Source organism: Virgibacillus sp. W0430, assembly GCF_051846935.1.
Classification (GTDB): Bacteria; Bacillota; Bacilli; order Bacillales; family Amphibacillaceae; genus JBPYCR01.
The window spans coordinates 1-57,671 of the sequence record NZ_JBPYCS010000013.1 but is presented as its reverse complement, the minus strand read 5'-3'; the positions used below and the strand labels follow the sequence as shown (position 1 = coordinate 57,671).

Sequence of the window (57,671 nt, the reverse complement as noted above, 5' to 3'; positions counted from 1 at the left end):
AAGTTAATTTTTACTTCCTCACATTCAACTGCTTTTAGTGCATCGAGCATATATTTCGAGCTAAAGGATATTTTTAAATCTTCTCCATCTATTTCACGTACTTTTATTTCTTCAGAAACTTTTCCAATTTCCGGCGAATTGCTCGTTATTTCGATGACTGCGTTTTCCTTTGTTTCCAATTGCACAACATTATTTTCTTCTTTTGCAAGAAGTGAAGCTCGATCAATAGTATTTAACAATTCTTTCGTATGTACATGGATAAGTGTTTTACTTTCGTTCGGGATCAAACGGGATGTTTCTGGATAGTTGCCATCTAATAAACGGGATAGAAAATAAACATTTTTCGTATGAAACAATATTTGATTATTCATCATACTTATTTCTACTGGTTCATCGGTATCGTGTAAAATTTTGTTTAATTCATTTACGCTTTTTCCAGGCACGACAATACTGGAAAACTCCGTTGCTGCTTCTTGAACAGGTGCTGTTCTTGAAGCGAGACGATGACTGTCTGTCGCAGTAAAGCTTAACGTATTGTCTGCGAGCTTCATATTAATTCCAGTAAGAATTGGACGTGTTTCCATGGAGGATACAGCAAAAGCTGTTTGTTTAATTAAGTTTTTAAGTAAAGCAGATGGCATTTGAAAACTCTCATCTGTTTGGAATTTTGGTAGCTGTGGGTAATCCTCGCTATTCTGTCCATTTAACGTAAATACTGCTTTACCTGAACGAATTGTTACAATTAGTTGATCATTTACTTCTAATTCGACCTGTGGATCAGGTAATTTACGGATGATCTCAGGAAAATAAGGGACTTGTAATACGATACTCCCCTCTTCAATATTTTCTACAATTGTTTCTCCGTCTATCTCTGTCGGAATAAACGATTGAATTGAAATATCCGAATCACTTCCTGTTAAAGTAATTCCTTGTTTTTTCGCTTCTATTTTCATCCCTGACAAAATAGGAATAACCGATCGTGTTGAGATTGCTTTTACAACATCTTGAATGCTTTTTAGTAAATCGGATCGTTGAATACTAAATTTCATTATGTATTCCTCCTTAATATGAAAATCGTTATATATATTATTTTATTATAATATAGTAATAATAGTAGTAAGGGCTGTGAATATGTGGATAACCGCCTGGAACAAGCATTGCGAACTAGTTTTCCACATGTAGATAACTTGTTCATAACGGGCTGTGGTTTTCAACAGTATTCACAGGTCCTAAATTAAAAGCTTTTTAGTTTTTCTTTAATTTCTTCTAGTTCAACTGCTAATGATTCATCGCTATCGAGCATTTTACTTATTTTCGTATGGGCATGGATTACAGTCGTATGATCACGGCCACCGAACTCTTCTCCGATTTTTGGCAATGATAAATCAGTAAGCTCTCTGGAAAGATACATTGCTATTTGTCTTGGAAACGCAATTGATTTCGTTCTTTTCTTAGCCAAAAAATCCTCTAGCTTAACTCCGTATTTTTCCCCGACGACTTCTTGGATCGCTACAACTGTTATTTTTTTCGGTTTATTATTCGGAATAATATCCTTTAACGCATCTACCGCTAGAGACGTGTCAATATCTTGATTAATTAAAGAAGAATAAGCAACAACACGAATTAACGCACCTTCTAGCTCTCGAATGTTCGTATCAATTTGATTGGCGATATAGAGCATTACTTCATTTGGTATATCAACCAATCCTTCAGCTTTCGCCTTTTTTGTTAAAATAGCAATTCTAGTTTCCAAATCAGGTGGTGTGATGTCGGTAATTAATCCCCATTCAAAACGTGATCGTAACCGATCCTCTAATGTTGGTATTTCCTTAGGTGGGCGATCACTGGAAATAATAATTTGTTTATTTTCTTCATGCAACGTATTGAACGTATGAAAAAATTCTTCCTGTGTTTGCTCCTTGCCAGCTAAAAATTGGATATCATCAACGAGCAATACATCAACATTACGGTATTTGTTGCGAAATGTACCGGCTTTATTATCCATAATTGAATTAATAAATTCATTTGTAAATTTTTCCGACGATAAATAGACAACATTCGCCTGCGGATTATGTTCTTGTACATAATGGCCGATTGCATGCATTAAATGTGTTTTACCTAAACCTACACCACCATAAATAAATAATGGGTTGTACGATTTCGCTGGAGCTTCTGCAACAGCAAGTGAAGCTGCGTGGGCAAAACGGTTTCCTGTACCAATAACAAACGTATCAAACGTATATTTTGGATTTAGCATACTTCGCTGTGTCTGTTCTTTTTGTTTCGCCTTTTTATCTTTATCCTTTCGTTTTGTTTCGTCTATTGCACTTAATTCAGCTGATTCTGGAATAATGAACTTTGCTTTAAGATGGGCACCTGTTATTTCATGCAATATATCTGCAATTAAATCTGTATAATGCCCTTCAAGCCAATCTTTGGCAAATTCATTAGGAACACGAATAACAATCGTATCTCCGTTTAAGTCGGATGCCTTCGTATTTTTTAGCCATGTTTCAAAACTAGGCTTGCTTATTTTAGTTTCTATCTTTTTTAGTGCAGCCATCCATAATTCTTCGACATTTTCCAAGATGATTCCACCTTTTTATCATAATGAATAAATGAAGGGTATAAAAAGCCTCTCTCAATCTTTCAAATCAGTATGCAGGCAAGAAAGATGGAAAGGCTATTTCACGTTCATTTGTAATGGTATTTATATATGTAATCAGGAGTAAGTACTTTACATGTTACCTGATCGAATAATAAATAAAAGGGTAATAGTTTTTAATTTTTATCTGTGTATAAAAATAACAGGAACCCAGCTCGGGTTTAACATGTTATTTACATTATCCACAATACTGGGGATAACAACGTAAACAAGGAGTGAATAATTACTAACAAATTATCCACAGGTTGGGGATAATTTGAAGAGGGTTACGAGTTTTCAACAGATTAAAACATAATAATCGTACCAAATAAACAGTATGATTGCAATGTTTTTTTACACTTATCCACATATTCCGTTCATTGTTGACATTTTTTGTCCACACGGTATGATTTTGTGCAAAACTTGTCGATAAGAAGTGTGAATATTTTTTTGTGTTTAGCATAAAATAAATAGGTTGTTGATAAGTGTATGAAAAGTGGGGACGGTACCTTAGAGATAGAAACGCTATGTTAAATTCATAAATCATAGTCGTCTTTTTAATAGTAAAATGAGTCATAACGAACGAATCGCATAAAAAAAGCTTTTAATTATTCGCTTGGTTCTTGAACAAAAATAGTTGTCTTCTGGAGAGGATGTATATAAGCCCGCATAATAATATAGGTAAGTTCGGCTTCATTAGAGAAGGCTAATTTTTGAGATTAGTACTAGAGGAGCAGTACGATCAATGCTTTTTTTACATTCGACTTGTTCGAGTCGTTCGCTAAAAATAGAGAATGATAAAATAAACAGGTAAACATTACTCTATAAAAGAGCGTTTTATTACGTATCGGGGCTGTTTAAGTAGCAAGCTTTTAAAATGAGAGTTGACAGTTGCTATGTATTTTACGTATAATTAGCAAGAATGTTTTTCAGCAATTTATATTTTATTTTATAGATAAAGTATAATATGATATAGAAAAGGCTTAAATTAAAAGGTAACGTGCGTAGCTTAGGGAGATTTCTTTCCTTCTGCATACTTGATTACTTGGGAGTACATCCAAGTGGACAAATACATGATTAGCTGCTTTTTCTAAGTTTTAATCCTCGGGAGGTGCAGATTAATGAAAAGAACATTTCAACCGAATAATCGTAAAAGAAAAAAAGTACATGGTTTTCGCTCTCGCATGAGTACGAAAAACGGACGTAAAGTTTTAGCACGTCGTCGTCGCAAGGGTAGAAAAGTATTATCAGCATAGGCCACTGAATTGTTTTATCAGTGGTCTTTTTCCACTTTTTATTTTCTTGTTCCATGCGCTTATAAACGTAGAATAAAGGGTAAAATAAAGAGTATAGCTAATGAGCGTAGAACAGGCACGTTAATTGGAAATTGTTGGTGATAGTTATGAAGAAAGCGTATCGGATCAAACGTAACGAAGAATTTCAGTATGTTATGCAGGAAGGCAATTCGTTTGCTAATCGGCAGCTCGTTATATATTTTGTGGAAAACAATGCGCAGCATCATTTTCGTATTGGGCTATCTGTAGGTAAAAAGCTTGGAAATGCAGTAACTCGTAATCAAATTAAACGATATTTGCGACAAGCTTTTTTAGAGTTAGAAGATAAAATAAAACCGACTGTGAATATCGTAATCATTGCTCGACAGCCTACAGTACATATGGATTTCCATCAAATAAAAAAGAGTCTTGCCCATTTATTATATAAAACACGTCTATTTAATGATTAACCATTTTACATATATGTTAAAGATACGATGGTAAAATGTTGCCAATGTTAGGAGGAAATGGTTTGCGTAAAAAGGTCTTTTTTATTTTGACCTTAATTGGTTTACTTGTCTTGCTCTCCGGATGTATGGACATAAATGAACCGATTAATAGTGAAAGTACAGGGATTTGGAATGAATGGTTTGTCTATCCGTTGTCTCAAGTAATTATGTATTTTGCGGAATTATTTAATGATGATTATGGCTTGTCTATTGTTGTTGTAACAATAATGGCGCGTTTATTGCTATTGCCATTGAATATTAAGCAATTAAAAAGTTCAAAAGCAATGCAGGACATTCAACCAGAATTAAAAGAAATTCAAAAGAAATATAGCTCAAAAGATGCGAATACACAGCAAAAATTACAGCAGGAGACGATGGCTCTATTTCAGAAGCATGGCGTTAATCCGCTTGCAGGCTGTCTACCTATTTTTGTACAAATGCCGATCTTAATAGCAATGTACCATGCGATAATGCGTACAGATGAGATTACAGGCCATACCTTCTTATGGTTTGCTCTAGATTCACCGGACTATATTTTACCAGTTATTGCTGGAGCGGCAACATTTTTCCAACAAAAGCTTATGATGGCTGGCAGTCCAGCTGCTCAAAATCCTCAAATGGTGGCAATGCTTTATATTATGCCGATAATGATTACTGTTTTTGCATTTTTCTTCCCTGCAGCTTTAGCTTTATATTGGGTTGTAGGTAATATATTTATGGTTGGACAAACGTTATTAATTCGAAAACCGATGATGAAGGATGCTCATACAGGAGGAGACAAAAAGTGAGAGAAATAACTGCTAGTGGACAGACGTTAGAAGAAGCGGTCCAATCAGCATTAGAGCAGTTAAACACAACGAGGGACCAAGTAGAAATTGAAGTAATTGATGAAGGTAAGAAGGGATTTTTAGGCTTGTTTGGATCTCGAGCGGTCGTTAAAGTGAAGCTTGCCAAAAATAATATTGCGGAAACAGAAGCATTTATTGCAAATGTAACGAATAATATGGGCGCCAAAGTAGAAATAAAAACGACTGTTGCTAATACTCATGTTACGTTTGAATTAAGTGGTGAAAAAATTGCACTATTAATTGGTAAACGAGGTCAAACGTTAAATGCGCTACAATATTTGGTTCATTTAGTATTAAATAAAAACACGAAGCAATTCTATACAGTGACGTTAGATGCAGAAGGCTATCGTCAACGCAGAAAAGAGACGTTAGAGACACTTGCATTAAAAATGGCAGATAAAGCAGCTCGATTAAATAAAAAAGTTGCGTTGGAACCGATGCCTGCATTTGAAAGAAAGATCATTCATAACGCATTGCAAGGAAATGCGACAGTCTCTACGTATTCAGATGGCAGAGAGCCGCATCGTCACATTGTTATAAAACCATCTTAAAAGTAAGTAATACAACCTTGGGAAACCAAGGTTTTTTTTATTGCTATTTAACGAACTCACGGTGTGCTCTAAAAGGTGAGTCTATACGTGAAGGAGGCCTTATGACCGCTTTTGGAAAGTGGAGTATATTTCCGGATCAGAGCCAATTATTCACATGTGGATAATTGGCTCTGATTATACGAATTATTTTTAAATGAATTGTATTGTGGATAACTTTATTTTTTTAAATTTTTATGGTAATCTAGTTTGTTAGTGGATAGAAAAATTATGAGTGAATATAATATATTTTTTTATAAATAAAATAGAGGAGGTGAAGGGAATGGATATGGATACGATTGCTGCAATATCGACACCTATAGGAGAAGGAGCAATTGGTATTGTTCGCCTAAGTGGGGAGGAAGCCGTATCGATTGCCGCACGTCTTTTTAAAGGGAAAAATTTAGCAAAAGTGCCCTCTCATACAATCCATTATGGGAAAATTATTGATCCTTCTACAAATCATGCTGCAGAAGAAGTAATGGTATCCGTCATGAAAGCACCAAAGACCTTTACGAGAGAAGATGTTGTTGAAATTAATTGCCATGGTGGGCTTGTTGCTGTCAATCGTGTATTGGAAATCGTTTTGCAACAAGGCGCTCGGTTGGCAGAGCCCGGCGAATTCACGAAGCGGGCTTTTTTAAACGGTCGAATCGATTTGTCCCAAGCAGAGGCAGTTATGGATATCATTCGTGCAAAAACAAATAAAGCGATGCAAGTAGCGCTGCATCAAATGGATGGACGTCTCTCTCGTTTAATTCAAAGCTTGCGACAAACATTACTAGAAACGGTAGCTCATGTTGAAGTGAATATTGATTACCCAGAATATGATGATGTTGAAGAGATGTCACATGAATTAATGGAAGTGAAAACGAAGGAAGTTTTTGCAGAAATTGAACGTATTTTGCAAGTGGCAGAGCAAGGGAAAATTTTGCGAGAAGGAATTAAAACAGCTATAATCGGTCGCCCGAATGTCGGTAAGTCTTCGTTAATGAACGCATTTGTACAAGAAAACAAAGCAATCGTAACAGACGTTCCTGGAACTACTCGTGATATTATCGAAGAATATGTAAATATTCGTGGCGTTCCATTACGTTTAGTTGATACTGCAGGAATTCGAGAAACAGAAGATATTGTGGAAAGAATAGGAGTAGAACGTTCTCGTGAAGTTTTACAGGATTCGGATTTGATTCTTTTCATGCTGAATTACAACGAAACATTAACAGAAGATGATTTTGCTATATTTAAAGCGATTCGCGGATTAACGTTTATCGTTATCGTTAATAAAACGGATTTAGACAAGCGATTAGACCTTAATAAAGTAAGCGAGCTAGCTGGAAACAATCCAATTATTACTGCTTCCGTTCTTCATGAGGAAGGGATTGATAAGCTAGAAACAGCGATATCTACTATATTTTTTGCTGGAGCCATTGATGCAGGGGATTTAACGTATGTATCGAACGTACGACATATTCAATTATTAAAGCAGGCAAAACAAGCACTTGCAGATGCAATGCAAGGCTTAGAGCTAGGTATGCCACTGGACATCGTTCAGATTGATGTAACTCGTACGTGGGAATTTTTAGGAGAAATAATAGGCGATACGGCAAGTGACGCTTTAATTGATCAATTGTTTTCGCAATTTTGTTTAGGAAAATAATGCAATTGTTTTACACAGGGTAGAACGTATACAATCAAATTTTTAATGCGGGCAAGTGAAGAGCTGCACACTTCCTCATTGCTTACGTTTGCAGCAAATTAATAAGCAAGCACGATAATTTGGATACTAATAAAGGAAAGGGATGAAAACATGACGTACAACGCTGGCAAATATGATGTAATTGTAATTGGTGCTGGACACGCTGGCTGTGAAGCAGGAATTGCTGCTGCCCGTATGGGTGCAAACACCTTAATGCTCACATTGAATTTAGATATGATCGCTTTTATGCCTTGCAATCCATCACTTGGGGGGCCGGCTAAAGGAATCGTCATCCGAGAAATTGACGCGCTCGGTGGCGTTATGGGGAAGGTTATTGATAAAACATATATCCAAATGCGTATGCTAAATACAGGCAAAGGACCTGCTGTTCGTGCATTGCGTGCGCAAGCGGATAAACCGCTCTATATTCAAGAAATGAAAAAAGAAATTGAAGCACAAGAAAACCTAACATTGAAACAAGCAATGGTAAATGAATTGATTGTTGAGGACGGTGTTTGTAAAGGAGTAATAACAGAAACAAATGCAGCGTTTTATGCGGATTCTGTTATTATAACGACAGGAACGTTTATGCGTGGAAAAGTCTTAATTGGTGATTTAGAGTATGAGAGTGGCCCGAACAACCAACGCGTTTCTGTCAAGCTATCGGAAAATCTAGAAAAACTTGGCTTTGATTTGACACGGTTTAAAACAGGTACACCTCCACGGATTCATAATCAATCGATTGATTATTCAAAAACAGAAATCCAACCAGGTGATGAAAAAGCCCAAGGATTTTCTTATGAAACAACTCAGTTTATAACAGATCAAATTCCATGCTGGTTAACGTATACAAATGAATTTACACACGAAGTTATTAATGAAAACTTAGGATTATCAGCGATGTATTCAGGAATGAAGCGAGGAACAGGTCCACGCTATTGCCCATCAATTGAAGATAAAATTGTCCGGTTTAATGATAAGCCACGTCATCAAATATTTTTAGAGCCGGAAGGGCGCAATACAGAAGAAGTATATGTCCAAGGTTTATCGACATCATTACCGGAGTTTATCCAAGAAAAATTAATAAAATCAATTGACGGATTAGAAAATGCTCAAATTATGCGTCCAGGCTACGCAATTGAGTATGATGCTGTTATTCCAACACAGCTGTGGCCGACATTGGAGTCGAAGCACCTTCCAGGTTTATTTACAGCTGGACAAATAAACGGAACATCTGGTTATGAAGAAGCGGCCGGACAAGGAATTATGGCAGGTATAAATGCCGCAGCAAAAACATTAGGAAAAGAACCGTTTGTACTGGATCGATCACAAGCATATATTGGTGTGTTAATTGATGACTTAGTGACAAAAGGGACACGAGAGCCGTATCGTCTCTTAACATCACGTGCAGAATACCGCTTATTACTTCGTCATGACAATGCGGATATTCGTTTAACGGAATTAGGATATGAGCTAGGATTAATTTCAGAAGCACGTTACAAAAAATTTGTCGAAAAAAAGCAATCGATCGAAGCAGAAAAAAAACGTCTTGCTGCAACGGTAATTAAACCGACTGAGGACATACAACGTCTTTTGAAAGAAGCGGATAAACAACCTTTAAAAGAAGCTGTTAAAGCGTACGATTTGTTAAAGCGTCCAGAAATTAACTATGAGTTACTTGAGCAATTGCTTGAAACAACCGTTGATTTGCCAGCTGAAACTAAAGAACAAGTAGAAATACAAGTTAAATATGAAGGGTATATTAAAAAGGCAAACGATCAAGTGAAACGGATGCAAAAAATGGAAGACAAACGAATTCCAGAAAAAATTGACTACGATGCAATTCATGGATTGGCATCTGAAGCAAAAGAAAAATTAAAAAGCGTACAACCATTGTCCATCGGCCAAGCTTCTAGAATTTCTGGGGTAACCCCTGCCGATGTATCAATTCTTGCTGTTTATATTGAACAAGGGAATGTAGCTAAGCAAGCGAATTAAATTAGTTTTGATAGGAGATAAGTCGATGAATGTAGAGCAGTTTGTAAAAGCGTTAGAATTAAAAGGAATAAATCTAAATGAGCAACAAAGGAACCAATTCGAAACCTATTATAAAGTTTTGGTCGAATGGAATGAAAAAATGAACTTAACCTCGATCGTTGCGAAGGAAGAAGTTTATTTAAAACACTTTTACGACTCTATATCATCGGCTTTTTATTTTGATTTTTCAAAGAAACTCCATATTTGTGATGTTGGTGCAGGAGCAGGATTTCCGAGCATACCGCTCAAAATTTGTTTTCCAAACTTACACGTATCGATAGTGGATTCATTAAAAAAACGAATTGGATTTTTACACCACTTACAAAACGAGTTAAATATAGATCACGTTTCTTTTTACCATGACCGTGCAGAGACATTTGGACAAAACGTTCAATTTAGAGAAAAATTTGATATTGTCATGGCTCGGGCTGTTGCCCGCATGACTGTATTAAGTGAGTTATGCTTACCTTTAGTAAAACCAAACGGTGTATTTATTGCTATGAAAAGCGCACAAACAGAAGCAGAATACTTAGAAGCAGCGAAGGCCATTCGTTTACTAGGTGGAGAAAAAGAGAAAATAGAAACGTTTCATTTGCCAGTAGAAAACAGTGAACGAACGATTGTATTTGTAAAAAAATGTAAAAAAACACCGAAGAAGTATCCACGTAAACCAGGTTTGCCGAATAGAAGTCCAATTATTTAAGAATGTGTACGTATATTTACTTTTTAATCATTTTTTATGGTAATATAAATATAAATGCGTCAATATTAGCTATTATTCTTGCTGTACATATCGTTTGCTAATGTAGTAGATCGTGTTTCGATATCTATTATTAGTTTAAACATATTAGTGTAAACAATGATGCTTACAGACAGGCGCTACTTGTATTGGGATATTGTTGTCTGACGACAGATAAAGTGCAAAATCAATTGTTTCACGTGAAACAATTGATTTTCGGTTTCCCCATATTGGAACGGTAAATCGTTTTTATTTAAAGACGTTACGTTATAGGTAAAATGGAGTTTATAGGTGGTGTATCTTATATGTTAAATTCTATCAACCGAATATTTGGCACAGGATCTGGTGATAAATCGGACGATACAGTGACTAACGAGGAGAGTTTCACGCCTGATGAAGTAGTGCAGCTTGTGGTGAAGAACATTGTTCCGAACCGTTTTCAGCCACGGTCTCTTTTTAATGAAGAGAAAATAAAAGAGCTGGCACAGACGATTCATACACATGGAATGATTCAGCCGATTGTTGTGCGGAAAATGGATGGAGATACGTATGAGTTAATTGCAGGAGAAAGAAGATTAAGAGCTGTACAATCTTTGGAATGGGACGAGGTACCTGCGATTATACGAAATATGACCGATACGGAAACAGCATCGGTAGCATTAATTGAAAATTTGCAGAGAGAAGAATTGACCGTCATTGAGGAAGCAACTGCGTATGACCAGTTGTTACAGCTCCATTCTCTAACCCAAGAAGCATTAGCGCAACGGTTAGGGAAAAGTCAATCGACAATCGCGAATAAACTTCGACTTTTAAAGCTCCCTCAAGAAGTGCAAGACGCATTATTAAATAAAAAAATAACAGAGCGTCACGCTCGAGCTTTAATTAAAATAAAAGATGCTCCTAAGCAAATTGCTATTTTAAATGAAATACTAGCTGATGACTTAAATGTGAGTCAAACAGAGAAAAGGATAGAAACACTTTTTACGGATAAAGATGAAAAGAAGAAGAAAAGACCGCGTCTAAAAGGTGTGAACAAAGACATACGTATAGCGATGAATACGATTCGTCAATCGTTGCATATGGTTTCCGACACAGGTGTAAATGTCGAGTCCAATGAGCAAGAGCATGATGATTATTACGAGATAACAATTAAAATACAAAAAAAGCAATAAACGTACTTTCTCGATTTCTTTTAGGAAGACGTGCGAGATGAGAGAACGATAATATTGCTATTATTTATAGCAAATGTAACATACAAGATTAAATGAGATTGTCTCAATAAGCTTAATACGTGAGCGATAAACGATATTGCGATTGAGTTAAAAAATGAAGCCCATCTTTACGTACTAAAGATGGGTAATTTTAATCAGTTTATAGTCGTAAAGGATGCTGTGAATCTTTGAAAGTTGGTAAAAATCGATAGGAGCAGTAATAAATCGTCCTAGTTTTGGTAGTGAACGTATTTATACGAAAGCAAACTAAACAATAGTTGACGAGATTACGTTTTTTCAACAAAATCTATTAAACACGTTTTTTACGTAAAAAAATGCTAAAATAGATATATTAGATAATCCACGATAAATTGTATTTTAAATAAATGCTACAGAATCATATTTTGGGTAGGTGAAACAATGGGAAAGATCATAGCTGTGGCAAACCAAAAAGGTGGAGTAGGAAAAACTACTTCAACGGTCAATTTAGGTGCTTCACTCGCACAACTCGGTAATCGGGTATTGATTGTTGATATTGATCCACAAGGGAATGCTACAAGTGGTGTAGGAATTAATAAAGCAGATATGGATAAGTGTATTTATAACGTATTAGTAGAAGATTTACCCGCACAGGAAGTATGTGTGCCGACTATTATTTCGAATTTGGATATAATACCAGCTACAATTCAATTAGCAGGTGCAGAGATAGAATTAGTACCAACAATTTCACGGGAAATTCGATTAAAAAAGTCTTTAACAGACTTAAAATCAACGTACGATTATATTTTAATCGATTGTCCACCGTCTCTAGGCTTACTTACGATTAATGCATTAACATCTGCCGATAGCGTGCTTATACCTGTGCAATGCGAATATTATGCACTAGAAGGGCTTAGTCAGCTGCTAAATACAATCCGACTCGTCCAAAAACACTTAAACAAACAGCTAATGATAGAAGGCGTCTTACTAACAATGCTTGACGCTCGGACAAATTTAGGGATCCAAGTAATTGATGAAGTAAAGAAATACTTTCAAGATAAAGTATATCAATCAATTATTCCGCGAAACATTCGACTTGGTGAAGCTCCGAGTCATGGCAAACCGATAACTGCATATGATCCAAAATCAAGAGGTGCAGAAGTTTATCTTGAATTAGCAAAGGAAGTGATGAATAGTGGCGAGAAGGTTAGGTAAAGGTATTAATGCTCTTTTTCCTGACATAGAAGAAACGAATGATGAACGGATTCAAGAAGTACCAATAGCAGAATGTAGACCAAACCCATATCAGCCGAGAAAAACCTTTCACGCAGATGCAATTGAAGAACTGAAAGAGTCCATTTTGGAATATGGTATTATACAGCCATTAATTGTCCGAAAAAGTATTAAAGGATACGAAATAGTAGTAGGGGAAAGACGGTTCCGAGCTGCAAAGGAAGCTGGACTGGACAAGGTTCCTGTCGTAGTAAAAGAATTAACGGACAGCAAAATGATGGAATTGGCTTTATTAGAAAATCTTCAACGAGAGGATTTATCACCGATTGAAGAAGCACAAGCGTACTCTAATTTAATGAATGAATTAAAAGTAACCCAAGAAGAGTTGTCGAAACGCCTTGGGAAAAGCCGATCACACATTGCGAATATGACCCGACTACTAACATTGCCGGAACAAGTTATTGCTCATATTAATAACGGAGAGCTTTCAATGGGGCATGGACGGACGTTATTAGCCCTAAAGGATAAGAGTTTAATGAGCCCGGTCGTTAAGAAAATCATTAAAGAAAAGCTTAACGTACGTCAAGTTGAGAAATTAATTGATGACTTAAACGATAAGCAAAGACGGAAGCCAAAACCAGTCAAAAAGGATGTTTTTCTAACTGAAAGAGAAACAGCTCTAAGAGAAAGGTTAGGAACAGGCGTTAACATCCATCGTGGCAAGAAAAAAGGGAAAATAGAAATCGAATTTTATACAGATGAAGATCTTGATCGCATCATTCAAGTATTGGAACGTCCATGAACTGTGCTAAAACTGACTATTGAAGATGTCTAATCTAAATAGTCAGTTTTTTCAATTGGAAGTCTATCTGTTCGTGAACGGGGGTATGAGTAAAATGTTTGTGGGGAAACAGATGCACGAATTTAACTAGATAATATGTGATCAATTTTACTTCGAACGTTATACACATGAATAACACCGTTGAATTTCTAGAGGAGGCTGAGGCCGTGCCCACGGAAAGCTAGTGTATATCTACTGCGGTCGGTGGTAGGAATCAATACTAATATTAACGAATACAAAGAGAGATTTTTTAACTTCTTAAAATAACACCCACAAATACGTAGCTCAATCTGAACGGGGTTTTGATCAATATATTTTTATACAAACACTTATAATTATACGGTGTAATTAACAATGTACTGTACTCCGCTTGCTCAGAGAAAAGAAACATATGAGGAGGGGTCTTTTGATTTATTTTGATCAAGCAGCATCTTCTTTTCCTAAGCCAGATGAAGTTGTTCAAGCAATGATGGAAAGTGTAACAGTATATGGTGCAAACCCAGGCAGGGGAGGGCATAAGCTTTCAATGCAGGCCGATCGTGTCATAACTGAGACGAGGTCATTAGCAGCGCGATTATTTGACTGTTCAAACCCAAAACAATGCTTGTTTTATCAAAATGCAACGGTTGCTCTAAATCAGGCGATAAAAGGATTGCGTTGGGAAAGAGGAGATCGTATAATTGCAAGCTCTATTGAACATAATGCATTAAGAAGACCTTTACAATTTGTAACCGATGCGTATGGAGTAGAAGTAATTTATATCGACTGGACTGGAAATAAATCTGATTTTTTATACAAAGTTGAAAACAATATAAATGATAAAACAAAACTGGTAGCTATGTCGCATAGTTCAAATGTGACGGGTGCCATCCTGCCATTAAAAGAAATGCTTGAAATTACCAATTCAAACGATGTGCTTTCTTTAGTTGATGCGTCACAAACGGCAGGGCATATGAACATATCCATGCAAGCGTTAGGAATTGACTTGCTCGTATTTCCCGCACATAAAGGACTTTTAGGACCTCAAGGAGTAGGCATGCTGCTCGTTGAAGGAGAAGTAGATTTACTCCCGCTACATCATGGGGGGACAGGAATATACTCTGAATCACAATACCAACCACAAATGTGGCCACAAAAATTGGAAAGCGGGACACTAAACACGCCAGGTATTGCAGGGCTGCATGCCGCTCTCCGACTGTATGAACAACGAAAAAAACAAAATGTTTCACGTGAAACAATATTAATAAAGCGACTCGTAAGCGGTTTGGAAAACCTATTAGGTGTAACATGCTACGGACCTAAGCTTTCCGAGGAGCGGATGCCGATCGCTGCTTTTAACGTGTTACAAATACCTTCACAAGAAATTGCTATGATACTGGATTCGAATTATAATATTGCTGTACGTGGTGGCTTACATTGCAATCCAATGGAACATACATCGTTAAATACGATGAAACAAGGCGTCGTACGTGCCAGTGTAGGTATCTATAATACAGAAGCAGAAGTCGATTTGTTTTTGCAGGCAGTCGAGGAAATTACAGCAGCTTACAAAAAATTATGACATAACAATGGAGTAGACGCATATGGTTTTACTAGGTACATTAATTAACGGAGCATGTATAATTGTCGGAAGTGTGCTCGGTTTGTTTTTCACAAAAATCCCTCATAAATACAAAGAAACGGTTATGCATGGAATTGGCTTAGCGGTCATTTTAATCGGGTTACAGATGGCATTTACTACCGAATCGATATTAATTGTGTTAATAAGCTTATTAACAGGTGCTGTTATCGGGGAGTTATTGCAAGTAGAGGAGTTTCTGAATCGTCTCGGCATGTGGATAGGTAGCAAGTTCACAACAAAAGGGAGTGAACAAAGCTTAGCACAAGGCTTCGTCACAGCCTCATTAATTTTTGTGATAGGAGCGATGGCTGTAATAGGTGCACTTGATAGTGGTGTTCGTGGCGATCATCAAGTGTTAATTACGAAAGCAATAATAGATGGGTTTACGGCACTTGTCTTAACTACAACGCTAGGTTTCGGGGTAATTTTATCTGCAATACCGGTAGTGCTATATCAAGGGAGTATTGCTTTATTAGGTACGCAAATAGAAAAATGGATACCGGAAGCAGTGCTAAACGGTTTTATTGTTGAGTTAACAGCTGTTGGAGGGCTTTTAATCGTAGCAATCGGCTTGAATGTTTTAAAGCTCATGCAAATACGCATCGGAAATTTGCTACCTGCAATTGGTACAGTTGCAATTGTCTATTTTATTTTCCAACAATTTTAAAGTAGATTTAATACTTACCCCATTTGGAGCTTTCAGCGAAGGGACATAGCTCTAAAAAATCATATGTAATAACAATTATATTATATAGAAAAAGGAGATTTCGGGACGTATCGTCCTGACATTCTCCTTTTTTATTTATAGGATAGAAGGGTCTTATCTAGTAAAATTGCAAACGATTAGATTTAGAGTATAACCACGCTCGGAAAAATATACATCGCTTTCAGCCAGAAGCTTGTGATTCCCTACAGAGGTTAACGCTCTTTCGGGAATCACATCGATGCCAACTCACAAGGATTCTGAATAAAGCCTAAATGTTTCTTTGCTAGCGGAAGCCGTTGATTGCAGTGGAAAGTGGACGCATTCCGCCGGCATGGCTACATCTGCTTAATTTTTAGTAACAACCCACTTTCTGTGTGCTAGGTACAAATAAGCTTTGTACAGGCGCTTAGAATCGATGCACGCAGTGGATTGGCAGCAACTAAACAGAAGCTTGATTGCATTTTGTCACAACAACTGCTGGTGGTGTTTGATCATAGGTGAGCTGGCGATCAATTGTATGTAAGGTTATTGCGATTTGTTCAGCCATTTCATAGACGAGCGACAGTCTTGTGTTTTGCAGGACGGCATACTCCATAAAACCGCTAATATTTACAACGCCTGTTAAATGTATGTTACCGATAGGCGGAAGGGGCTTATTTAGTGCAGCGCCAGGCTTAACGGGTCCAGTTCCGGCAATTAATTGACCGATCGAGCTGCTTTTTCCTAAGCATGCATCAATTGCTATTATAAAAGGGTTTTGATGCGTATTGAAGATGGTATTCATTTGTTCTTGTAAGTTAACAGCATGTACCGGAGATGCTAACGTACCATATACAGTCATGTGCTTAGGGTTTAATTTTGACAAAAAACTTCCTGCTAAAGGACCGAGCGCATCTCCAGTGGAACGATCTGTACCAATGAATAAAGCAATATACTCACAAGGAGATGTCGGAAGCCATGAAATAAGTTTGCTACTCAAATAATTGCTTACATCTGGTTCAGAATAGCGCATGCGGAAATGATCATTGGGTCGTTTGCGTTTATTTAAATTCATAGCTTATCCTCCATAAACATATTGTTATAGTATACGTTCAAAAAAACAAAACTATACATAAAACGGTACATATGGGAGGAAAAGGAATGTGGAAAGCAGGTATGAAGTGGTTATTTCTTATTTTAGGGACAATGATAGGAGCCGGGTATGCATCGGGTAGAGAACTGTGGCAATTTTTTGGCGACGAAAGTGGACTTGCTATATTGTTATTTGTAATTATGTTTATTATATCGTGTACGGTTATTATGACCTTAAGTTATGAAAAGCGGGCAACAGATTATTTATATGTATTAGAAGCAATAGTAGGAAAGCGCCTCGTTCGAATCTATGATTATATGATCTTGTTGTATTTATTTACTACAACGGTAGTAATGATTGCTGGCAGTGGTGCGACAGTACAAGCATTTCAACTGAATTATTGGTGGGGAGTAATTTTGATATCTGTTGTTTTGTTGCTATTATTTATAAAAGATATAAACGCTGTTTTATCTATTAATCAGTTTATTATTCCACTGCTATTGGTAGGATTGTTATTCGTGCTTCTCCAGTTTACGATCGATCAGCAGCTTCCTCTCCTATCGCCTTGGAGCAAGCAAAGCAATTGGGCTGCAGCATTTCCATTTACTGCGTTAAATGTACTTCCTTTAGTAGCTGTTCTTGGTGCAATCGGGACGAAGGTGCAAACAAAAGGAGAAATATGGATTGCATCGATAGGTAGTGGAGTCGTTTTTGGTATTATTTCTTACATATATAATAATAGTTTAATTCAAATTGCAGATGAAATATTGTTATATGAAATACCACTGTTTGCTATTTTGAAGAATTACTCAGCAAATATGCTGTTTTTTATGAGTATACTTTTATGGATTGCTATATTTACTACAGCGGCAGCAGGTATTCTCGGAATCGTCACACGAATAAAACGATCTGTTCAGCTGCCGATTTGGCTGCTTGTTCTGCTATCGCTTGCTTGTATGCTACCACTTACTATTTTTGGTTTTTCCACTTTAATCGCCTATATATATCCCGCTTATGGTATATTGAATTTATATATATTAACTCGATTAGTATTCTTTCCGTTGTTTAACAATAGAAAATATTCAAACAATTAATTCGTGTCGCTTTCCTTTCCACAAAAAATGAATTGTTGTAAACTTTAAATAGTGCTAGATCGTATGGAGGTTTTTCATTTTGGTTAAAGTGAGCGAGAAATTACAAGACTTATGGATTTATATAACCGGTCCTAATTTATGGATTGCTATAGGACAAAGTGTTTTAAAAATTATTGTTATTATTATTTTAGCTAGTATCGTAGTTCGCGTTGGGAAAAATATAATTGATCGAGTTTTTAGCAAGAAACAAGGGCCAATACGAATATCAGAACGACGAGAAGAAACGATACAAAAATTAATGAAAAATGTACTGTCATACGTCGTATATTTTATTGCTTTTATTATGGTGCTGGAAGCATTATCCCTTCCAATCACATCCCTGCTTGCAGGTGCCGGAGTTGCAGGCCTTGCAATCGGGTTTGGTGCGCAAAACTTAGTACGTGATATTATATCCGGCTTTTTTATTGTGTTTGAGGATCAATTTTCTGTTGGCGACTACGTAATTGTTGCAGGCGCAGAAGGAACTGTTGAGGAAATCGGTTTACGAACGACAAAAATTCAAAGCTGGACAGGTGAACAAAACGTTATCCCAAATGGAAACATTACACAAGTAATCAATTATTCAATTCATAACGGCTTAGCAATTGTTGATATCAATGTTCCATATGAAAACGACATTGCTGCAGCTGAAGCGATTATTGAAGATGTTGTCAAACGGTTACCTGATAAGTATGAAGAAATAGTAAACACACCCGTAATACACGGTATACAAGCATTAGAAACATCGCACTATGTCATTCGAGTCATTGCCGATACACTACCAGTATATCAATGGTTTGGCGCAAGAGTAATCCGAAAAGAAGTAAAAGAGCGCTTATATAAAGAAGGAATTGATATACCAGCACCGCGACTTGTTATGTACTCTCGGAACGAACAGCCAACCGCACTCGAAATAGATAATAATAGAAAGGAAAGGGAGACGGGCAATGGTAGATAAGCAATTTGAACTGAACGACGTTGTTCAAATGAAAAAGCAGCATCCGTGTGGTGAAAACCGCTGGAAAATCATCCGTATGGGAATGGATATCCGTATAAAATGCTTAGGTTGTGAACGAAGTATTCTTATACCGAGAAAAGACTTTACGAAGAAGATGAAGAAAATAATAGAAAAAGCAGCGGAATAATACGTCATTGAATGAATGATGACGCATACGAAAATGATAATGAACGAAAAATGAACAAATTGGAATGTCCGGACTGATAAAATGAAAATATGATCACGCTATTTTTAAAAAATAAGCATACATTTATGCTTATTTTCACTTTATCAAAACTTGTCATTTAAAAATGTTCTATCTATAATTAGTAACAGATTCATATGAATGAATGACCTTAAGGAGTGGAAGTGGCATGTCATTGACAGCAGGAATTGTCGGGCTTCCGAATGTTGGTAAATCAACATTATTTAATGCAATTACCCAAGCAGGAGCAGAATCGGCAAATTACCCGTTTTGTACGATCGATCCAAACGTTGGAATTGTAGAAGTGCCGGACAAGCGTTTGCATATATTAACAGAGTTTGTTAAACCGAAGAAAACGATACCGACTGCTTTTGAATTTACAGATATAGCTGGAATCGTAAAAGGTGCGAGTAAAGGCGAAGGACTAGGGAATCAATTTTTATCCCATATACGACAAGTTGATGCAATTTGCCACGTCGTTCGCTGCTTTCAAGATGAAAACATAACACACGTATCGGGAAAAATAGACCCAATTGATGATATAGAAATTATTAATTTGGAATTAATTTTAGCAGATTTAGAAACGGTAAATAGGCGTTTTGAACGCGTGCAAAAGCTTGCGAGACAAAAAGATAAAGAAGCAGTTCAAGAGTTTAATGTCCTTGAGAAGATTAAAGAAGGCTTGGAAAACGAAAAGCCAGCTCGTGCTTTAGACTTCACCGAAGAACAGATGAAAATCGTTAGCCAGTTGCATTTATTAACGACAAAGCCTGTTTTATATGCAGCAAATGTAAGTGAAGATGAAATTACGAGACCAGATGAAAATGAGTACGTGCAAAAAGTGAAAGAGTTTGCTGCAGAAGAGAACGCTGAAGTGATCGTAGTGTGCGCAAAAATTGAAGCTGAAATTGCAGAGCTGGATCAAGACGAAAAGGCAATGTTTCTTGATGAGCTAGGCATTGCAGAATCTGGTTTGGATCAACTAATAAAAGCTTCGTATGATCTCCTTGGGTTAGCAACTTACTTTACTGCAGGGGAACAAGAAGTGCGTGCTTGGACATTTCGAAAAGGAATGAAAGCTCCACAGGCTGCCGGGATTATTCATACAGATTTTGAACGTGGTTTTATTCGTGCCGAGACGGTCTCTTACGATGATTTAGTAGAAGCAGGATCGATGGGACAAGCACGAGAAAAAGGAAAGGTTCGCTTAGAAGGAAAAGAATATCTCGTCCAAGACGGCGATGTAATTCATTTTCGCTTTAACGTTTAAGCGTTGTGCAAACTTAACGATATAATTCTTAGATTTTCGGATAAGCACCACTGTACCCAAACGAATTACGGATAATCGCATATACTGATTTCTCGAATAGGTTGTATATTATTGAAAAATTTGATATAATATTTCATCGTGAGTAATTAATTATTGATTATTCCTTGCTCCTTTAAATAAAGGAGCCGCATAGACCAAAAGGAGGTGTAACGGATGAGAGAATATGAAATCATGTATATCATCCGCCCAGACATTGAAGAAGAAGCACAAACGGCTTTGATTGAGCGTTTTAACAACATTCTTACTGATAATGGAGCGGAAATTGATAAAGTCGATGAAAAAGGCAAGAAACGTCTTGCTTATGAAATTAATGACTATCGTGATGGCTATTATGTTGTAATCAACTTCAAAGGTGCTGAACAAGCGGTTAACGAATTTGATCGTCAAGCGAAGTTTTCAGATGACATAATTCGCCACATGGCAATTCGAGTAGATGATCAATAAAAAGGAGTGATTCTGATGTTGAATCGAGTCGTTATTGTTGGAAGATTAACAAAGGATCCCGATCTACGTTATACACCGAACGGAGTAGCAGTCGCTAACTTTACAGTTGCTGCCAACCGTCCATTTAAAAACCAGCAAGGTGAAAATGAAGCTGATTTCATTAATTGTGTCGCATGGCGCAGACAAGCGGAAAACCTTGCGAATTATATGGGCAAAGGGAATCTAATTGGTGTAGATGGTCGTATTCAAACTCGGCGCTTTGAAGGGCAAGACGGGAAAACCGTTTTTGTGACAGAGGTTTTGGCTGAAGGTATTCAATTTTTAGAGCCAAAAGGATCCTCTCAAAACAAAGGACAAACTGGACCAGGCTTCCAACAGCAGGGGCAACATCAGAGTCAGCCACAGGTAAACAATGCGGATCCATTTAGTAATGCCGGTGAGCCAATCGACATATCGGACGATGACTTGCCATTTTAGATCGATGGATCGTACTAAAATAAATTTCAGTTAGGTAATAAAAGTAAGGAGGGGAAAGTATGAGTGCTCGTCGTGGACGCCCAAGACGTCGTAAAGTTTGTTATTTTACAGCAAACGGTATAACAAACATTGATTATAAAGATGTTGAATTGTTGAAACGTTTTATTTCAGAACGAGGTAAAATATTGCCTCGTCGTGTTACAGGCACATCTGCAAAATACCAGCGCAAGCTGACAATTGCTATTAAACGTGCTCGCGCAATGGCTTTACTTCCATTCGTTTCCGAATAAAAAGTAAAAAAGGTCCCTTTTCATTTCTTAAGAGAAATAATGAAAAGGGGCTTTTGTTTTAGCTCTATACGGAATATTGGACTCATATTTGATGTAGTGCGCGTTCAAACTTACGCAAAAAATCAAATCTAAAAACTTCTGCACGTGCATAAACATCGGTAGAGCGTATTAAACATTAGAGGTTATCGGTTTCGTTTCAGAAAAATAGTAGTGCATGAATCGTATATGTATACGTCCAATTCTGTGTAAAAACCGTACTTCATTTATGAAGAACGAGTGCGCCTTCTCTCAGGGTAAATAAAAATAATTTTAAAAAGTAATACGATAACATAGAGCAAGCCGAACCATAAGATGCGATCATCAATTGGGAAAATCAAGGATAGCACCGCATAAATAAGAAATGGATTTGTCGTAGATAACGCTACCGCCTTCCAAATAACTGAAAAATGCAACTTACGATTAAAGAAGGTTGCGAGCTTTGTTCCAATAAATGCAATAATTGATAATAGAGCGAAGACAATAACAGTTAACGGCAAATAATAAAAAATGAAAAAGTAAATAAGAAAGAAAAAAACGCTCATGCTATCGCTAAACCCGTTCGGATTAGCTAATTGATCAAAAAAGGATGGTATGGAAACGATAAATAAAAGCATAAACATGTAAATAACAACAATATCCATACCGATTCGATTTAGTTTAAATACAGCATTTTTTCTTGGGAGTTGCACACTATATAAAAACGTATTCCAAAAAATCATTTTAGTCATCCTTCCTCATTAGATACTATACCACGATACATAGGTTATTCCCCGGGAAATATTCATTTGTACGTTTTTTGACAACAATTTCAGTCAAATTCTGTTATCATATTAGAATGAGGGTTAAATAAAATTACTCATTTATTTTCCGTAACGATTTAGAGGTGTGTGTGATGAACCAATCCAAAAAATTAACAGACGCAGCATTATTAATAGCAGTCTATATTCTATTACTTACAATTACCGTATTTGTACCATTTTTTTCTTTTTTTGTACTATTTTTATTACCAATTCCATTTGTTATTTACGCTTATAGGTATAGCTGGAAACCGACGCTTATTATGCTTATTGCGGCAACTATATTATCGATGTTCTTTGCTACGGTTATATCATTACCTTTAACCGTACTTGCAGGTTCTGGTGGGATTGTCATCGGTTATTCATTGTATCGCCGTCTTACACCATATGAGGCATGGGCACGGGGAACAGTCGGCTTTATAGCTGGATTGTTAATTGTATTTGTAGCAACGCAATTATTGCTTGGCATTAATATTACCGATGAAATTGATGTACTTGTTGAAGAGTCAATGAAAACGAGCAGCGCAATTCTAGAACAGGCTGGCTTGGAACAATCCGAGGAACAAATCGCACTCGTTGAAGCACAAATGAGTATGATGAAAAACTTGCTGCCTGTTGGTTTTGCTGTAAGTGCAATTATACTAGCCTTTGTAGCACAATGGATGAGCTATAAAGTTATAAATCGATTGGAAAATAAGCGATTAAGATTTCCGCCTTTCCGTGAGTTTGAATTGCCTGTTGCTTTAATATGGATCTACTTTAGTGCATTAATTATTTCCTTATTTGAACTCGATCCATCGAGCGCTCTGTTTCTAGCCATCCAAAATGTTCTTTATTTAGTCGTATTGTTTTTAACTTTACAAGGACTTTCATTTATTTTCTTTTACATGCATCATAAAAAGATTTCTAAAGCGGTTCCTATTATGATCGTTATTGCAGCTTTATTGCTACCACCTTTACTGTATTTCGTACGAATCATCGGTATAATTGATATAGGCTTTGGGTTAAGAAAACGGTTAAAGAATTGAATGCACGCATAGCAAGGCTATGTTATTTAAAATTACGACTGAATGATTGATTGCTTTAAAGCAAATGCTTTGTGAGGAAAATAAGGCGTTGCTAGAAATATAGGAGTTGAATCTGTATGTCCAATCGAACAAAAAAACAGATGCTGGGCGGTCACATAACCATTCTTTACGTATTGTCTGCCATATTACTAATAATGTTATGGTATTTTCAATGGTTGCTTGGAATAGGTATGACGATCATACTACTAACATCCTTTCTTTATAGCCTGAAGAAGGAGCAAAAGTTACATGAAGAAACAGAGGCATATATTGCCACATTATCGTATCGAGTGAAAAAGGTTGGGGAAGAAGCGCTCCTTGAAATGCCCTTTGGAATAATATTATACGATGAGGATTATAAGATTGAGTGGACGAATCCATACATGAATCAATTTAGTGAAGCACCTTCATTAGTCGGAAAACCGCTAAGTATATTGTCTGACCAGCTCATCCCGGCAGTAAAAGAAAGAAAAAATAATGTATGGATTACAGTCGATTCGTATAATTTGCAGACGGTTATTAAAGAATCCGATCGACTGCTTTATTTGTTTGATCGTACCGAACAGATGCGAATCGAAAAGTTATATCATAACGAACAAACGGTAATTGCGATTATATACTTGGATAATTATGAAGAAATAACACAAAACATGGACGACACAACAAAAAGCCAGCTAAATTCTCGCGTAACTTCTGTACTGAACAACTGGGCGGGAGCATACGGTTTATATTTAAAGCGAACGTCACAGGATCGTTTTTTAGCAATCGTAACGCAGGAAATTTTAGCTAAGCTCGAACAGTCTAAGTTTGAAATACTAGATGAAGTGCGAGAACTTGTCGTTGAATCTGGACAAAAGAACCCAGTCACCTTAAGTATCGGGATAGGTGTTGGAAACATGCCGCTCCCTGAGCTAGGAAAGCTGGCCCAATCGAGTCTTGATCTCGCTTTAGGACGTGGCGGTGACCAAATTGCTATTCGGGATGAGACCGGGAAAGTTCGATTTTATGGCGGGAAAACAAATCCAATGGAAAAAAGAACGAGAGTAAGAGCCCGCGTAATTTCTCATGCGTTAAAGGAATTAATTAAAGAAAGTGATAACGTAATAATTATGGGGCATAAAGCACCAGATATGGATTCGCTTGGATCCTGTATTGGTATATTAAATATTGCGAAATCAAACGAGGTAGAAGGTTTTATTGTTTTTGATGAAGATGATGTGACAGAAGGTGTCGAGCGAATCGTTGATGCACTTCGTGAAAAGGAATCGTTATGGGAGTCGTTTATCGCTCCAGATGAGGCAGAAGCAATTGTTTCCAGCAGAAGCTTAATTGTTATTGTTGATACTCACCGTCCAACAATGGTAGCCGATAGTCGCTTACTTAATAAAACGGACTATAAAGTAGTTATCGACCACCACCGTCGTGGAGAAGATTTTATCGAGAACCCGACGCTCGTTTATATGGAGCCATATGCATCGTCGACAAGTGAGCTTGTAACAGAGCTTCTAGAGTATCAGCCAAAACGAGCAAAGCTTGAAATATTAGAGGCGACTGCACTTCTTGCTGGAATAATTGTTGATACGAAAAGCTTTGCATTACGTACAGGTTCACGGACGTTTGATGCTGCGTCGTACTTGCGCTCCAAAGGTGCAGATAATATTTTAATCCAACAATTTTTAAAAGAAGATATACAGACTTATGTAAAGAGAAGTAAGCTAATTGAACGAGTTGAAGTGTATCAAGGCTCTATTGCAATTACAAAGGCAAATCCGGACGAGGTATATAGCCAAGTACTAATAGCACAAACAGCGGATACGTTGCTTACAATGAACAATATTGCGGCTTCTTTTGTCATTTGCAAGCTGGAAGATGGTAAGGTGGCAATTAGTGCTCGTTCATTAGGAGAAGTGAATGTTCAGGTTATTATGGAACGGATGGCAGGTGGGGGTCATTTAACAAATGCCGCTACACAAATCGAGGATACGACAATTGAAGATGTTGAACTATTTTTAAAAGAAATAATTGATGAGTATTATGGAAGGAGAGAAACAGAATGAAAGTAATATTTTTGCAAGATGTAAAAGGAAAAGGGAATAAAGACGAAGTGAAGGACGTGCCGGTAGGCTATGCACAAAACTTTTTATTTAAAAAGAAATTAGCCGTTGAAGCAACACCTGGGAACTTAAAAGCACTCGAATTAAGAAAGAAAAAAGCAAACGAACGTGCCCAGGAAGAAAAGGAAGCAGCCGTTTCATTGAAAAATGCCCTTAAAGAAATAACGGTTGAATTAAAAGCAAAGTCAGGAGAAGGTGGCCGCTTATTCGGTTCAATCACGAGCAAGCAAATTGCCGATGCATTACATAAAGAGCATGGGTATAAAATTGACCGACGTAAGCTTGAGCTTGAGCAGCCGATTCGTTCATTAGGCCATACGCATGTACCGGTCAAGCTGCATCCAGACGTACAAGGTACAATAAACGTCCACGTTAAAGAAGCATAAAAATACACACAAGCGATTGTGTGTATCGTATAAATAAGCAGCTGAAGCTTAGCTGATAAACAATCGTTCATACGTACGCTGTCATCGATATACGACAGCGTACATTAATCGGTCTTTAAAAGTAAACTACTTAAATAAGAATTAAAACGTAGAAGCGGTATATATATCGTACCAGCGTTTCTCCAAAAGGGAGGAATACAATTATGAGCGACATGTGGAACGAACGCATCCCTCCACATAATATAGAAGCAGAGCAAGCAGTTATCGGAGCAATTTTCTTAGAGCCAGAAGCATTTTCAACCGCCTCCGAGCTTCTTGTTCCAGCAGACTTTTATCGAGCAAGCCATCAACGAATATTTGAAGTAATGATGCGTTTAGCAGATAAAGGGGAGCCGATAGATCTCGTAACAGTAACAACAGCATTAGCAAATGCGAAGCAGCTCGAGGAAGCTGGCGGCGTTTCCTATCTATCGGATGTTGCAAGCAGTGTACCAACAGCGGCCAACATTGGCTACTACAGTAAAATCGTTGAAGAAAAAGCATTGCTACGTCGACTTATTCGTACAGCGACGGATATTGTCTCAACGAGCTTTGAAAAAGAAGATGAAGTAGCGGAAGTATTAGATGAAGCTGAAAAAAACATATTAGAAGTATCAGGCAGGAAGAATACCGGTGCATTTCGCGCGATAAAAGACGTACTGATCGAAGTATACGATAATATAGAACAATTGCATTTAAATGATGCCGATGTAACAGGTGTGCCGACTGGATTTCGCGACTTGGATCGCATAACCTCTGGATTTCAGCCAAATGACTTTATTATAATTGCTGCGAGACCTTCCGTAGGTAAAACGGCATTTGCATTAAATATTGCTCAAAATGTTGCTGTAAATACTCCAGAAAATGTAGCGATATTTAGCTTGGAAATGGGCGCCGAGCAGCTCGTATCTCGAATGCTCTGTGCGGAAGGAAATATAGATGCCCAGCGTCTACGAACAGGTAAGCTAGAGACAGATGATTGGGGTAAGCTCACAATGGCAATGGGCTCCTTGTCCAATGCCGGCATTTATATTGATGATTCTCCAGGAATTCGTGTGTCTGATATTCGTTCAAAGTGCAGAAGATTAAAGCAAGAGCATGGACTTGGCATGATTATAATTGACTATTTACAGCTCATTCAGGGCAGTGACCGATCAAAAGAAAACCGCCAACAGGAAGTATCGGATATTTCCAGGTCATTGAAAGCATTGGCACGGGAATTGACGGTTCCAGTCATTGCTTTATCCCAGCTTTCACGTGGTGTGGAGTCTCGTCAAGATAAGCGACCAATGATGTCTGACTTGCGTGAATCTGGAAGTATTGAGCAGGATGCCGATATTGTCGGATTCTTATATCGTGATGACTATTACGATACCGAATCAGAAAAACAAAATATTATTGAAATCATTATTTCCAAGCAACGGAATGGACCGACGGGCACAGTCGAACTAGCATTTGTTAAGGAATATAATAAATTTGTTGACTTAGATCATCGTTATCAAGAAAGTGATATTCCACCTCCTGTTCATGCATAAAAATAGTGAGGAAGCACTCATACTATACCGAATGGGTGCTTTTTCTTTTGCTGGTTAGAAAGGGTATATAACGAACGATTAAATTGAAAATGCACTTAATGTTCGTCATTTGATTGACTTATACGAGTAATATTGGTAAGCTAGCTATGGACTTTAACGGAATGATCGTCCAAACAAATGAGAAAACGAATAAAATATATAATTAAAAAAACTCAAAAAATATTCGCGGAGGTGCACGATGTCCTCAGTAGTAGTAGTTGGAACGCAATGGGGCGATGAAGGGAAAGGGAAAATTACCGATTTTCTTTCACAAAATGCCGAAGTAGTTGCCCGTTATCAAGGCGGTAATAATGCTGGTCATACAATTGTTTTTGATGATGTGACGTATAAGCTGCATTTAATTCCATCCGGCATCTTCTTTGAAGATAAAACATGTGTATTAGGAAACGGAATGGTCATTGATCCAAAAGCATTTATGGAAGAAGTTAAATATTTGCACGACCATAACATATCAACGGAAAACTTACGTGTTAGCAACCGCGCACATGTAATTTTACCGTATCACTTAAAGCTTGATATTCTTCAAGAAGAAGAAAAAGGGATTCATAAAATCGGAACAACGAAAAAGGGAATCGGACCTGCTTATATGGATAAAGCAGCTCGAAGCGGAATTCGAATTGCTGATTTACTTGATAAAGCTGCTTTTACAGAAAAATTAAAACAAAATTTACAAGAAAAAAATCGATTGTTTGAAAAAGTATATGAAGTAGATCCGATCAAGGTAGAAGATATATTAGAAGAGTATTACGAATATGGGCAGCAAATGGCCAAATATGTTTGTGATACATCCGTTGTTTTAAATGATGCGCTTGACGCAGGACGTCGTGTGTTATTTGAGGGTGCTCAAGGAGTAATGCTCGACATTGACCAAGGGACATACCCATTTGTTACCTCATCGAATCCTGTAGCAGGAGGGGTAACGATCGGATCTGGTGTGGGACCTTCTAAGATATCCAACGTTGTTGGTGTTTCCAAAGCGTACACGACGCGAGTAGGCGATGGCCCATTTTTAACAGAGTTGAATGATGAAATTGGCGATCAAATTCGTGAAGTAGGTAGAGAATATGGGACAACGACTGGTCGTCCGCGCCGTGTTGGCTGGTTTGATAGTGTCGTCGTCCGTCATGCTCGCCGAGTTAGCGGTATTACCGATTTATCACTCAATTCCATCGATGTATTAACAGGGATACCAACGTTAAAAATTTGTACAGCTTATCGGTATAAAGGGGAAATCATTAATGAATTCCCTGCTAGCTTGTCTATGCTTGCACAATGTGAAGCGGTATATGAAGAAATGCCAGGCTGGACAGAAGACATTACGAATGTAAAAAGCTTACATGAACTTCCAGAAAATGCACGACATTATTTAGAGCGTGTTTCTCAATTGACAGAAATACCGCTATCGATTTTTTCAGTTGGGCCAGATCGTTCCCAAACGAATGTTGTTAGAAGTGTTTATCGATAATGAAACCGTGCAAAAAATAATTAACAACAAATGTAGAAGTAACATTTGCTCGTATAACCTGAAAATGGTTCTAATCATCAAGTCGTGATGATCGGAACCATTTTTTCTTTTTATAAAGTGCAGCCAGTTTGTTAAACAAAATCTTAGCAATGAAGGAATCTGTCAACAATGTAGAATAAAAACGATAGAGAGGCCCCTCAATATTTGACGCCAACATGTCGACTACAAGAACAGACATTTTAGCAAATATACGATAGAATAGACAAAAGGCATCGCAAAAATGGAATGCTGGAATTAGAACGTGTACTGTTTTTTAAAAATAGTGTGTGCAGTAATTAATAGAAAAGGAAGTGGGATCAGTGAGTCTAAAGGTTCTAGTTGTCGACGATGAAAAGCCCATTGCAGATATTTTAAAGTTCAACCTAGAAAAAGAGGGATATGAAGTAGTATGTGCGTATGATGGAGATACAGCGATTTCGTTAGCTTCTGAAGAAAATCCAGATCTCGTATTACTTGATATTATGTTACCTGGAAAAGATGGCAATGAAGTGTGTAAAGAAATAAGAAAAACGTATACAATGCCAATTATCATGCTAACGGCAAAGGACTCGGAAATTGATAAAGTGTTAGGGCTTGAGCTTGGCGCGGATGATTATGTAACAAAGCCGTTCAGTAATCGCGAACTAATCGCTAGAGTAAAGGCGAATTTGCGAAGACATCAACAGCCAGTAGATGATACCGTACAGCCGAAAAAGGATATTGAAATCGGTAATTTAGCCATTCATCCAGATGCATACAGTGTTTCTCGAAATGGAGAGCACATTGATCTGACGCACCGAGAGTTTGAATTGTTTTATTATTTAGCAAGACATATCGGACAAGTGATGACACGAGAGCACTTACTCGAAACGGTATGGGGTTATGACTATTTTGGGGATGTTCGAACCGTTGACGTAACCGTAAGAAGGCTACGGGAAAAAATTGAGGAGAACCCGAGCAATCCGAATTGGATAGTTACCCGACGTGGAGTAGGGTATTATTTACGCAATCCTGAGCAGGAGTAGTTGTGATGAAAAAGGTTGGTTTTTTCCGTTCCATTCAAATGAAATTTATTATTATTTATATTTTGCTCTTATTAATTGCCGTTCAAGTAATCGGTTCGTATGTAGCTAGGGAAGTTGAAATGGAGCTTCTTGATAACTTTAAAGAATCGATTAATGATCGTGTCGATTTGTTAAGTATTAATCTGGAACAAGCATTTGGAAGGGATCGTACAGGTGATGATCAAGAGTTAACGCTCCAGCAAGAAGTACAAAACATCGTTACAGATGTCGATCGTGGAGGAGCCACCATACAGGTTATTAATAATCAAGGACGTGTGCTAGGAACGAACGACTTTTTAAATCAAGATATTGTTGGAAAGAAGATTACCGAGCCAATCGTTCAGCAGTCGTTGAAATTTGGCTCTTCATTGGATAATACGCTAATTAATAGTAAAACAGGAGACCGTATATTTGTACGGGTGGAGCCTATCTTTAATAAAAAAGAAAACGTAGAAGGCGTAATTTATTTGCAGATTTCATTAGAAAGTGTGTATGGCCAGCTTCAAAATATAAACGATATCTTTTTGAATGGTTCCATATTAGCGCTTCTCGTTTCAGCTATTCTCGGTATTCTCGTTGCCCGAGCAATTACTAAACCAATAATTGAGATGCGGAGACAAGCGCAAGTGATGGCTACCGGTGATTTTTCACAAAAAGTAAATGTGTATGGAACCGATGAAATTAGCCAGCTAGCCGAAACGTTTAATGACTTAAACGACCGCTTGCGTCATTCGATGGCAACGATTCAAGAGGAGCAGCGGAAGTTAAGCTCGGTTCTATCCAATATGACAGAAGGTGTTATTGCTACAGATCAATCAGGTGAGGTTACATTAATAAACGATGCGGCTGGAAGGTTACTCGGTGAAAGCCCGGAACGCTTGGTTGGGAAAGACTTAATTGATCTATTAGAGCTTGATGAGCGCGTAATAGATATTACCCAGCTACAAGAAAGTGGATCGATTATTATTGACTTTAGTGAAGCAGATGAAGTCTTTCTTGTTCGAGCGAACTTTTCAACGATTTTCGATGAAAGCGATGAAGTGAGAGGCTTTATTACTGTATTAAGCGATGTAACCGAAGAAGAAAAGGCCGAGCAAGAGCGCAGGGAATTTGTTTCAAATGTTTCGCACGAGCTGCGGACGCCATTAACTACATTGCGCAGTTATATAGAAGCGTTAACGGAAGGCGCGTGGACAGATAAGGAAATTGCTCCTAAGTTTCTTGGTGTTGCCCAAAATGAGACGGAGCGCATGATACGTATGGTGAATAGTTTATTGCAGCTGTCACGAATGGATAATAAAGAATTATCCTTACAACGAGAACGAACGGAATTTATTCGCTATTTTCATGAAGTGATTGACCGATTTGAAATGAACATTTCTGATAACATTACGTTAGAGCGGGAATTACCTAATTTACGTTATTATGTATGGATTGATAAAGATCGAATGACACAAGTGCTCGATAACATTATCTCCAATGCCATTAAATATTCTCCAGACGGTGGCGCGATCCGTTTTCGGGTTGAGAAGCAAATCCGGCAAATTATCGTTAGCGTTAGTGATGAAGGTCTTGGTATTGCTTACGATAAATTGGAAAAGATATTTGACCGCTTTTACCGAGTGGATAAAGCTCGAACGAGAAACCTTGGTGGTACAGGGCTAGGGCTTGCAATTTCCCAAGAATTAGTTGAGGCTCATTACGGAAAAATTTGGGCAACAAGTGTCGAAGGGAAAGGAACGACTATTTACTTTACGTTGCCGCTAATGAACGAGAAGCGGAGGGGAACGGCATGACATACGAACGAATAAAAACATTTATTTTAACGTTGCTCGTAGGAATTAGTCTTCTGTTAACGTTTGCGTTATGGAGCAATCAGCCAAATTTTGATCAGTTTCATGATACGCGCTATATTAATCAAGGTGATCTCGGTGGTAAAGAAGAGAAGAAAAAAGGAATAATCGAACCGAGCTCCATTATTTTTCATGAAAATGGCACCCATTATGGCTTTAAAAATCCTTTAAGCATGGCGTCCTTAACGAAGGATATGCACACGTGGGTGTTATATGATTTTCAGCCAGGGGAAGCGCGGGGCCGTCCCAAAAACAAACAACAAGTGGAAGTTATCTTTCCGAGCCCGATCCCAATGAGCATTTTACCAAGCTTGCTCAAGTTCAATAAAGAAAATTACATGCCGAATTGGTCGTTTCAGCGAATTCATATTACGTTTAAAGAAAAATCACGCTCTTTAGAGTTATTATTCTTATCAGTGGATGGCCGAAAACAAGCGACTGCCGTTGTAGATAAATCCGATAAATATGAGCTGCTAGTGAATTACTTTAAGGAACGAGAGTTATTTGAAGAGTATATTTCCTTTAGCAATGCGACAACTACCATCTATTTACCGAAAAACCCGGTCGTTATGCATAGAAAAACATTGGCTACGACTACAATTGAGCCAGATTTGCTCGTTAATGTACTGTTTTCAACCCCTTCGCTCGTCAGTGCGAATATAGGTGAAGCATATTTTACCGATTCACAACGTGGCATGCGACTTTTGCAGGATGGAAGGGCAATAGAATATACGAATCCAATTCAGTCAAACTACGAGCGGATGGAAATCATTGAGTTATTTGATAAAAGTATTTCAAATATTAACGAGCATAAAGGCTGGACAAACGATTACAAATTTGAATCAGCCGATAAGTCCATTAATGAAATCCGTTATAGAATGTACTATGACGGTTATCCGGTTTTTGACTACGCAGACCTTTCTGTAATCGAGCAAGAATGGCGAAGTCAAGAGCTATACCAATACTATCGACCGTTGTTTGTCCTAAATAATTCGCTCGGACAGGATGAAGTAAATCTGCCTTCTGGACAAGCAGTTTTAAATTATCTTGAGTCTAGCGATAACTTTGAGCTAAGAAATATTAAAGATATCCGAATCGGCTATCATTTAGATGATACAGAAAATGCTTCACACAGTATTGCACTGCGTCCTGGCTGGTATATCAACTATAATGGAAGCTGGCGTCAAGTAGATGTTGCAAATTCTTATAGCTTTAAGGGAGGGATGTGAGGATGCAATGGGGTCAGATAAAAACGTTGTTTATCCTCTGCTTCCTTATTTTAGATATCTATTTGCTCATTCAGTTTTTGGATAAACAGGAGCAAGCAGATTTAGGAATTTTAGAGCAACAAGACACGACGATTGAAGAACAATTAGAAGAAGAGTCGATCGAAGTTGGGCCACTTCCAAACGAAGAGTACGAAGAAGCATTTATTTCTGTTAAACCAAAAGTGTTTACAGAAGCAGAAGCGAAGCAGCTAAAAGAATTAAAAGGGCAAAATGGTCAGGTGCTCTTTAAAAACTTTATATTCTCCCAATATGAAAAACCGAAAAAAATACCCGAAAACGCACCCGCAGATGAAATTGAAAAGCAAATTCAAGAGACATTGCTGTTTCCGGAGAAATATACGTACTGGGACTGGAACAAAACTGCAAATGTTCTTATTTTCTTCCAAGAAGAGGGAAGTCGCCCGATCTATTTCAATCAAAACGGGCTCATACTTGTATATCTCAATACCAACAATGAAGCGATCTTTTATACACAGACAATGCTAGGCGAATCAGAAACACGAGCGGAAAAGCAGAAATTAATTACGCCTATTAAAGCAATTGAAACGTTGTATAAGTTAAATGAACTAAGCTCTGGTGATAAAGTAACGAAAGTAGATATTGGCTTTCATACAAGAATCCCACTTGATAGCGGAATACAAGTATTTGCACCAACGTGGAAAGTAGTAGTCAATGATACGAAGGACTACTTCGTTAATGCAATGGAAGGCTTTGTCTTTTCGAGTGATGAAGATACGTTTTTATATGATGCAATTAATATGAATTTGGATAAAGTACAAGCTCTCGATGACCAAGACATGTCGAAAATTTTTGTTGAACAACAGATAAATGGAAAACTGGAATTACTTAATCGGGGTGAAACAGAGTGAGTTTTCGTTTTAGTGTTTTAGCATCCGGGAGTACCGGAAATGCTTTTTATATAGAGTCAAAAAAAGAAAGAATATTAGTAGATGCAGGATTAAGCGGGAAACAAATTGATCGATTGTTTAGTGAAATAAACATCGATCCAAAACAAATTACAAGTGTATTAGTTACACACGAGCATAGTGATCATATTAAAGGGTTAGGTATTATTGCACGCAAGTACGATTTGCCCATTTATGCGAACGAAAAGACGTGGAAGGCGATGGAGCATGCAATTGGAAAAGTGCCACTCGACCAAAAATTCGTATTTGGTATGGGAGAAACGCGGACGTTTGGAGATATTGATGTTGAGTCGTTTGGCGTATCTCATGATGCAGCAGAACCAATGTTCTTCACCTTCCATCATCACGGAAAAAAGGTCGCACTTGTTACCGATTTGGGCTATGTGTCGGAAAGAATTAAAAAGACAATTGAAGCTGCCGATGCATATATATTTGAAGCAAACCATGATGTAAGTATGCTGCAAATGGGGAGATATCCGTGGAGTGTAAAACGACGCATTTTAGGAGATACCGGTCACGTCTCAAATGAGGATTGTGGCCTTGCACTGAGTGATGTTATTTGTAACCGAACGAAGCGGATTTATTTAGCACATTTGAGCCAAGACAACAATATTAAAGAGCTTGCGCGCATGTCTGTCGATAGTGTATTGAAGGAAAGAGGGATTGATATCGATTTACAGGATACCGATCCGGCTGCTCCAACGCCACTTTATGAGGTTGTGTAGCACACGCTGTTTAAAAAGAAGCTAGAGAAAAGACAGCGTAAGTAATAAAGCACATAGAAATCCGAACGAGCTCCTGCCAGTCAGGCAGAGTCTCCGTTCGGATTTTTGCTTTCGATTATATAATAGATTTATCGATCAAAAGCACATGAAGACCTACGATTTTTAATCGTGTGTCTCGACTTCCTTCTTAATACCGGTTTTAGCTCACTTTTCTAAAGCAATACCTATAAATGAAATTGTATAGATAAAATTAAGCTTTTTCTTTCAGCTTTTACCCGTAAATAAATCCGATGCTATTTTTAATTTCAATTTTTGTATTGAAAGGCTCTGAAAGGATTTTTAGCTTCTCCAAAGCTTGACTGGAGGTTGCAAGCTTCGGCCATCCTCGCGTATAACGAGGCGTTTCAAATCCAAGCTCAATAGGATAAAGCGTAATTTTTTCTAACCTTCCATTTTTCATTGTCCACGATGGTATAACAGACTCCCATACGTCTCGGTTTACACCCAACCCTTTTTTTCCATTATCACTTCTTTTATCGATCGCATCTGCAACATTTTCCTCAAATCCCATTCCATACTTTGTATAAAAGTCATGAGGAAGGTTAGAAACGGTGTCGTTTTGGAAAATAAAGTTTCCTAAGCTATAAAAAATCGGACAATGTTTATAAATTTCGATACCTCGTAAAATGTGAGGGCCGTGTCCAATAATTGCATGTGCGCCTTCGTCGATACAAGCTCTGGAAAAGTTTTTAATAAATGGCGCAGGCTTGCTTTTATCCTCGCCCTCCATTTCATGCGAATGGATACTAACGATGACGTAATCGGCTTGTCGTTTTGCTTCGGAGATTGCCTTTTTAATTCGTAGCAGGTCGATTGCAGCAGGAGTTGTTATTTTCCCTTCTTTATCACCCGCTTCAAAGTCGTAGTTGCCAAATTTGAAGGAATGTGGATTCGTAGCAACGGCAAACCCTTCTTTAACTGCTAAGTTATGATCGGCATTTATATCCGTAACAGCAGCAATTTCTTTTAAATACGCTAATTTCTCTTTTGCTACAACATATTTAGTGTCATGACGTAAAGGATTAACTCCTGGGCGCCCCTCTACATCTGCACGCTGCTCACCAGCAGCCCATGTTTCATGAAAGGTTGAAGTTGCAGCTATAATCGCAACACGACCTGACGGACAATCAACGTATTTTGGAGCACTTGCTTCAGCTAGGTTGCGTCCAACACCCGCATGAATAAATCCTTTAGCATTCATATATTTAGCGGTTGCCTCCAAGCCTCCATAAGAATAATCAAGCGTATGATTATTAGCCCAAGCAAGTGTATTAAATCCATATGCCTTTATATCGTCTAAAACAGTTGGAGGTGCGATTGCCCAAGTCCCCCCACTCACCGCAGATGGAAATCCTTCAAAGTGGTGTGCAGTTACTTCAAAGTTCGTAAAGCGAAACTCACCTTCGTGAATTATTTTAGATATATTACAAAAGTTTTTGTCAGTAGCAGATGGAAGCCGGCGAGTAATAAAGCTATCCCCGGTTGCTACAAAAGACATTGACTTATTCATTGAAATGCTCCTTTTTTTGTACTAGCTTTACGTAGTCTACTAATACTTCAATTCCATTTAAAATGTTTACCGTATCTGTATATTCATCTGGATTATGACTTACACCGTTACATGGAATGAATAGAAGACCGCTTGGCCAGCGTTGTGCCATGTTCATAACATCATGTCCTGCTCCACTAACGATGTATTGGTATGTTTTTCCGGAATGCTCAGCAGCTTTAATTAACTGATCGGTTACTTCTAAATCCATAAAAACAGGGTATTCCTTTGCCAACTGAAGTAGATTCGTCTCTACACCTGTCGTTTCAACGACCGTATCGCAAAATGCATGCAGCAGTTTTTCACTTTCTTCCAGTAGCTGTTCATTCGTGCTACGTATGTCAACACCTAACGTCACTGATTCAGGTATTACATTCATATTATTAGGTGCTACATGAGCAGTTGAAACGGTAGCAACAAAATGATCCTTCGTTGCTAGGTCCGCGCCAAGCTCCTCTATAAAAGAAATCCAGCGTGCTGCAGCCACCAACGCATCCTTTCTCTTTTTCATTGGTGTTGTTCCTGTATGGCCTGCCTCTCCCTTTAATTGGAGCTGGTATCGTAATGGACTTGCTATGCCAGTAGCAATTCCAATTTGTTTATTTGCACTTTCTAACAGCGGCCCTTGTTCAATATGCAGCTCGACAAAAGAATGCAGCTCTTTTTCCTGCCAATCCATTTTCTTTATATCAGAAATATTTAATCCGTGTAAACGGAGTGCTTCGTAAAGCGATACATTTTGTTCATCTACTAAGTGATCAAGCTCACCAATGGGAAGCAACCCTGCCATTGCTTTGCTTCCTATTGTAGCTATTCCGAACCGGGCAGACTCCTCTGCGATAAAGCATATAATCTCTAAAGAATGATCTGGTTGGAAACCTATGTCGCGCAGCTGCTTAATAACCCCTAAGCCTGCTAATACGCCTGCTGTCCCATCATATGCTCCTCCATTTTTAACAGTATCCAAATGAGAACCAAAAGCAATTGGCGGCAGCTCTGGTTTTGCCCCTTGATAGGTTGCGATCACATTACCAATAGCATCTGTACGTACGTCTAAATCCAAAGATTTAGCAATAGAAATAAACGCATGCATTGCGGCTTGCTCTTCTTTCGTAAATGCAAGTCGTGTATACCCCCCACTGCTTTGTTTCGTACAGTCGGGGTTGAGCAACCGAAGAGTATTATTTAACCAAGTTAACATTAAATCACCCCCGTTTCGTGCAAGCAAGAACAATCCGTGTAAAAACTTCTGTACCAATATGCAAAACATTTTCATCAAAATCGAACTGTGCGTGATGGTGACCAGCGGCAAGTGGTGTGCCAAATAATAAATAGGAGGCTTTTCCACCTTGCTTCTGTACATAATTCATCATATAAACAGCATCCTCAGAAGCATTAAGCTCGCGGTATGAAACGATGGAGGAAACATCTCGGGTCGCTTCAATTTCTGGTATTAACTCATCCATAAATGCTTGATCTGATTGTGCTCCGGAAGCCTGACCTACTAAACGCCACTCACAGTCGACATCGTATGCTTGCGCAATACCTTCAATAATTCGAATCGCTTCTTGCGTCATAAATTCATTAATCTCCGTTGTTTCCCCGCGTGTTTCTACGGACATTGTCGCTATATCAGGGATTACGTTCCTTCCTGAGCCAGCATTTAGTTGGCCAACGTTAATTCGTGTCTTTCCAGCACTATGTCTTGGGATGCTATGTAGATGAATACTGGCTGAGGCTGCTGCAAGCAACGCATTTTTGCCAATTTCTGGCTTATCTCCTGCATGTCCAGCTTTTCCTTTGTATTTAACATCAAGCTTCGTTGTTGCAAAAAAACCACCAACAGCAGTGACGATCTCCCCTAGGTGAAAGCTTTGAAAAGCAATATGACCACTGAAAAAATAATCTACGTCTTTAAGCCAGCCTTTATTAACAACAGACTTTGCTCCTCGACATCCTTCTTCTGCAGGCTGGAAAAGCAAACGAATTTCACCGCTTAGCTTATCGATATGTTTCGCTAAAATAGTAGCAACACCTAATCCGATTGATGCATGTCCGTCGTGGCCACATGCATGCATCATTCCTTCGTGCTTTGAACGGAATCCTTTGGTAGCCGGGATATGATCTGCGCGACTACTTTCCTGAATATCTAATGAATCGATATCAAATCGTAATGCGATGGTAGGTCCGGGCTTATTCGTTTTTAACACACCGACTACTCCCGTGTGACCTCCTGTCATTTGCTCGACCCATTTTGGATTGGCGCCTTCGGATAAGGCTCTTTTTTTATTTTCCTTTAAAACATTAACACACGGAACACCCATGCGGGATGTTGATTCACATACGTCCTTTCCAACAAACACCTCATATCCGTTGTCAAAAAGCTTGTCAGCAATTTTAGCCGATGTACGATACTCGAGCCACCCTGACTCTGGGTATTGGTGAAAATCCCTCCGCAACTCGATTAACTCTTGTTTCAATTGTTGTATATCTTCTGTGACGGACATTGTTGTCAATCCTTTCTATATATCTAACGATCAATTAAAAATAAAGATAGATCCGGCCATACGACGATTAATGCTAATACGAGAATCATAATAAAAATAAAAGGAACAATTCCTCTAATTACTTCTTCCAATGGTTCCTTAGCGATACCTCCAACAACAAATAAGTTGAGTCCGACTGGAGGGGTAATCATAGCTAACTCTAGGTTGATCGTAACGATAATCGCAAAATGGATTGGATTGATGCCCATTTGAGCTAGAATCGGGAAAAATAACGGCATTGTAATTAATATAATGGCGACACCTTCCAGGAACGTACCTAAAATGAATAGCAAGATGTTTACTAAAATTAAAAATGTCCACTTGTTAAAATTACTTTCAACAATCCAGTTGGCTATTTCTTGTGGAATTTGGTTATTTGTTAAGAACAGCCCAAAAATAATTGCAGCTGCAATAATCATAAATATCATTGACGTTAGCTGCACCGTCTCTGTTAAAATGGGCTTTACATCTGCCCAGGAAATTTCACGATAGACAAAAACAGCGATTAAAATTGCATATACACTTGCAATAACAGAAGACTCTGTAGGTGTAGCGATACCACCATAGATACTATAAAAAATTATAAATGGTAATAGCGCACCCCATACTGCTTTACGTGATGTCTTCCATCTTGCATTCCACGAAGCCTTTTCCAATCTGCCAAAATTATTCTTTTTAGCATAAAGGATAGCAATGGTTATTAAAACGCCACCTAAGATAATTCCAGGAATAACACCAGCAATAAACAAATCACCAATAGACGTGTTTGTTACAGCGCCATATAAAATTAAGGAAAGAGATGGAGGAATGAGGATACCAAGCGTACCTGCTGCCGCTACTAATCCCATAGAATATCGTTTACTATAGCCTGCTTCTACCATTGCTGGAATCATAATAGATCCGATAGCAGCAGCGGTAGCTGGACTAGAACCAGATATTGCAGCAAATATCATACACGCCAAAATAGTTACGACGGCCATACCACCGGATATATGTCCTACCCAGGCGCGCAACGCTTCAATTAAATACTTTGAGATGCCTCCCTTTGTCATAATAATACCAGCAAATATAAATCCCGGAATGGCCATAAGCGTAGTCGAATCAATACCAGAAAACATCTTTTGTGTTACTGTAATTAAATTAAAATCCTGCAAGTAAAAAACGATCAATGAAGCAACTGCTAATGAAAACGCAATAGGCACTCTAAATAATAAAAAGAATATAAATATACCAAAGACTAGCCAGCTCATTTTAATCCCCCTTTATAACTTCTGGTGTAAATCACCTGTTGAGTCATCCTGCTTACCTTTAAATAAGTAAAAAAACTTCTCGATCGTTCGAATGGCGAGTAGTGTTGCTGATATAGGCAGGATTAAGTAAATAATCCATAACGGGTATCCATTTAACGACTGTTGTCCTGTTTGTAGCTTCTGGTGGACAAGATCAATTCCTGAAGTTAATAAAAATATAAAAAAGCTCAAAATAACAACATTTGCAAAGATGTCTACGATAACTTTTATATTTTTTGGCAACACATTATAAAAAAGCTCCATACGTATATGGTTATTTTCACGAAGCGTTGCTGCTGCGCCAATCAATATGCCCCATACTAATAAAATTCGAGCTACTTCATCTTGCCAGGTCGTCGGCAAATGAAGAACATAACGCAAAATTACACCATAAAAGAGAACCATTAATCCACTTACAACTAAAATGCCTGAAGCCCAATCTTCAAACTGCTCCAGCAATTTCTTCAACTTTTGCATTGGCACTCACCTTTCCCCTTTTTAAAAATCCATGTGACGGTTACTATATATAGCAACCATGCTTCATCGTTTTGGACGTCATTCGGTGGAAAAACAATGGATAAAAGTGGATCCCCCAATCTGATCAAACCGGGGGATCACAAACGCTTTTACTTATTCTAATGTACGCGCAAACTCAATCGCTTCTTTTCCTATTGCCTCTTCTTGCTCCTTGAAAATAGGTTCTACCTTTTCAATAAATGCCTTTTTTTCTTCATCCGTCAAAGTCGTAACTTTCGTATTTCCACTATCAATAATTTTTTGCTTTGCTTCTTCATTAAGTTCGGCAGTCCAAGCGATTTGCTGATCGGTAACCTCATCTACAATCGTATCCAGTTCCGCACGGATGTCTTCCGGCAAGCCTCCCCAAAACTCTTTATTTACGATCAAAGGATACGTTGCAATGCTATGAGCAGTTTCTGTAAGGTAGCTTTGTACTTCATGAAATTTCTGGCTTTCAATATTGTTGTACGGGTTTTCTTGTCCATCTACTGTACCTTGCTGTAATGCCATATATAACTCACTAAAAGAAATAACGGTTGCTCCTGCACCGAGAGCTTCAAAGTGATCGGCAAGTATACCGGATGACATAACACGGAATTTAAGCCCTTTCATATCTTCTGGTGTCTTAATTTCTCTAGTATCGTTCGTTAAATGCATTTCTCCACCAAGCCACGTTGTCAATACTTGGATATTATACTTATCAACAGAAGAGTATAACTCTTGGCCAATATCACTCTTAGAAAATTCTAAAACGGCATTCCCACTATTAAATAAATAAGGCATTAGAAAAATATCAAACGATTTATCAAGGCCAATCATTTTAGAATTACTAGGGGCCATCATTTGGATGTTTCCAGCTTCGAGCGCTTCTAATCCAGCATCATCATCATACAGCTGGCTCGCTGGATATACTTCAACCTCGACTTTTCCATCTAAACGTTCTGCAACAAGCTCTTGAAACATATTCGCTGCTTTTCCTTTAGGTGTTGTTTCATCTACGACGTGAGAAAATTTGATAATAATTGGATCGGATCCATCTTCTCCCTTTGTTTCTGATGCTTGTTTATCTTCTCCTCCACCACAAGCTGTCAAAAATAAACCGAGGATTAAAATGAGTGCTGCTGAAAAAATAGACTGTTTACGATTCATTTGTGTACTCTCCTTTAAATTAAGTTTTAGGCGTGTATAAAACGACGTACAGTTTGATAAACCTCATCAGAAATAATCGATAATATTTTCATGCCGATATCTTTTGAAGCATTTCTTGCATCATCACTGTATCCGTTTACACCAACGCTGTTGTTTGGTCTTGATATGTATATTCTTCGTGCATTATCAACGGTAGGAATGTCATCTTTCCGCTGTGCCGGGCGTTTCTCCATTTTTACATGTGCAGGCTTAAGCGCTAACATTAGTGACGTTTCAAATCCACCCGCATGTCCTGGTACTCTACCAAGTGCTGGAAGATCCAGCTCTTTTTCTAAGCGATCCCATGCAAGCGTCCAATACGAAGCTGCTCCTATGGAGATTTTCAGCTTTTGTGACATATCTCGTGCTACGATACGTATCGCCTCATCATTACCACCATGTGAGTTTAATAGAATCACTTGTTTACACCCAAAAGTGGCCAAAGATTCTGTTAAATCCTTCAAAACTGCAATCAATGTTTCACTCGTTAAGGATAACGTTGGATATGGAAAATGATGGTGAGAATTTCCATATGTAACGACCGGTACTGAAAAAACCGGAAATTCGTTTTTAAACTTAGCACAAACAGCATTCGTAATTGCATCAATAATGGTTGCATCTGTGCTTAACGGCAGATGTGGGCCATGCTGCTCTATCGCTCCAACCGGTATAATGGCAACCCCTCGTGAAGCAATCGCTTCCACTTCTTCACGTGTCATTTCATCAATTCTCAATGGTGCTTCATCCCCTCCTTTGAATTTCAATACAAAACTAATTAAGGAAATATCCATATATATTCCGTTAATAGTAATAACATACAAAAATTTAACGTACTTGTCAATTTAATTTTTTAATTTTTTTAAACATTACTAAATTCAATCGATTAGTAATACGTGCAAAACTAGCAAAAAGAGTGTGCAGGCATGTATTTTATTGACAATCCGTATGAAAAATTATAAGGTCAAATTTAGCGAGGGGGACACGGCATGAAAAATACAATAGGGATTATTGGCCCAGCTGATACCGTACAGCTTATACTAGAAGTAGCAAATGAATTTACGGAAAGAATTCAACATATTCCATTTATTTATAAAAGTTTTGAAGAAACGAAGGAAATTATTCAAACGAATGGCAATAAGGTCGACGTGTGGATCTTCTCTGGACAAGCGCCATTTGCTATAGCAGAAAAATATTTAGAGTCGCAAAGTGGCTTTTATCCCCATTTAAATGGATCAAGCTTAACAAAGGTTCTTTTGGACATCTCTTATAAGGATCATAAGCAGTTAAATCGTCTAAGCTTTGATACAATTCCATCGCACGACGTTCTGGAAACCTTTTCCGAGCTTAATTTAAATACGGAAGGGTTAAAGCTGTATCCGTATAGTGGGTATAAACCGACGGAAGAACTCGTTCAGTATCACTCAGCCCTTCACGAAAGCAATCAAGTAGACGCATGTATTACAGGGATACGCTCGGTTTATGAAGCACTTAATGCACGCGGTGTACCAGCCTATCGTATTACGCCAACAAAGATGGCAATTCGTGATACGATTTTAATGGCGAGTCAGCAAAGTGAAATTATTCAATTCAAAAGCGCACAGATTTCCATTTTGATATTGCAAATATACGATATGAATAAACGAATCGGCGATAGCGATCGTTCGTTTGACATGTATCGTGTTAGCTTGAAAATCCAAGAGCTGATGATTGAGTTTACGGAGTCGATCCAAGGCTCCTTTATTTTGCAAGGAAATGACAAAGTAATTATGTACTCGACCCGCGGTGCGTTAGAGGTTAATCAGAGTAATGATGTATTTTCTTTGCTTGATAAAATTACAATGTTGACAAAGCTAACAGCAAATATAGGGATTGGTTACGGCAATACTGTTTTTGGAGCCGAGCAAAATGCGTACTTGGCATTAAACCATGCAAACGATTATGGAAAAAATAATATTATGCTTGCAGACGAAAGAGGGATTGTAGAGGGGCCTTTACACGATGCAAAAAGTATTCTATTCAGCCGGCGCTCGTACGATGCTGCAGTTATAAACAAGCTTAAGCTATCCGGTATTAATGTAAGTACGTATAACAAAGTACTATCTATTCAGGACAATTTAAAACAAGGGTTTATTAGTGCTTTTGAGCTGGCGAAATGGCTCGGCATGACGCAACGCAATGCTCGAAGAATTTTAGGGGATTTGGAGAAGCATGGACTTGCCGAAATCGTAGGTGAAGAAACACCTGGGGCAAGAGGAAGACCGCGTCGGCTATTTAAGGTAGGCGTAACGGAAGAAGACAGCAAGTAAAACGGATGATAAATCTGTCGTTTACAGGATATAATAGAGAGGGAATACATATACAAGGAAAGCGATGAATGAAAAGAGGGATGCGTTCATGGGATATTACAGCAATCAATCGCCATACCGAAAAAAAGGCGGAAATTGGCTTATACCGATTTTAATAGGGGTTATAATTGGAGGCGTATTCGTATTTTTCTTAAAACCGATGGACAGTAACGAAAATCACTCCTCAACCAATGAACAGAGTGAATCAACTACGGACGGACCAACCGAAACAAAAAATATCTCTGTCAATGTTTCCACTCAAATAACCGACATTGTTGAACAAGTATCCCCAGCTGTTGTCGGTATTACAAACATTCAGCAAAGAGCTGATTTTTGGCAGCAGCAGGAGGATCGAGAAGCTGGTTCTGGCTCGGGAGTTATTTATAAAAAGCAGGATGGCTATGCGTATGTCGTAACAAATCATCATGTGATTGAAAATGCGGATGTTATAGAAGTCGTCCTTTGGGATGAAACAACGAAGGAAGCTGAGCTGCTTGGAACCGATTTGTTTTCTGATTTAGCCGTTTTGCGCATGGAAGATGATGACGTCGATCAAGTGATAGAAATGGGTTCATCAGAAAGTGTAAAAGTAGGTGAACCAGCAATCGCGATCGGTAATCCATTAGGTATGTTTTTAGGCTCCGTCACACAAGGAATAGTTAGTGGAAAGCAGCGTACTGTACCGCAAGACTTTAACCAAGACGGTCGTGCCGATTGGCAAGCGGAAGTCATTCAGACAGACGCAGCGATTAATCCTGGAAATAGTGGTGGTGCTTTAATTAATATGGAAGGCCAGCTTATTGGGATTAATTCTATGAAAATTAATCAGACGGTTGCGGAAGGTCTCGGATTTGCGATTCCAGTTGACATTGCAAGACCAATCATTCAAGAGCTAGAGGAGACAGGAAAAGTTACGCGTCCATACTTAGGGGTTGAAATATACGCACTGGAAGAAGTGCCAAAGGTCGAGTGGAGAAATACATTAAACTTACCTGACACTGTAAAAGGCGGCGTCTATATATGGAGCGTCGAACCATTAACGCCAGCGGATCAGGCAGGGCTTAAGCGGCTCGATGTAATTACAGCAATGGACGGAAAAGAAATAACCGATATGATTGAGCTACGTAAAATCTTGTATCAAGAAAAAGAGGTTGGCGATACGGTAAAAATAACCTTCTATCGGGATGGAGAAAAGCAAGAAACGACTGTGAAGCTCGGCATTCAAAAATAAATAAAACCGGACATCGTTTCCATGCGAATCAAAACGCAAAAGAAGCGCGATCAAAAGTGAGGTTCAGTCATCAAAATTTGATGAATGGACCTTTTTTCGTTTGTCGACAAGTTTTTCAGCGTCTTTGCCACGGTATTTGCCTACCTTTGCCGTACGCAATAAAAGAATTATCCACAGGTGCTTTGTTTTATACACAGCACGTAGATATCTATTTATTCCGACACAATTAAAATCAATATATAGATTAAAAAGGCAATATTAATCAAGATAGATAGGAACATTTGTGCATATGTGGATAATGTTGTGGATAAAGTCCATTTCAGCGTTGAGCGACCGTTAAATTTTCGGAATAAATCGTTTTGTACAGCTCGTATATATAGCCTCCGCTTAAATTGTACGGACTGCTAATAATATTGCACGAAACCATTCGATATGATGATACAAATAGCATTTAGAGGAGGGTTATCTATGTTAGCGAAAACGGCAAATCGATTTTCCAAGCTCGTTCAGCGTTATTTGCCAGATGCTTTTGTAATTGCTGTATTAATGACTGTCATTGTGTTGGGGATTGCTATTGCAATGAATCCGAGCGAGCCGGTACAAATGTTTCAAGCGTGGGGAGACGGGTTTTGGACGTACCTTGCATTTACAATGCAAATGGTTATTTTATTAATGACCGGAATGACACTTGCATCGGTTCCTTTTATAAGTAGGATGTTATCGAAACTAGCAGAGCTTGCAAATAAACCTTGGCAGGCCTACTTACTCACATTTCTCGTTTCTGCTGCAGCGTATTATATTAATTGGGGCTTGGCGATTGTCATTGGTGCAATAATGGCACGGGAAATTGGGAAACGAAATGATCGAGCACACTTTCCTTTACTCGTTGCATGTGCATACGCGGCTACTGTCCTTTTCCCGGCAGGTCTTTCTAGCTCCATTGGATTGACGGTAGCGACGGAGGATCACTTTTTACAGGATGTTATAGGCGTTATTCCAACTTCTGAAACGATCTTTCACCCAGCAAACATTATTATCTTCTTATCCCTAGTGGCGACGATGTCTGTTTTTCTAATTTTAATGGCACCAAAGGATAAAATTATTAAGTATGAGGAAAAGAATCCTGAAGCAACCAAAGCTGAAAAGGAAGTATCTGCAAGCAGTGAAGCATTAACACCCGCGTTAAAGCTGGAGCGTACACCGACATTAGGCATGCTAATTGGACTTATTGGTATTGTATACACGATTATTTATTTTAGCAGTGGCCGTGATTTAGACTTAAACAGTATTAATATTTTTTTCTTATCGCTTGGATTGTTCTTTCACCGATCATTAGGCAATTTTGTAAAGGCTTTCAAAGACGTTGCTACTTCTACGAGTCCTATTGTATTACAATTTCCCTTTTATGCTGGCATTATTGCTATATTGAGCAGCTCTGGACTTGGTCAATTAATTATAGATGGAATGAGCTCGTTTGCATCCCCAAGTACATTTAACGTATTTACGTATTGGGTTGCAGGGTTTGTAAATATTCTCGCCCCTTCTGGTGGTGGTCAGTGGGCGCTTCAAGGACCATTGCAAATGCCTGCCGCAATTGAGCTTGGTGTCGAACCAGCAAAAGCAGCTATGGCAGTTGCGTGGGGAGATGCATGGACAAATTTGATTCAGCCATTTTGGGCGTTGCCTATTTTATCCGTAGTTGGCTTACACATTCGGGATATCATGGGGTATTGCATTTTATTAAGTACAATCGTCGGCGTCGTTACAAGCGTGTTAATCTTTTTCCTCTTGTGAATGAAACGTATACAAGCCCAAGGGTACGTATGACCGATACATGAGCACATTCAAAGCGACGAGTCTCTTGTTTTTTACAAGCCTCGTCGCCTTTGTTTCCGTGACAAAAAGCTGCTTTTAGCGTGCGAATACGTCAGCCAATTGTCTGTTGTGCGCTTTTTTTCCAAACGATCAGTAATAGGATAAGCATAACAATATCTAGGCGTGCTTCAAAAGCAAAAGAAAATATACCTTTACTCGAAATAACAGGTAGCTTAGTAAGAAAAATTGCTCCAAGCATAATGACAATTAACGGAACCGTTGCTTGCTTCGCATACATTCCAGCAACAATTAACGTACCGCATGTTATTTCTACTAATGCGAGTACGAATAACACTGTCTCCGGAAACGGTATGCCTAAATTAGCAAAAATCCCTTTAAAATCAGATACGAGTAATTTCATTATTCCTGATGAAATAAAGACATAGCCTATAGCATAGCCGATCCATTTTAGTGTATGAATGTGCATCGCTTTCCTCACCCCCATCTTTATTTTCACTATATGCGAGCATGTGGACAAACTTTCCTACCGATACGTAAACGAATATGTAAAATACCTGTGTATAACTGTTATGCACAAGCTGATCCATTCAACAGTATGCTTAAACACTGCTATATGGCGTAGTTAGAGCAAATAGGACGGAACAATGAAACGATTTTAGTACGTTATCCAAAAGTTATTAACACCTCTGTCCACAGGATTCTGTGGATAACCTGGAATTTGTTTGAATCGTTTGTTTATACGTTTCACTTAACGGCTTTTTAAGAAAGCTACTCCTCCTACTTAAAAGTTCCGTGCATTTCGTAAGCTGTAATTGCATAAGCTGTATAAACCTCAGACATAGATGGAGGCAAAAAATGGATATTTTAAATAAAATAAGGCATTATCGTGAAGAAGAAAAACAGCTCATGTGGGAAGGTACATTTGCAGAATATCTTGAAATTGTGAAACAGCGTCCTGAAGTAGCTCAAACCGCCCATTCACGTGTATACAATATGATTAAGCATGCCGGCTTAAAGGAGGATAATGAGCAAAAACGGTATGACTTTTTTGGCAGTGAAATATTTGGTCTTGAAGCTGCAATTGAAAAGCTCGTAGAAGAGTATTTTCATCCGGCAGCAAGGCGCCTGGACGTGCGGAAGCGGATTTTGCTATTGATGGGTCCCGTTAGTGGCGGTAAATCAACGATCGTAACGATGCTGAAGCGAGGACTGGAAAAGTATTCGCGGACAGAGGAAGGTGCTGTTTACGCAATTAAAGGGTGTCCAATGCAAGAAGATCCTTTGCATCTTATTCCACAGGATTTACGGGAGGATTTTTTTAAGACGTACGGTGTTCGTGTGGAAGGAAGCTTATCGCCGCTCAATTTAATGCGCCTTGAACAAGAATACGGCGGACGTATTGAAGATGTAATTGTAGAACGGATCTTTTTTTCCGAAGATAAGCGGGTAGGAATTGGTACGTTCAGTCCATCTGATCCCAAATCGCAGGACATTGCCGACTTAACGGGCAGTATTGATTTTTCAACGATTGCCGAATATGGTTCTGAATCCGATCCCCGCGCGTATCGTTTTGATGGAGAGCTGAACAAGGCGAACCGTGGCATGATGGAGTTTCAAGAAATGTTGAAATGCGATGAGAAGTTTTTATGGCATTTACTTTCCTTAACCCAAGAAGGAAATTTTAAGGCCGGCAGGTTTGCCTTAATTAGCGCTGACACGTTAATCGTAGCTCATACGAACGAAGCAGAATACCGCTCCTTTATATCCAACAAAAAAAACGAAGCGCTCCACTCCCGTATTATTGTAATGCCGATTCCGTATAATCTAAAAGTAAGCGAAGAAGAACGGATTTATAAAAAGATGATCACACAAAGCGATATCGCTCACGTGCATGTAGCACCTCATGCATTACGAGCAGCGGCGATTTTTTCGATATTAACTCGGTTAAAGGATTCAAAAAAGCAAGGCGTCGATCTGCTGAAAAAAATGCGCCTTTATGACGGCGAGAATGTGGAAGGATTTAATCAAGTCGATTTGGACGAATTAAAAAACGAATATACGGAAGAAGGCTTAAGTGGAATTGATCCTCGGTATGTAATTAACCGTATTTCATCGGCCATTATACGAAAAGAAGTGCCAGCTATTAACGCATTAGATGTGCTACGCTCCTTGAAAGAAGGCTTGGATCAGCACCCGTCTATTTCTAACGAGGACCGCGAAAATTATTTGAATTATATTTCAATCGCACGCAAGGAGTACGACGAAATTGCTAAAAAAGAAGTACAAAAAGCGTTCGTCTACTCGTATGAGGAATCTGCAAAAACGTTAATGGACAATTATTTAGATAACGTTGAAGCCTACTGCAATAAAAACAAGCTGCGCGATCCATTAACAGGAGAAGAAATGAACCCCGATGAAAAATTAATGCGTTCTATTGAGGAGCAAATCGGCATTTCTGAAAATGCGAAAAAAGCATTTCGCGAAGAAATTCTCATTCGTATATCTGCATACGCGCGTAAAGGAAAAGCCTTTGATTATCACTCCCATGAACGGTTACGCGAAGCGATACAAAAAAAGCTGTTCGCTGATTTAAAGGACGTAGTTAAAATAACGACATCATCGAAAACGCCAGATGAATCGCAGCTAAAGAAAATAAATGAAGTCATTGCTCGATTAATTGACGAACATGGCTACAATTCGATATCTGCAAACGAGCTTTTGCGCTATGTAGGAAGTCTGTTAAACAGATAAGTAAGCGTTCGTTTATGCACGCCAAGCGCTGACAGCTTATTAAAATTGCTTACACAAAAGAGATATAGATGAACCGTTTGAACGGAAGGAGCATATAATAATAAAACGTTTATTTTAATAAAAAGAAGGAGGGAGATGGGATGCAAGAAAGAAAAGAAAGCTTTGTCGTCTCCAAGGAAAATTGGTCCCTCCATCGAAAAGGACATCAAGATCAAAAACGCCATATGGATAAAGTGAAGGAAGCAATTAAAGATAATTTACCAGATTTAATTAGTGAAGAGAGTATCATTGCCTCCAACGGGAAAGATATTATTAAAATTCCAATTCGCTCGCTTGATGAATATAAAATCCGGTACAATTACGATAAGACGAAGCATGTGGGGCAAGGAGACGGCGACAGTAAGGTTGGAGATATTATCGCCCGGGATGGGCAAGCAAGTAATGGCTCAAGGCCAGGTAAAGGAAAACAAGCAGGCGACCAACCAGGAGTAGATTACTATGAAGCGGAAGTATCGCTTGCTGAAATTGAAGAAGTGTTGTTTCAGGAGCTTGAGCTTCCTAATTTGGAACAAAAAGAACAAGCTGAGCTAACTACGGAAAAAATTGAGTTTAATGACGTGCGCAAAAAAGGATTAATGGGAAATATAGATAAAAGAAGAACGATTTTAACCGCCTTAAAAAGAAATGCAACGAGAGGGACACCGACGATAAACCCGATTCAACCAGACGACTTGCGCTTTAAAACGTGGAATGACATTGAACGACCGGAATCCGAAGCCGTTGTGTTAGCAATGATGGATACGAGTGGCAGCATGGGAAACTTCGAAAAGTATATGGCACGCAGCTTCTTTTTCTGGATGACGCGATTTTTACGAACGAAATACGAGGCCGTAAAAATTGAATTTATCGCCCATCATACGGAGGCAAAGGTTGTTAGTGAGGAAGCCTTTTTCTCAAAAGGGGAAAGTGGTGGAACAATTTGCTCTTCTGCATACAATAAAGCAATGGAGCTCATTAAAGAAAAATATAGCCCCGAACGCTTTAATATTTACCCGTTTCACTTTTCAGATGGTGACAATTTAACGTCGGATAATCCGAAATGCATGAAGCTTGTGCAAGACTTAATGGATGTTTCCAACATGTTTGGCTATGGGGAAGTAAATGTATTCAGTCGCTATTCTACATTAATGAACGCCTATAAACGAATAGAAGATCCGAAATTTAAGCATTATATTTTAAAAAACAAAGACGATGTTTACCATGCAATGAAAGAGTTTTTTTAACGAAGGGATCGCTTCCGCGTTTGGAAGCGCCCTTTTCCTGTTTCTACATTTTATGCGTATCATGTAAGGTGGTCGTAGTAGGAATATGCTTGTCTTCAGTACGACTAGTGCAGTGATTTCATAGAAAAAGACCTAGCTATTCCTATTTCGTACGTGTAATTTTATAAGCGGCACGATCGGTACTTATAATAAATTGCATACCATCAAATTCATACAATGTACTATCCTCCAGCGGTACTTCATACATCCGTGACGGGAGCGGCTGCTGACTATTTTGCCCATATTCTGTTTCAATCGTGCCTGCACCGTTAAGCTCCAACGTATATATCGCTTCGTACTCATCGAGTCTTTCTACATCCTTGTTATAAGAAATCGATTCAAGTACTAAAGCGACTTCATCTACATCGTCCATCTCAAGCTTGGATACTGTTACTTCTTGTCCCGTCCACTTGCTTAACTGGTCATTGAACTCCTCAATCGTCAAAAAATGATCCATGCAAGCATCCCTCCTTTTCTTTAACGTTTCCTTTCCAGAAGAAAACATGCACGAGCTGTTAGCAATTAAGAAGTAGCCTTTACATGGTTATCGAAGCGACGCTTTATTTCATTGCTATAAAGGAAAGCAAGTAAGTAAAAAAAGGAAACAACTTTTATTCTTTCGTGGGCGCAAAGGAATGGTTAAAGGAAAATTTTCTAACATTGCCGCGCATGGAATACATTTGCTTCCGCGGGCGCGTGGTGCGCCTCCTCGTGTTAAAGCTGCGGCAACAGAAAAAGTCCTCGTGTGTACGGAATATGATCATTTCTCGTAAAAAACAAGGATTTTCGATTAGCATGTGAGAATCAACAGGATCCAGACACGAGCGAATGGAAGATGCGAGACTCCAGCTAAAAGAAAGCTTAATTAAATTTCTTGGTTCATGAATTCCCTTCTTAATCATAAACTATAGAAAGCACTTGAGGAGGGATCGCTTTTGGAGAAAGAACTGGCGAACGCCATCGACGAAATAACGGAAATTGCTTCCGACTTTGGTCTTGATTTTTACCCAATGCGCTACGAAATTTGTCCAGCAGATATTATATATACGTTCGGCGCTTACGGCATGCCGACTCGGTTTACACATTGGAGCTTCGGCAAACAGTTTCATAAAATGAAGCTCCACTATGATCTCGGCTTAAGCCAAATTTACGAGCTCGTTATTAATTCAAATCCGTGTTACGCGTTCCTGCTTAATACAAACAGTTTAATTCAGAACAAGCTCATCATCGCACACGTACTCGCCCATTGCGATTTTTTCAAAAACAATGTTCGTTTTTCCAACACAAGACGCGATATGGTAGAGAGCATGACCGCAACCGCTGAACGGATAAGCGCATACGAAATGGAGCACGGTAAAAAGGAGGTTGAGCGGTTTTTAGATGCCGTGTTATCGATTCAAGAGCATATTGATCCCACAATTATTAGAGCCGAGCATTCAGCACTTGACGAAGAACTGCAAAAAGGAAGTACACCTTATGATGATTTATGGAAGCTAGATGAGCAGAACGAGGATGCTAGTGAGCCGGTAAAAAAGGAGAAAAAATTCCCCGAAAAACGAGAAAAGGATGTATTGTTATTTATTGAGGCACATAGTCGCGAATTAGACGATTGGCAACGAGATATACTAACGATGATACGCGAAGAAATGCTTTACTTTTGGCCACAAATGGAAACTAAAATTATGAACGAAGGCTGGGCATCCTATTGGCATCAGCGAATTTTAAGAGAAATGGACTTAACGACGGACGAAACGATTGAATTTGCCAAGCTGAACGCAAGCGTCATTCAACCGTCCCGAACACAAATTAACCCCTACTACCTCGGATTAAAAATATTTGAAGATATCGAATCCCGCTACAATGAACCAACCGCAGAAATGAAAGAAAGAGGTGTCCAGCCAAATTCCGGGAAAGAAAAAATTTTTGAAGTACGCGAGCTCGAATCCGACATCTCCTTTATCCGTAACTATTTAACGAAGGAGCTTGTGGAGAAAGAGGATTTGTATTTATTTGAAAAACAAGGACGCGATTACCGTATTACAGATAAGGAATACGAAAATATCCGTGGTCAGCTCGTTTCCGCCCGCGTCAATGGAGGCTTTCCATATATTTATGTAGAAAATGGCGACTACTTAAAAAATGGCGGGCTGTATCTCGTCCATGCATACGAAGGGATTGAACTAGACCTCCCTTACTTGGAAAATGTACTGCAATATATTTATCAGCTCTGGGGTCGCACCGTCTACATGGAAACGTATGTTGATGAAAGAAAAGTATTGTTCTCTTTTGGCGGATCAAAAATTGCACGAAGGAATTTGTAATAAGCGACTAAAAAATGCATCCATGGTAAAAACTACCCTTTATAAATTTTGAAAAACGAACCAACCTATATAGGGAAAGGAGAGGTTTTTATCATGCAGCACCAACAATTGCGAAGTGTAATGACATCTAATGTAACGACAGTAAAGGAATCACAATCGATTCAAGAAGCGGCTGCGCTAATGAGTGAACGTAATATTGGCTCTGTTCCTGTCGTAAATGAGAGCGGCCAAATGGTTGGTATTATTACCGATCGCGATATTACATTACGCTCCACGGCACAGGGAGAATCAGCTCATACCCCCGTATCTGAAGCAATGACCTCCCAGCAAATTGTAAAAGGTACGCCGGATATGAGCGCACAGGAAGCAGCTCAGCTAATGGCACAGCAGCAAATACGCCGCTTGCCCGTCGAAGAAAATGGCCAAATCGTCGGGATGGTTGCATTAGGTGATCTAGCTGTTGATAATATGTCCGATGATGCAGCAGGGGAAGCATTATCAAGCATTTCTACTCCTTCAGAGCCCCAAAAATAACGATAAGTAGGATGATGGAAAGAGCGTTGATCAGCCACACGAGATCAACGCTCTTTTTGTATGGGGGTAGGGTATGCAAAAACGTTAAAAGGAAAATAGAGATAAAATTTGTGTTTTCAAATGCGTTAGTGGAAAATCTGGAAGACCCTCCGACAGTAAGTTATTACAGATAGGAAAAATTGGACGTACAAGTATATAAACTGTAAAGATCCCTTTACATATGTCTTGTTTCTCTGGTACTATAAGTGTAAAGATACCTTTACATAACATGGAGGTTTAGCGGAATGGCCGTGAGGAATCATATTAGAGAAATCCGCATAAAAAACGGAATTTCTCAAGTTAAAATGGCCGAGGATCTACAAGTTACTCGGCAAACAATCAATGCAATTGAAAAGCACAAATATAACCCAAGTCTAGAACTAGCATTGAAAATCATTGCGTATTTTAACATGGGAATTGACGAAATTTTTATTTTAGAAAAAGGGGAGGAAGCCAGATGAGTTTAAAAAACAAACAAGCGTGGGGGAAAACATTCGAAAGATGGACACCGTACATCATAATTATCGGTACGCTAATCGGCGCAGTCCTCGGATCATTACTTGTTTACCTTTTCCAAGGTGAATTTCCGTACGAGGTTCTCGCTGGCGGACTGGCCGTAGCCATTATTTTAACCGTCCTTCAGCTTATAAAGCAGAAACGAAAAAAGGATAACCTACCCGAAGCCGATGAACGTGTCGTTTACAACGTTTTCCGCTTCTTTGCCTATTCATCTCATATAACCCTCGCCGTGTTATTTATTGGTCTAGCCGTTTTTACACTGCTCGGATACGAGTCCATTTCAATTTTATACGTATGGGTGCTATTCTTTGCATATATTTGGATTACAGGCATCGGCGGCCTTATCATGAAGCGAAGGTAAGAGAGCGAACGCGAGAAAAAATTCAAAGGGCTAATTAAATATGGGACAATGGTTCGCCATATCTAGTAGCAACACGGAAATGATCGGAAACGTCGGTTGCAAAATTACGAATGTACGAAAAGGTGTGCACTTGTTATCAACGAAATAAAGCGATTCGGATAAAGGTATTGTAATGCGATAGGAATAGACCAATTTTTATGTAATAATTAAAAGTGATTTTCATAAATTTTTTAGATGAAGTCGAGGCAGCGGATAGTAGCCACGATGTTCGTCATCATGAAAGAGAGGTCCATCGATGATTAGTACAGCGAAAATAATATCTATGTTTATTCCGATTGTCTTTTCCGTCGCATTATTTGTAGGATTTATTATTTTTTACAAAAGAAAAACCGGCATTTCAGCCAAACCACTTTTATTAGGAGCAGTAGGATTTATCGTTTTCACGCAATTTTTGGAGCAAGTGTTACACGCGATCGTCATAACGAACTTCCCAAACTACGCAGATCACCCTTGGTTGTTCGGGCTATACGGCGGGCTAGCTGCCGGTATTTTCGAAGAAGTCGGCCGATTTATTTTATTCGTATGGCTTTTGAAAAAATACCGCAAATATAAGGACGGCATTTCGTTTGGTGTCGGCTGGGCAGGAATCGAAGCGATTATCATTACATTCACCCTCGCCATTCCTCTTATTATTTTTTCATTTTCAATAAATGCCGGAACGTTTGAGTCGACGATCGGACAGCAGCTTCCAGAGGAACAAGTGGCACAGATAAAAGAAATGATATACACCCAAGGAACGGCCTATTACATATTGGCTTGTGTCGAGCGCTTTTTTGCCATGTGCATGCAAATCGCCTTAAGCTTGATCGTACTTCACGCAGTAGTAAAACAGAAATTTATTTACGTCCTCTACGCCATTTTGATACATGCAGCGATTGACTTTCCAATCGTATTTTACCAAACGGGGTACATTACAAACATATGGATTGTGGAGTTGTACATTGCGCTAATTGGAATAGCTGCAATCGTTTATATAAAAAGAGCGAAAAGTAATTTCGAAGGTTACGAAGGATACGATCACGTATAAGGAAAAGTACAAGTCTATTGAGCAGGAGTAAAAAAACAAATGAAAATAACAATCATTACCGTCGGAAAATTAAAAGAGAAATATTTAAAGCAAGGAATTCAGGAATATTTAAAACGCTTGAGCACTTATGCAAAAGTAAACATCGTCGAATTACCCGATGAAAAAGCACCAGAAACATTGAGTGCAGCGGAAGAAGAAGCTGTGAAACGCAAAGAAGGCGAACGCATCTTAACAAACATAAACGACGACACGTATGTCATCACACTTGAGATCGAAGGAAAAATGGTCACCTCCGAACAGCTCGCCGCAAAAATAGATGACCTCGCAACGTATGGAAAAAGCAAGGTTGCCTTCGTCATCGGCGGCTCCCTCGGCTTAAGCGAAGCCGTTCAAAAGCGAAGCGACTTTTCCTTGTCCTTTTCAAAAATGACCTTTCCACACCAGCTTATGCGGTTGGTGTTGCTGGAGCAGGTGTATAGGGCATTTCGGATTGTGAGGGGGGAACCGTATCACAAATAGTGGTAAAACAAAGGGTGGAAATCAAAATTAATAAGCAATGGCTTGGCAAAATAACATGAATCAGAACTGTATTATGAAGTTAGGAAGACAGGGTTATACCTGTCTTTTTCTAATTTACACTTTTTTACTATCATAATGATTTAAAATTCTTTCTTCCTGTTGATGTAGTTTTTCTATTTTAATTAACTTTTCTTCTCCAGAATAAAAAGGATTAGAATTAATATTTTCCTTTCTCTTTTTATATCTCTCACTAATAATTTTATGGTATTTTATTCCATAGAATTGGTGATATAGTTTATAGTAGGTAACTTTTGCTTCATCTAGAAACCTAATAAACTCTTGATAACTATTAACTAATAAATCTAAAATTTCAAGTTCATT

At 38.5% G+C, this 57,671-nt stretch carries 54 protein-coding genes (1 of these 54 running past the window's edge); 40 read left to right on the top strand and 14 right to left on the bottom strand.

The genetic code is table 11. From position 1 onward, the window contains the following. Window positions 1-1,049, bottom strand: the 5' portion of a protein-coding gene (gene dnaN / locus ACLIBH_RS08750) for a DNA polymerase III subunit beta (RefSeq protein WP_439316324.1). It extends 88 nt beyond the left edge of the window; 1,049 of the gene's 1,137 nt are visible here — the first part of the coding sequence; it begins with the start codon at window positions 1,047-1,049; its stop codon lies beyond the left edge, outside the window. 185 nt (window positions 1,050-1,234) lie between these two features. Continuing rightward, window positions 1,235-2,587: a chromosomal replication initiator protein DnaA gene (gene dnaA, locus ACLIBH_RS08745; protein ID WP_439316323.1), complete on the bottom strand. Its 1,353-nt coding sequence runs from the start codon at window positions 2,585-2,587 to the stop codon at window positions 1,235-1,237. Window positions 2,588-3,765: 1,178 nt separating this feature from the next. Here dnaA and rpmH point away from each other — a divergent pair. From rpmH to ACLIBH_RS08685, 12 genes are all read left to right on the top strand, one after another. Further along, complete coding sequence (rpmH, locus tag ACLIBH_RS08740; protein ID WP_069717992.1) at window positions 3,766-3,900, top strand: 50S ribosomal protein L34; 135 nt, start codon at window positions 3,766-3,768, stop codon at window positions 3,898-3,900. Between the two features lie 146 nt (window positions 3,901-4,046). Further along, on the top strand, window positions 4,047-4,388 hold the full coding sequence (gene rnpA / locus ACLIBH_RS08735) for a ribonuclease P protein component (protein ID WP_439316322.1): 342 nt from the start codon (window positions 4,047-4,049) through the stop codon (window positions 4,386-4,388). A 62-nt stretch (window positions 4,389-4,450) separates the two neighbouring features. Continuing rightward, entirely contained in the window at window positions 4,451-5,215 is a 765-nt protein-coding gene (gene spoIIIJ / locus ACLIBH_RS08730) for a YidC family membrane integrase SpoIIIJ (RefSeq protein ID WP_439316321.1), read from the top strand. Then, on the top strand, window positions 5,212-5,826 hold the full coding sequence (jag, locus tag ACLIBH_RS08725) for an RNA-binding cell elongation regulator Jag/EloR (RefSeq protein WP_439316320.1): 615 nt from the start codon (window positions 5,212-5,214) through the stop codon (window positions 5,824-5,826). Before spoIIIJ ends, jag begins: the two co-directional genes overlap by 4 nt. A gap of 319 nt (window positions 5,827-6,145) precedes the next feature. Beyond that, window positions 6,146-7,522, top strand: coding sequence for a tRNA uridine-5-carboxymethylaminomethyl(34) synthesis GTPase MnmE (gene mnmE / locus ACLIBH_RS08720; RefSeq protein WP_439316319.1), 1,377 nt, complete (start codon window positions 6,146-6,148; stop codon window positions 7,520-7,522). A 150-nt stretch (window positions 7,523-7,672) separates the two neighbouring features. After that, the gene (mnmG, locus tag ACLIBH_RS08715) at window positions 7,673-9,559 is read left to right on the top strand and encodes a tRNA uridine-5-carboxymethylaminomethyl(34) synthesis enzyme MnmG (RefSeq protein WP_439316318.1); all 1,887 of its coding nucleotides are present in this window, start codon (window positions 7,673-7,675) and stop codon (window positions 9,557-9,559) included. 25 nt (window positions 9,560-9,584) lie between these two features. Then, window positions 9,585-10,301 (top strand): 16S rRNA (guanine(527)-N(7))-methyltransferase RsmG, encoded by a 717-nt coding sequence (gene rsmG, locus ACLIBH_RS08710; RefSeq protein WP_439316317.1) that lies wholly within the window; start codon window positions 9,585-9,587, stop codon window positions 10,299-10,301. A gap of 341 nt (window positions 10,302-10,642) precedes the next feature. Then, a complete protein-coding gene (noc, locus tag ACLIBH_RS08705) occupies window positions 10,643-11,509 on the top strand; it encodes a nucleoid occlusion protein (protein ID WP_439316316.1) in 867 nt (288 codons plus the stop codon). Window positions 11,510-11,968: 459 nt separating this feature from the next. Next, entirely contained in the window at window positions 11,969-12,742 is a 774-nt protein-coding gene (locus ACLIBH_RS08700; protein WP_439316315.1) for a ParA family protein, read from the top strand. After that, the gene (locus tag ACLIBH_RS08695; protein WP_439316314.1) at window positions 12,723-13,562 is read left to right on the top strand and encodes a ParB/RepB/Spo0J family partition protein; all 840 of its coding nucleotides are present in this window, start codon (window positions 12,723-12,725) and stop codon (window positions 13,560-13,562) included. Before ACLIBH_RS08700 ends, ACLIBH_RS08695 begins: the two co-directional genes overlap by 20 nt. Window positions 13,563-14,007: 445 nt before the next feature. Continuing rightward, a complete protein-coding gene (locus ACLIBH_RS08690; RefSeq protein ID WP_439316313.1) occupies window positions 14,008-15,162 on the top strand; it encodes an aminotransferase class V-fold PLP-dependent enzyme in 1,155 nt (384 codons plus the stop codon). A gap of 22 nt (window positions 15,163-15,184) precedes the next feature. Next, complete coding sequence (locus tag ACLIBH_RS08685) at window positions 15,185-15,889, top strand: DUF554 domain-containing protein (RefSeq protein WP_439316312.1); 705 nt, start codon at window positions 15,185-15,187, stop codon at window positions 15,887-15,889. A gap of 478 nt (window positions 15,890-16,367) precedes the next feature. Here ACLIBH_RS08685 and yyaC read toward each other — a convergent pair whose 3' ends face one another. Beyond that, the gene (yyaC, locus tag ACLIBH_RS08680; RefSeq protein WP_439316311.1) at window positions 16,368-16,982 is read right to left on the bottom strand and encodes a spore protease YyaC; all 615 of its coding nucleotides are present in this window, start codon (window positions 16,980-16,982) and stop codon (window positions 16,368-16,370) included. A gap of 86 nt (window positions 16,983-17,068) precedes the next feature. On the opposite strand from yyaC, the gene ACLIBH_RS08675 reads away from it, so the two are divergent. The 7 genes from ACLIBH_RS08675 (at window position 17,069) to rpsR (ending at window position 21,876) form a co-directional block, all read left to right on the top strand. After that, the gene (locus ACLIBH_RS08675; RefSeq protein ID WP_439316310.1) at window positions 17,069-18,094 is read left to right on the top strand and encodes a YkvI family membrane protein; all 1,026 of its coding nucleotides are present in this window, start codon (window positions 17,069-17,071) and stop codon (window positions 18,092-18,094) included. An 88-nt stretch (window positions 18,095-18,182) separates the two neighbouring features. Continuing rightward, window positions 18,183-19,091 carry a mechanosensitive ion channel family protein gene (locus tag ACLIBH_RS08670; RefSeq protein WP_439316339.1) on the top strand — a complete coding sequence of 303 codons (909 nt, stop codon included), beginning with the start codon at window positions 18,183-18,185 and terminating at the stop codon, window positions 19,089-19,091. After that, window positions 19,081-19,278 carry a DUF951 domain-containing protein gene (locus tag ACLIBH_RS08665; RefSeq protein ID WP_439316309.1) on the top strand — a complete coding sequence of 66 codons (198 nt, stop codon included), beginning with the start codon at window positions 19,081-19,083 and terminating at the stop codon, window positions 19,276-19,278. The genes ACLIBH_RS08670 and ACLIBH_RS08665 overlap by 11 nt, the downstream gene beginning before the upstream one ends. Window positions 19,279-19,504: 226 nt before the next feature. After that, window positions 19,505-20,605 (top strand): redox-regulated ATPase YchF, encoded by a 1,101-nt coding sequence (ychF, locus tag ACLIBH_RS08660; RefSeq protein WP_439316308.1) that lies wholly within the window; start codon window positions 19,505-19,507, stop codon window positions 20,603-20,605. Between the two features lie 213 nt (window positions 20,606-20,818). After that, a complete protein-coding gene (gene rpsF, locus ACLIBH_RS08655; protein ID WP_439316307.1) occupies window positions 20,819-21,109 on the top strand; it encodes a 30S ribosomal protein S6 in 291 nt (96 codons plus the stop codon). Window positions 21,110-21,124: 15 nt separating this feature from the next. Continuing rightward, window positions 21,125-21,586: a single-stranded DNA-binding protein gene (gene ssb, locus ACLIBH_RS08650; protein WP_439316306.1), complete on the top strand. Its 462-nt coding sequence runs from the start codon at window positions 21,125-21,127 to the stop codon at window positions 21,584-21,586. 59 nt (window positions 21,587-21,645) lie between these two features. After that, entirely contained in the window at window positions 21,646-21,876 is a 231-nt protein-coding gene (gene rpsR / locus ACLIBH_RS08645) for a 30S ribosomal protein S18 (protein WP_439316305.1), read from the top strand. A 263-nt stretch (window positions 21,877-22,139) separates the two neighbouring features. Here rpsR and ACLIBH_RS08640 read toward each other — a convergent pair whose 3' ends face one another. Further along, window positions 22,140-22,634, bottom strand: coding sequence for a hypothetical protein (locus ACLIBH_RS08640; RefSeq protein WP_439316304.1), 495 nt, complete (start codon window positions 22,632-22,634; stop codon window positions 22,140-22,142). A gap of 173 nt (window positions 22,635-22,807) precedes the next feature. On the opposite strand from ACLIBH_RS08640, the gene ACLIBH_RS08635 reads away from it, so the two are divergent. The 10 genes from ACLIBH_RS08635 (at window position 22,808) to ACLIBH_RS08590 (ending at window position 35,274) form a co-directional block, all read left to right on the top strand. Next, on the top strand, window positions 22,808-23,740 hold the full coding sequence (locus ACLIBH_RS08635) for a YybS family protein (RefSeq protein WP_439316303.1): 933 nt from the start codon (window positions 22,808-22,810) through the stop codon (window positions 23,738-23,740). 116 nt (window positions 23,741-23,856) lie between these two features. Beyond that, on the top strand, window positions 23,857-25,836 hold the full coding sequence (locus tag ACLIBH_RS08630; RefSeq protein WP_439316302.1) for a DHH family phosphoesterase: 1,980 nt from the start codon (window positions 23,857-23,859) through the stop codon (window positions 25,834-25,836). Next, complete coding sequence (gene rplI, locus ACLIBH_RS08625) at window positions 25,833-26,279, top strand: 50S ribosomal protein L9 (RefSeq protein ID WP_439316301.1); 447 nt, start codon at window positions 25,833-25,835, stop codon at window positions 26,277-26,279. The genes ACLIBH_RS08630 and rplI overlap by 4 nt, the downstream gene beginning before the upstream one ends. A gap of 203 nt (window positions 26,280-26,482) precedes the next feature. Further along, window positions 26,483-27,853 carry a replicative DNA helicase gene (gene dnaB, locus ACLIBH_RS08620; protein WP_439316300.1) on the top strand — a complete coding sequence of 457 codons (1,371 nt, stop codon included), beginning with the start codon at window positions 26,483-26,485 and terminating at the stop codon, window positions 27,851-27,853. A gap of 238 nt (window positions 27,854-28,091) precedes the next feature. Then, the gene (locus ACLIBH_RS08615) at window positions 28,092-29,378 is read left to right on the top strand and encodes an adenylosuccinate synthase (protein ID WP_439316299.1); all 1,287 of its coding nucleotides are present in this window, start codon (window positions 28,092-28,094) and stop codon (window positions 29,376-29,378) included. 359 nt (window positions 29,379-29,737) lie between these two features. Then, window positions 29,738-30,442 (top strand): response regulator YycF, encoded by a 705-nt coding sequence (gene yycF / locus ACLIBH_RS08610; RefSeq protein ID WP_439316298.1) that lies wholly within the window; start codon window positions 29,738-29,740, stop codon window positions 30,440-30,442. A 5-nt stretch (window positions 30,443-30,447) separates the two neighbouring features. Continuing rightward, window positions 30,448-32,277, top strand: coding sequence for a cell wall metabolism sensor histidine kinase WalK (gene walK / locus ACLIBH_RS08605; RefSeq protein ID WP_439316297.1), 1,830 nt, complete (start codon window positions 30,448-30,450; stop codon window positions 32,275-32,277). Continuing rightward, a complete protein-coding gene (locus ACLIBH_RS08600; RefSeq protein ID WP_439316296.1) occupies window positions 32,274-33,563 on the top strand; it encodes a YycH family regulatory protein in 1,290 nt (429 codons plus the stop codon). The genes walK and ACLIBH_RS08600 overlap by 4 nt, the downstream gene beginning before the upstream one ends. Window positions 33,564-33,565: 2 nt before the next feature. Further along, the gene (locus ACLIBH_RS08595) at window positions 33,566-34,492 is read left to right on the top strand and encodes a two-component system regulatory protein YycI (RefSeq protein ID WP_439316295.1); all 927 of its coding nucleotides are present in this window, start codon (window positions 33,566-33,568) and stop codon (window positions 34,490-34,492) included. Continuing rightward, window positions 34,489-35,274, top strand: a complete 786-nt coding sequence (locus ACLIBH_RS08590; RefSeq protein ID WP_439316294.1) for an MBL fold metallo-hydrolase — start codon at window positions 34,489-34,491, stop codon at window positions 35,272-35,274. The genes ACLIBH_RS08595 and ACLIBH_RS08590 overlap by 4 nt, the downstream gene beginning before the upstream one ends. Window positions 35,275-35,545: 271 nt before the next feature. Here the strand turns inward: ACLIBH_RS08590 and ACLIBH_RS08585 are convergent, their stop codons facing one another. From ACLIBH_RS08585 to ACLIBH_RS08555, 7 genes are all read right to left on the bottom strand, one after another. Then, window positions 35,546-36,844 carry a CapA family protein gene (locus tag ACLIBH_RS08585; protein ID WP_439316293.1) on the bottom strand — a complete coding sequence of 433 codons (1,299 nt, stop codon included), beginning with the start codon at window positions 36,842-36,844 and terminating at the stop codon, window positions 35,546-35,548. Further along, window positions 36,837-38,084, bottom strand: coding sequence for a M20 family metallo-hydrolase (locus ACLIBH_RS08580; protein WP_439316292.1), 1,248 nt, complete (start codon window positions 38,082-38,084; stop codon window positions 36,837-36,839). The genes ACLIBH_RS08585 and ACLIBH_RS08580 overlap by 8 nt, the downstream gene beginning before the upstream one ends. 4 nt (window positions 38,085-38,088) lie before the next feature. After that, the gene (locus tag ACLIBH_RS08575) at window positions 38,089-39,390 is read right to left on the bottom strand and encodes an amidohydrolase (protein WP_439316291.1); all 1,302 of its coding nucleotides are present in this window, start codon (window positions 39,388-39,390) and stop codon (window positions 38,089-38,091) included. A gap of 23 nt (window positions 39,391-39,413) precedes the next feature. Next, window positions 39,414-40,679, bottom strand: coding sequence for a TRAP transporter large permease (locus ACLIBH_RS08570; protein ID WP_439316290.1), 1,266 nt, complete (start codon window positions 40,677-40,679; stop codon window positions 39,414-39,416). A 12-nt stretch (window positions 40,680-40,691) separates the two neighbouring features. Beyond that, window positions 40,692-41,195, bottom strand: a complete 504-nt coding sequence (locus ACLIBH_RS08565; protein WP_439316338.1) for a TRAP transporter small permease — start codon at window positions 41,193-41,195, stop codon at window positions 40,692-40,694. 153 nt (window positions 41,196-41,348) lie between these two features. After that, on the bottom strand, window positions 41,349-42,386 hold the full coding sequence (locus ACLIBH_RS08560) for a DctP family TRAP transporter solute-binding subunit (protein ID WP_439316289.1): 1,038 nt from the start codon (window positions 42,384-42,386) through the stop codon (window positions 41,349-41,351). A 26-nt stretch (window positions 42,387-42,412) separates the two neighbouring features. Next, window positions 42,413-43,159: a creatininase family protein gene (locus ACLIBH_RS08555; RefSeq protein ID WP_439316288.1), complete on the bottom strand. Its 747-nt coding sequence runs from the start codon at window positions 43,157-43,159 to the stop codon at window positions 42,413-42,415. A gap of 252 nt (window positions 43,160-43,411) precedes the next feature. Between ACLIBH_RS08555 and ACLIBH_RS08550 the strand changes: the two genes are divergently transcribed. The 3 genes from ACLIBH_RS08550 (at window position 43,412) to ACLIBH_RS08540 (ending at window position 47,795) form a co-directional block, all read left to right on the top strand. Further along, a complete protein-coding gene (locus ACLIBH_RS08550) occupies window positions 43,412-44,731 on the top strand; it encodes a hypothetical protein (protein WP_439316287.1) in 1,320 nt (439 codons plus the stop codon). A gap of 88 nt (window positions 44,732-44,819) precedes the next feature. Further along, on the top strand, window positions 44,820-46,001 hold the full coding sequence (locus ACLIBH_RS08545; protein WP_439316337.1) for a S1C family serine protease: 1,182 nt from the start codon (window positions 44,820-44,822) through the stop codon (window positions 45,999-46,001). Window positions 46,002-46,469: 468 nt separating this feature from the next. After that, a complete protein-coding gene (locus tag ACLIBH_RS08540; RefSeq protein ID WP_439316286.1) occupies window positions 46,470-47,795 on the top strand; it encodes a short-chain fatty acid transporter in 1,326 nt (441 codons plus the stop codon). A 133-nt stretch (window positions 47,796-47,928) separates the two neighbouring features. On the opposite strand, the gene ACLIBH_RS08535 is transcribed toward ACLIBH_RS08540, so the two are convergent. Beyond that, window positions 47,929-48,303 carry a DoxX family protein gene (locus tag ACLIBH_RS08535; protein WP_439316285.1) on the bottom strand — a complete coding sequence of 125 codons (375 nt, stop codon included), beginning with the start codon at window positions 48,301-48,303 and terminating at the stop codon, window positions 47,929-47,931. 389 nt (window positions 48,304-48,692) lie between these two features. Here ACLIBH_RS08535 and ACLIBH_RS08530 point away from each other — a divergent pair, with 389 nt between their 5' ends. Beyond that, window positions 48,693-50,588 (top strand): PrkA family serine protein kinase, encoded by a 1,896-nt coding sequence (locus ACLIBH_RS08530; RefSeq protein ID WP_439316284.1) that lies wholly within the window; start codon window positions 48,693-48,695, stop codon window positions 50,586-50,588. A gap of 140 nt (window positions 50,589-50,728) precedes the next feature. Then, complete coding sequence (gene yhbH / locus ACLIBH_RS08525; RefSeq protein ID WP_439316283.1) at window positions 50,729-51,871, top strand: sporulation protein YhbH; 1,143 nt, start codon at window positions 50,729-50,731, stop codon at window positions 51,869-51,871. 142 nt (window positions 51,872-52,013) lie between these two features. On the opposite strand, the gene ACLIBH_RS08520 is transcribed toward yhbH, so the two are convergent. Beyond that, window positions 52,014-52,367, bottom strand: coding sequence for a hypothetical protein (locus ACLIBH_RS08520; RefSeq protein ID WP_439316282.1), 354 nt, complete (start codon window positions 52,365-52,367; stop codon window positions 52,014-52,016). 478 nt (window positions 52,368-52,845) lie between these two features. Here ACLIBH_RS08520 and ACLIBH_RS08515 point away from each other — a divergent pair, with 478 nt between their 5' ends. From ACLIBH_RS08515 to rlmH, 6 genes are all read left to right on the top strand, one after another. Then, on the top strand, window positions 52,846-54,231 hold the full coding sequence (locus ACLIBH_RS08515; protein WP_439316281.1) for a SpoVR family protein: 1,386 nt from the start codon (window positions 52,846-52,848) through the stop codon (window positions 54,229-54,231). A 93-nt stretch (window positions 54,232-54,324) separates the two neighbouring features. Continuing rightward, complete coding sequence (locus tag ACLIBH_RS08510) at window positions 54,325-54,765, top strand: CBS domain-containing protein (protein ID WP_439316280.1); 441 nt, start codon at window positions 54,325-54,327, stop codon at window positions 54,763-54,765. Between the two features lie 284 nt (window positions 54,766-55,049). Further along, on the top strand, window positions 55,050-55,265 hold the full coding sequence (locus ACLIBH_RS08505; protein WP_439316279.1) for a helix-turn-helix transcriptional regulator: 216 nt from the start codon (window positions 55,050-55,052) through the stop codon (window positions 55,263-55,265). Beyond that, entirely contained in the window at window positions 55,262-55,684 is a 423-nt protein-coding gene (locus ACLIBH_RS08500; RefSeq protein WP_439316278.1) for a hypothetical protein, read from the top strand. Before ACLIBH_RS08505 ends, ACLIBH_RS08500 begins: the two co-directional genes overlap by 4 nt. Window positions 55,685-55,979: 295 nt before the next feature. Continuing rightward, window positions 55,980-56,771 (top strand): YhfC family intramembrane metalloprotease, encoded by a 792-nt coding sequence (locus ACLIBH_RS08495; RefSeq protein WP_439316277.1) that lies wholly within the window; start codon window positions 55,980-55,982, stop codon window positions 56,769-56,771. A gap of 39 nt (window positions 56,772-56,810) precedes the next feature. Then, entirely contained in the window at window positions 56,811-57,290 is a 480-nt protein-coding gene (gene rlmH / locus ACLIBH_RS08490) for a 23S rRNA (pseudouridine(1915)-N(3))-methyltransferase RlmH (protein ID WP_439316276.1), read from the top strand. Window positions 57,291-57,404: 114 nt separating this feature from the next. Here the strand turns inward: rlmH and ACLIBH_RS08485 are convergent. Beyond that, on the bottom strand, window positions 57,405-57,671 hold a 267-nt coding region (locus ACLIBH_RS08485), incomplete at its 5' end, for a hypothetical protein (RefSeq protein WP_439316275.1).

Bases quoted from the DNA above. Each gene is read 5' to 3' on its own strand.
- rpmH (WP_069717992.1), top strand. From the start codon at position 3,766: ATGAAAAGAACATTTCAACCGAATAATCGTAAAAGAAAAAAAGTACAT.
- rnpA (WP_439316322.1), top strand. From the start codon at position 4,047: ATGAAGAAAGCGTATCGGATCAAACGTAACGAAGAATTTCAGTATGTT.
- mnmE (WP_439316319.1), top strand. From the start codon at position 6,146: ATGGATATGGATACGATTGCTGCAATATCGACACCTATAGGAGAAGGA.
- mnmG (WP_439316318.1), top strand. From the start codon at position 7,673: ATGACGTACAACGCTGGCAAATATGATGTAATTGTAATTGGTGCTGGA.
- rsmG (WP_439316317.1), top strand. From the start codon at position 9,585: ATGAATGTAGAGCAGTTTGTAAAAGCGTTAGAATTAAAAGGAATAAAT.
- noc (WP_439316316.1), top strand. From the start codon at position 10,643: ATGTTAAATTCTATCAACCGAATATTTGGCACAGGATCTGGTGATAAA.
- ACLIBH_RS08700 (WP_439316315.1), top strand. From the start codon at position 11,969: ATGGGAAAGATCATAGCTGTGGCAAACCAAAAAGGTGGAGTAGGAAAA.
- ACLIBH_RS08685 (WP_439316312.1), top strand. From the start codon at position 15,185: ATGGTTTTACTAGGTACATTAATTAACGGAGCATGTATAATTGTCGGA.
- yyaC (WP_439316311.1), bottom strand. From the start codon at position 16,982: ATGAATTTAAATAAACGCAAACGACCCAATGATCATTTCCGCATGCGC.
- ACLIBH_RS08675 (WP_439316310.1), top strand. From the start codon at position 17,069: ATGTGGAAAGCAGGTATGAAGTGGTTATTTCTTATTTTAGGGACAATG.
- ACLIBH_RS08665 (WP_439316309.1), top strand. From the start codon at position 19,081: ATGGTAGATAAGCAATTTGAACTGAACGACGTTGTTCAAATGAAAAAG.
- ychF (WP_439316308.1), top strand. From the start codon at position 19,505: ATGTCATTGACAGCAGGAATTGTCGGGCTTCCGAATGTTGGTAAATCA.
- rpsF (WP_439316307.1), top strand. From the start codon at position 20,819: ATGAGAGAATATGAAATCATGTATATCATCCGCCCAGACATTGAAGAA.
- ssb (WP_439316306.1), top strand. From the start codon at position 21,125: ATGTTGAATCGAGTCGTTATTGTTGGAAGATTAACAAAGGATCCCGAT.
- rpsR (WP_439316305.1), top strand. From the start codon at position 21,646: ATGAGTGCTCGTCGTGGACGCCCAAGACGTCGTAAAGTTTGTTATTTT.
- ACLIBH_RS08640 (WP_439316304.1), bottom strand. From the start codon at position 22,634: ATGATTTTTTGGAATACGTTTTTATATAGTGTGCAACTCCCAAGAAAA.
- ACLIBH_RS08635 (WP_439316303.1), top strand. From the start codon at position 22,808: ATGAACCAATCCAAAAAATTAACAGACGCAGCATTATTAATAGCAGTC.
- ACLIBH_RS08630 (WP_439316302.1), top strand. From the start codon at position 23,857: ATGTCCAATCGAACAAAAAAACAGATGCTGGGCGGTCACATAACCATT.
- rplI (WP_439316301.1), top strand. From the start codon at position 25,833: ATGAAAGTAATATTTTTGCAAGATGTAAAAGGAAAAGGGAATAAAGAC.
- dnaB (WP_439316300.1), top strand. From the start codon at position 26,483: ATGAGCGACATGTGGAACGAACGCATCCCTCCACATAATATAGAAGCA.
- ACLIBH_RS08615 (WP_439316299.1), top strand. From the start codon at position 28,092: ATGTCCTCAGTAGTAGTAGTTGGAACGCAATGGGGCGATGAAGGGAAA.
- walK (WP_439316297.1), top strand. From the start codon at position 30,448: ATGAAAAAGGTTGGTTTTTTCCGTTCCATTCAAATGAAATTTATTATT.
- ACLIBH_RS08600 (WP_439316296.1), top strand. From the start codon at position 32,274: ATGACATACGAACGAATAAAAACATTTATTTTAACGTTGCTCGTAGGA.
- ACLIBH_RS08595 (WP_439316295.1), top strand. From the start codon at position 33,566: ATGCAATGGGGTCAGATAAAAACGTTGTTTATCCTCTGCTTCCTTATT.
- ACLIBH_RS08585 (WP_439316293.1), bottom strand. From the start codon at position 36,844: ATGAATAAGTCAATGTCTTTTGTAGCAACCGGGGATAGCTTTATTACT.
- ACLIBH_RS08580 (WP_439316292.1), bottom strand. From the start codon at position 38,084: ATGTTAACTTGGTTAAATAATACTCTTCGGTTGCTCAACCCCGACTGT.
- ACLIBH_RS08575 (WP_439316291.1), bottom strand. From the start codon at position 39,390: ATGTCCGTCACAGAAGATATACAACAATTGAAACAAGAGTTAATCGAG.
- ACLIBH_RS08570 (WP_439316290.1), bottom strand. From the start codon at position 40,679: ATGAGCTGGCTAGTCTTTGGTATATTTATATTCTTTTTATTATTTAGA.
- ACLIBH_RS08565 (WP_439316338.1), bottom strand. From the start codon at position 41,195: ATGCAAAAGTTGAAGAAATTGCTGGAGCAGTTTGAAGATTGGGCTTCA.
- ACLIBH_RS08560 (WP_439316289.1), bottom strand. From the start codon at position 42,386: ATGAATCGTAAACAGTCTATTTTTTCAGCAGCACTCATTTTAATCCTC.
- ACLIBH_RS08550 (WP_439316287.1), top strand. From the start codon at position 43,412: ATGAAAAATACAATAGGGATTATTGGCCCAGCTGATACCGTACAGCTT.
- ACLIBH_RS08545 (WP_439316337.1), top strand. From the start codon at position 44,820: ATGGGATATTACAGCAATCAATCGCCATACCGAAAAAAAGGCGGAAAT.
- ACLIBH_RS08540 (WP_439316286.1), top strand. From the start codon at position 46,470: ATGTTAGCGAAAACGGCAAATCGATTTTCCAAGCTCGTTCAGCGTTAT.
- ACLIBH_RS08535 (WP_439316285.1), bottom strand. From the start codon at position 48,303: ATGCACATTCATACACTAAAATGGATCGGCTATGCTATAGGCTATGTC.
- ACLIBH_RS08530 (WP_439316284.1), top strand. From the start codon at position 48,693: ATGGATATTTTAAATAAAATAAGGCATTATCGTGAAGAAGAAAAACAG.
- yhbH (WP_439316283.1), top strand. From the start codon at position 50,729: ATGCAAGAAAGAAAAGAAAGCTTTGTCGTCTCCAAGGAAAATTGGTCC.
- ACLIBH_RS08520 (WP_439316282.1), bottom strand. From the start codon at position 52,367: ATGGATCATTTTTTGACGATTGAGGAGTTCAATGACCAGTTAAGCAAG.
- ACLIBH_RS08510 (WP_439316280.1), top strand. From the start codon at position 54,325: ATGCAGCACCAACAATTGCGAAGTGTAATGACATCTAATGTAACGACA.
- ACLIBH_RS08505 (WP_439316279.1), top strand. From the start codon at position 55,050: ATGGCCGTGAGGAATCATATTAGAGAAATCCGCATAAAAAACGGAATT.
- ACLIBH_RS08500 (WP_439316278.1), top strand. From the start codon at position 55,262: ATGAGTTTAAAAAACAAACAAGCGTGGGGGAAAACATTCGAAAGATGG.
- ACLIBH_RS08495 (WP_439316277.1), top strand. From the start codon at position 55,980: ATGATTAGTACAGCGAAAATAATATCTATGTTTATTCCGATTGTCTTT.
- rlmH (WP_439316276.1), top strand. From the start codon at position 56,811: ATGAAAATAACAATCATTACCGTCGGAAAATTAAAAGAGAAATATTTA.